The organism is Winogradskyella sp., from assembly GCF_965228925.1.
Classification (GTDB): domain Bacteria; phylum Bacteroidota; class Bacteroidia; order Flavobacteriales; family Flavobacteriaceae; genus Winogradskyella.
On the sequence record NZ_OZ245845.1, the window covers coordinates 1,211,101 to 1,268,771 of the forward strand.

The 57,671-nt window shown below is 36.8% G+C and carries 42 protein-coding genes (2 of these 42 only partly in view); 26 read left to right on the plus strand and 16 right to left on the minus strand.

Annotation, left to right across the window (positions count from 1 at the left end):
- The 3 genes in view from bioD to ACO052_RS05080 are tightly spaced (at most 30 nt apart) and all read right to left on the minus strand, a layout consistent with a single transcriptional unit that may run on beyond the window.
- On the minus strand, window positions 1-577 hold the 5' portion of the coding sequence (bioD, locus tag ACO052_RS05070; RefSeq protein WP_422106912.1) for a dethiobiotin synthase. Its footprint begins 35 nt before the window's first position; 577 of the gene's 612 nt are visible here — the first part of the coding sequence; its start codon is at window positions 575-577; its stop codon lies off the left edge, out of view.
- On the minus strand, window positions 574-987 hold the full coding sequence (locus tag ACO052_RS05075) for a DUF2007 domain-containing protein (RefSeq protein WP_422106913.1): 414 nt from the start codon (window positions 985-987) through the stop codon (window positions 574-576). Before ACO052_RS05075 ends, bioD begins: the two co-directional genes overlap by 4 nt.
- Window positions 988-1,017: 30 nt before the next feature.
- The gene (locus ACO052_RS05080) at window positions 1,018-2,154 is read right to left on the minus strand and encodes an aminotransferase class I/II-fold pyridoxal phosphate-dependent enzyme (RefSeq protein ID WP_422106914.1); all 1,137 of its coding nucleotides are present in this window, start codon (window positions 2,152-2,154) and stop codon (window positions 1,018-1,020) included.
- 262 nt (window positions 2,155-2,416) lie between these two features.
- On the opposite strand from ACO052_RS05080, the gene ACO052_RS05085 reads away from it, so the two are divergent.
- Together ACO052_RS05085 and ACO052_RS05090 are read left to right on the plus strand one after the other, a co-directional pair.
- A complete protein-coding gene (locus tag ACO052_RS05085) occupies window positions 2,417-4,318 on the plus strand; it encodes a tetratricopeptide repeat protein (RefSeq protein WP_422106915.1) in 1,902 nt (633 codons plus the stop codon).
- A gap of 160 nt (window positions 4,319-4,478) precedes the next feature.
- A complete protein-coding gene (locus ACO052_RS05090) occupies window positions 4,479-6,266 on the plus strand; it encodes a T9SS type A sorting domain-containing protein (RefSeq protein ID WP_422106916.1) in 1,788 nt (595 codons plus the stop codon).
- An 82-nt stretch (window positions 6,267-6,348) separates the two neighbouring features.
- On the opposite strand, the gene dinB is transcribed toward ACO052_RS05090, so the two are convergent.
- Together dinB and ACO052_RS05100 are read right to left on the minus strand one after the other, a co-directional pair.
- Entirely contained in the window at window positions 6,349-7,566 is a 1,218-nt protein-coding gene (dinB, locus tag ACO052_RS05095; protein ID WP_422106917.1) for a DNA polymerase IV, read from the minus strand.
- A gap of 183 nt (window positions 7,567-7,749) precedes the next feature.
- Window positions 7,750-10,773, minus strand: coding sequence for a DNA polymerase III subunit alpha (locus ACO052_RS05100; protein ID WP_422106918.1), 3,024 nt, complete (start codon window positions 10,771-10,773; stop codon window positions 7,750-7,752).
- A gap of 80 nt (window positions 10,774-10,853) precedes the next feature.
- Between ACO052_RS05100 and ACO052_RS05105 the strand changes: the two genes are divergently transcribed.
- The 3 genes from ACO052_RS05105 (at window position 10,854) to ACO052_RS05115 (ending at window position 15,942) form a co-directional block, all read left to right on the plus strand.
- On the plus strand, window positions 10,854-11,621 hold the full coding sequence (locus ACO052_RS05105; RefSeq protein ID WP_422106919.1) for an XRE family transcriptional regulator: 768 nt from the start codon (window positions 10,854-10,856) through the stop codon (window positions 11,619-11,621).
- 8 nt (window positions 11,622-11,629) lie between these two features.
- Window positions 11,630-12,604: a Gfo/Idh/MocA family protein gene (locus ACO052_RS05110; protein WP_422106920.1), complete on the plus strand. Its 975-nt coding sequence runs from the start codon at window positions 11,630-11,632 to the stop codon at window positions 12,602-12,604.
- A 68-nt stretch (window positions 12,605-12,672) separates the two neighbouring features.
- Entirely contained in the window at window positions 12,673-15,942 is a 3,270-nt protein-coding gene (locus ACO052_RS05115; RefSeq protein WP_422106921.1) for a VCBS repeat-containing protein, read from the plus strand.
- Between the two features lie 79 nt (window positions 15,943-16,021).
- On the opposite strand, the gene ACO052_RS05120 is transcribed toward ACO052_RS05115, so the two are convergent.
- From ACO052_RS05120 to ACO052_RS05155, 8 genes are all read right to left on the minus strand, one after another.
- Entirely contained in the window at window positions 16,022-17,653 is a 1,632-nt protein-coding gene (locus ACO052_RS05120) for a S8 family serine peptidase (protein ID WP_422106922.1), read from the minus strand.
- Window positions 17,654-17,863: 210 nt separating this feature from the next.
- Window positions 17,864-18,157, minus strand: a complete 294-nt coding sequence (locus ACO052_RS05125; RefSeq protein WP_422106923.1) for a F0F1 ATP synthase subunit epsilon — start codon at window positions 18,155-18,157, stop codon at window positions 17,864-17,866.
- A 75-nt stretch (window positions 18,158-18,232) separates the two neighbouring features.
- On the minus strand, window positions 18,233-19,741 hold the full coding sequence (atpD, locus tag ACO052_RS05130) for a F0F1 ATP synthase subunit beta (RefSeq protein WP_422106924.1): 1,509 nt from the start codon (window positions 19,739-19,741) through the stop codon (window positions 18,233-18,235).
- Between the two features lie 181 nt (window positions 19,742-19,922).
- The gene (locus ACO052_RS05135) at window positions 19,923-21,455 is read right to left on the minus strand and encodes a G-D-S-L family lipolytic protein (protein WP_422106925.1); all 1,533 of its coding nucleotides are present in this window, start codon (window positions 21,453-21,455) and stop codon (window positions 19,923-19,925) included.
- A gap of 11 nt (window positions 21,456-21,466) precedes the next feature.
- The gene (locus tag ACO052_RS05140; RefSeq protein WP_422106926.1) at window positions 21,467-24,256 is read right to left on the minus strand and encodes a TonB-dependent receptor domain-containing protein; all 2,790 of its coding nucleotides are present in this window, start codon (window positions 24,254-24,256) and stop codon (window positions 21,467-21,469) included.
- A gap of 295 nt (window positions 24,257-24,551) precedes the next feature.
- The gene (gene glmS / locus ACO052_RS05145; protein ID WP_422106927.1) at window positions 24,552-26,399 is read right to left on the minus strand and encodes a glutamine--fructose-6-phosphate transaminase (isomerizing); all 1,848 of its coding nucleotides are present in this window, start codon (window positions 26,397-26,399) and stop codon (window positions 24,552-24,554) included.
- A gap of 10 nt (window positions 26,400-26,409) precedes the next feature.
- Window positions 26,410-28,113 (minus strand): DUF4270 domain-containing protein, encoded by a 1,704-nt coding sequence (locus ACO052_RS05150; RefSeq protein WP_422106928.1) that lies wholly within the window; start codon window positions 28,111-28,113, stop codon window positions 26,410-26,412.
- Between the two features lie 8 nt (window positions 28,114-28,121).
- Window positions 28,122-28,934 carry a glycogen/starch synthase gene (locus ACO052_RS05155; protein WP_422106929.1) on the minus strand — a complete coding sequence of 271 codons (813 nt, stop codon included), beginning with the start codon at window positions 28,932-28,934 and terminating at the stop codon, window positions 28,122-28,124.
- A gap of 109 nt (window positions 28,935-29,043) precedes the next feature.
- Here ACO052_RS05155 and panC point away from each other — a divergent pair, with 109 nt between their 5' ends.
- The 12 genes from panC to ACO052_RS05215 all read left to right on the plus strand — a co-directional run bounded on the left by panC (window position 29,044) and on the right by ACO052_RS05215 (window position 42,330).
- The gene (panC, locus tag ACO052_RS05160; protein ID WP_422106930.1) at window positions 29,044-29,895 is read left to right on the plus strand and encodes a pantoate--beta-alanine ligase; all 852 of its coding nucleotides are present in this window, start codon (window positions 29,044-29,046) and stop codon (window positions 29,893-29,895) included.
- Between the two features lie 13 nt (window positions 29,896-29,908).
- On the plus strand, window positions 29,909-30,259 hold the full coding sequence (gene panD / locus ACO052_RS05165; RefSeq protein WP_422106931.1) for an aspartate 1-decarboxylase: 351 nt from the start codon (window positions 29,909-29,911) through the stop codon (window positions 30,257-30,259).
- 5 nt (window positions 30,260-30,264) lie between these two features.
- Window positions 30,265-31,224: a lysylphosphatidylglycerol synthase transmembrane domain-containing protein gene (locus ACO052_RS05170; protein ID WP_422106932.1), complete on the plus strand. Its 960-nt coding sequence runs from the start codon at window positions 30,265-30,267 to the stop codon at window positions 31,222-31,224.
- A gap of 43 nt (window positions 31,225-31,267) precedes the next feature.
- Window positions 31,268-32,416 (plus strand): alpha/beta hydrolase, encoded by a 1,149-nt coding sequence (locus tag ACO052_RS05175; RefSeq protein ID WP_422106933.1) that lies wholly within the window; start codon window positions 31,268-31,270, stop codon window positions 32,414-32,416.
- Window positions 32,417-32,494: 78 nt separating this feature from the next.
- Window positions 32,495-33,676, plus strand: a complete 1,182-nt coding sequence (locus ACO052_RS05180) for an alpha/beta hydrolase (RefSeq protein WP_422106934.1) — start codon at window positions 32,495-32,497, stop codon at window positions 33,674-33,676.
- Between the two features lie 201 nt (window positions 33,677-33,877).
- Window positions 33,878-35,236: a DNA repair protein RadA gene (radA, locus tag ACO052_RS05185; protein WP_422106936.1), complete on the plus strand. Its 1,359-nt coding sequence runs from the start codon at window positions 33,878-33,880 to the stop codon at window positions 35,234-35,236.
- Between the two features lie 244 nt (window positions 35,237-35,480).
- Window positions 35,481-36,272 carry a T9SS type A sorting domain-containing protein gene (locus ACO052_RS05190; RefSeq protein ID WP_422106937.1) on the plus strand — a complete coding sequence of 264 codons (792 nt, stop codon included), beginning with the start codon at window positions 35,481-35,483 and terminating at the stop codon, window positions 36,270-36,272.
- 150 nt (window positions 36,273-36,422) lie between these two features.
- On the plus strand, window positions 36,423-36,998 hold the full coding sequence (locus tag ACO052_RS05195) for a Crp/Fnr family transcriptional regulator (RefSeq protein ID WP_422106938.1): 576 nt from the start codon (window positions 36,423-36,425) through the stop codon (window positions 36,996-36,998).
- A gap of 186 nt (window positions 36,999-37,184) precedes the next feature.
- On the plus strand, window positions 37,185-40,589 hold the full coding sequence (gene ileS, locus ACO052_RS05200; RefSeq protein WP_422106939.1) for an isoleucine--tRNA ligase: 3,405 nt from the start codon (window positions 37,185-37,187) through the stop codon (window positions 40,587-40,589).
- Between the two features lie 4 nt (window positions 40,590-40,593).
- Window positions 40,594-40,977 carry a TraR/DksA family transcriptional regulator gene (locus ACO052_RS05205; protein WP_422106940.1) on the plus strand — a complete coding sequence of 128 codons (384 nt, stop codon included), beginning with the start codon at window positions 40,594-40,596 and terminating at the stop codon, window positions 40,975-40,977.
- Window positions 40,978-41,634, plus strand: coding sequence for a hypothetical protein (locus ACO052_RS05210; RefSeq protein ID WP_422106941.1), 657 nt, complete (start codon window positions 40,978-40,980; stop codon window positions 41,632-41,634).
- A 27-nt stretch (window positions 41,635-41,661) separates the two neighbouring features.
- The gene (locus tag ACO052_RS05215; RefSeq protein ID WP_422106942.1) at window positions 41,662-42,330 is read left to right on the plus strand and encodes a lipoprotein signal peptidase; all 669 of its coding nucleotides are present in this window, start codon (window positions 41,662-41,664) and stop codon (window positions 42,328-42,330) included.
- On the opposite strand, the gene ACO052_RS05220 is transcribed toward ACO052_RS05215, so the two are convergent.
- From ACO052_RS05220 to rimK, 3 genes are read right to left on the minus strand one after another with little or no spacing between them, the layout of a single operon-like run.
- On the minus strand, window positions 42,284-42,847 hold the full coding sequence (locus ACO052_RS05220) for a 5-formyltetrahydrofolate cyclo-ligase (RefSeq protein ID WP_422106943.1): 564 nt from the start codon (window positions 42,845-42,847) through the stop codon (window positions 42,284-42,286). The genes ACO052_RS05215 and ACO052_RS05220 overlap by 47 nt on opposite strands.
- Entirely contained in the window at window positions 42,844-43,812 is a 969-nt protein-coding gene (locus tag ACO052_RS05225) for a succinylglutamate desuccinylase/aspartoacylase family protein (protein ID WP_422108047.1), read from the minus strand. Before ACO052_RS05225 ends, ACO052_RS05220 begins: the two co-directional genes overlap by 4 nt.
- A gap of 44 nt (window positions 43,813-43,856) precedes the next feature.
- Window positions 43,857-44,732, minus strand: a complete 876-nt coding sequence (rimK, locus tag ACO052_RS05230; protein ID WP_422108048.1) for a 30S ribosomal protein S6--L-glutamate ligase — start codon at window positions 44,730-44,732, stop codon at window positions 43,857-43,859.
- A gap of 109 nt (window positions 44,733-44,841) precedes the next feature.
- On the opposite strand from rimK, the gene uvrC reads away from it, so the two are divergent.
- The 9 genes from uvrC to ACO052_RS05275 all read left to right on the plus strand — a co-directional run.
- Window positions 44,842-46,635 (plus strand): excinuclease ABC subunit UvrC, encoded by a 1,794-nt coding sequence (gene uvrC / locus ACO052_RS05235; protein ID WP_422106944.1) that lies wholly within the window; start codon window positions 44,842-44,844, stop codon window positions 46,633-46,635.
- A 7-nt stretch (window positions 46,636-46,642) separates the two neighbouring features.
- Complete coding sequence (locus tag ACO052_RS05240; protein ID WP_422106945.1) at window positions 46,643-48,901, plus strand: patatin-like phospholipase family protein; 2,259 nt, start codon at window positions 46,643-46,645, stop codon at window positions 48,899-48,901.
- Window positions 48,902-49,115: 214 nt separating this feature from the next.
- Complete coding sequence (locus tag ACO052_RS05245; RefSeq protein ID WP_422106946.1) at window positions 49,116-50,273, plus strand: homogentisate 1,2-dioxygenase; 1,158 nt, start codon at window positions 49,116-49,118, stop codon at window positions 50,271-50,273.
- A 165-nt stretch (window positions 50,274-50,438) separates the two neighbouring features.
- Complete coding sequence (hppD, locus tag ACO052_RS05250; RefSeq protein ID WP_422106947.1) at window positions 50,439-51,599, plus strand: 4-hydroxyphenylpyruvate dioxygenase; 1,161 nt, start codon at window positions 50,439-50,441, stop codon at window positions 51,597-51,599.
- A gap of 278 nt (window positions 51,600-51,877) precedes the next feature.
- Window positions 51,878-52,672: a DUF3108 domain-containing protein gene (locus ACO052_RS05255; RefSeq protein WP_422106948.1), complete on the plus strand. Its 795-nt coding sequence runs from the start codon at window positions 51,878-51,880 to the stop codon at window positions 52,670-52,672.
- Window positions 52,673-52,675: 3 nt separating this feature from the next.
- Window positions 52,676-53,608 (plus strand): tryptophan 2,3-dioxygenase family protein, encoded by a 933-nt coding sequence (locus tag ACO052_RS05260; RefSeq protein ID WP_422106949.1) that lies wholly within the window; start codon window positions 52,676-52,678, stop codon window positions 53,606-53,608.
- A 12-nt stretch (window positions 53,609-53,620) separates the two neighbouring features.
- A complete protein-coding gene (locus ACO052_RS05265) occupies window positions 53,621-54,937 on the plus strand; it encodes a peptidoglycan DD-metalloendopeptidase family protein (protein ID WP_422106950.1) in 1,317 nt (438 codons plus the stop codon).
- Complete coding sequence (gene pgi, locus ACO052_RS05270) at window positions 54,937-56,583, plus strand: glucose-6-phosphate isomerase (protein ID WP_422106951.1); 1,647 nt, start codon at window positions 54,937-54,939, stop codon at window positions 56,581-56,583. Before ACO052_RS05265 ends, pgi begins: the two co-directional genes overlap by 1 nt.
- Before the next feature lie 163 nt (window positions 56,584-56,746).
- Window positions 56,747-57,671: the beginning of a carboxypeptidase-like regulatory domain-containing protein gene (locus tag ACO052_RS05275; protein WP_422106952.1), read on the plus strand. It continues 1,655 nt past the right edge of the window; the window shows 925 of its 2,580 coding nt (coding positions 1-925); it begins with the start codon at window positions 56,747-56,749; its stop codon lies beyond the right edge, outside the window.

Sequence of the window (57,671 nt, forward strand, 5' to 3'; positions counted from 1 at the left end):
CTTTAATGACATTTTGATCAAAGTAGGGTTCGTCTTCGATTCTTCCTATCACCTTAACTCCTGTCATTTTTTCAATAATAGATTCCGTAGACTTATGCTCATCCCCACTATAAATGACGGAAACATCAAACCCTTTATCTTTTAATGTGTTAATAGTTAAAAGACTGTGATTAATACTGCCTAAATAATGCCGCGATACTACAATGACTTTGTCCTGGGGTTGAATAAGATCTAAAATGGTCTCAGAGTCATTTAAGGGGACTAATAAGCCACCGGCACCTTCAATAACGAGATGGTTTTTAGTCTCTGGCCGTTGAACCCGTTCTAAATTTATTTCAAGTCCGTCTATTGCTGCTGCACCATGTGGGCTCATAGGTGTTTTAAGGGCATAACTGTTGGGATGAAACACAGAGGTCTTATTAGACACCAGCCGTTTTACCTTATGGGTGTCGCTATTATTCAAATCACCGGCTTGTACGGGTTTAAAATAATCGGCTTGTAAGGCCTCAACTAAAATGGCAGAGGCGATTGTTTTTCCCACATCCGTGGATATTCCAGTTACAAAAAAGGTTTTCATTTAATGGGGAATTCGGTTTTACAATCTTCGCATTTATATTGGTAACGGGTACTAAAGGGTAATGTTCCTGAGATAAAACCAACTAGAAAAAAGAACAATGATTTAAAACTCGTAATTGTAGAATACATCTCAATATGTTGACTTCCACAATTTGGACAAACAATGGCTTTTCCTTCATCGTTAATCGAATATTTTCGAATTGAATTTAAAACAGCTTTTGCTTTTTGTACGTCTTTAGAGCGTACCTTTAGTTTAACACCACCAATAGCATTAGAAACCAGTGGGTCTGTATCAATAGTGATATTATCTCTTAAAAATACGTCAATACCATCTGCCTCGAGCCGACCTTTTACAATTTGCGCTTCGGATGAATATTGGAATCTAGCTATGGTTACAAAAGTCTTGTTCATAAATTTCCATTATGAGATGCTGAAACTAGTTCAGCATGACTGCGACACAAAGGTAGCCAACAGGCTCAAGACTTCCGAAATTTCTGCTTTAGAATTATAGCTGTGTAGACAAAATCTTAGACGTTCTTTTCCCTCCGGGACCGTAGGCGATAGAATAGGCTTTACATCAAAGCCTTTGTAATGAAGTTGTTGGGCAATTTTTTTGATGCGTTCGTTTCCAGATATAATACAAGAGTGTATGGCAGATTGGCTATTGATGAATGCATGGGAAAGCTGCTGCCTGATGATTTCAGCTTCGAAAAATTTAATACGTTCTCTAAGTTTTTGTATTTGGTCGGTGCTTTTCAATGCATCATAAGCCATGAGCATTGTCGCTAAAGCATGTGGGGGCAAAGCCGTCGTATATATAAAAGAACGAGAAAAATTGATAAGGTAATCTTTTAAACCTTTTGGGCCTAAGATTGCTGCCCCATGACAACCCAAAGCTTTGCCAAAAGTGATAATTCTAACAAAAATATCAGACTCCAAACCTAATGCTTGTACCAAACCCATATTAAAAATACCAACAGCATGGGCTTCGTCCACTATAAGATGGGCATTGTAGGTTTTACTCATCTGAGACATTGTTTTCAGATCAGGAGAATCACCATCCATTGAGAAAACCGATTCTGTAACAACATAAATTTCCGCATTGTCATGCTGAACTCGTTTCAGCATCTCTGCTAAATCTTCTAAATCATTGTGCTTAAACTTATAGGATTTGGCATTGCTCATGGTGATGCCATCTCTTATAGAGGCATGGACCAGTTCATCATAAAGTATAATATCACCTCGTTGGGGAATAGATGATAATAAACCAATATTAGCATCATATCCCGAATTACAGATCAATACCGTTTTACTATTGTGGATGGCGCAAAGTTGCGTTTCGACTTCGGTATAGAGTTGATGGTTTCCTGATAATAGGCGTGAGCCCGTAGCACCATTTTGTTTGAGGCCATGTTTTACTAAATAGCGATGGGAGGCATCAAAGATGCCTTGAGACTTGGAAAAACCTAAATAGTCATTTGAAGAAAAGTCGACTAAGTTATTGGATTGCCCAAGCTTTCGAAATGCGTTATTAGCTATACGTTCTTCTAGTTTTTTATCGAGTTTTTTAGGGAGCATGAATTCAAAAATACGAAGAGGATATTGTTTAGTAAAATTTCTTTTTTCGATAAAAAATTATCGCTTTTCAATGTTATTATTCTAGATGGTTTTATCTCTACATAATCTCTACAGAAGTGAATTAAGATATAAAGCGTTCTTTTGAAGACACTGTAAATAAAAGCATCGGGGAACTCTTTCCTTGAGACATTATAACCTGTTAAAAATCACGATTGGTTGAAAATGAAATATTCTGTAATTTTAGTAAAAACGAATAGTTATCATGCAGATTTCCTTAAGATTAGTATTTGGGATTTTAGTCGTACTAAATAGTTGCTATTCAATTTCTCAAAACGATACCCAAAAATTAGCAGATACTACAAAGTTTAATGCTTTATTTAAAGAAGCTAAAGAAAGCGTGGGTAAAGATACTCAAATGGCTATTGAACAGCTTAAAGCTTCCTTAGAAATAGAAAACCTATCTACATTCTGTCCAGATTGTGAAATGAAAGCTCTAGCACTTTATGGCAATATTTATTATAGAAACCATCAATTAGACTCTGCCAAACTAATTTATACAAGATTAAAAGATGTAGCCACATCTAATGATCATAAAAAGTATTTGTCGATGAGCCTCAATAATTTGGGAAGCTGTAATAATGCTCAGGGCAATTATGCAGAAGCAATTTCGCTATATAGAAGCGCTGTTGAAATAAAAAGGGAAATTAAGGATACACTAGGTGTGGCAAGAGGATTATTCAATTTAGGCTCTAACTTAATTAAGTTTGGTGATTTTGATAGTGGCTTGGAATACTTGCTCGAATCTAAAGATTTGCGTAAGCAACTTAAGGATACTTCAGGAGTATCCACCGCATTAAATTCAATTGGTGTACTTTATAAAAGGCAAAATGACTATGACAACGCACTCTTATATTTTGAAGATGCTTTAAAAATGAGCGAACTTCAAAAAAACCATAAAGTATCCGTAAGGATTTTGAGTAGTATTGGTAGTGTATATGAGGCTAAAAGAGATTACGAAAAAGCATTGCAATACTACGAAAAAGGGCTAGCGTATAGCGAAACAGAAGGGTTTAAATTCGGACTTGCCTTAACGCTTCTTAATTCTGGTAATGTGCTATTGGAAATGAATGCGTTTAAAAAAGCTAAAGAACGTCTTTTAAAAGGCTATGAAATAGCCAAAGAAATCAAGCGAAATTATTTTATTACCTCAGCATTACATAAACTAGGCTGGTGCTATTATAACGAAGGTGATATTAATAAAGCTGTTGATTACACAAAGCGGGCTATTACTTCTGCTAAAGCGTCAAATGATTTGGCTGTGCTTCGGGATGCATATGAAAAACTGGCTTTGATTTACGAATCCCAACGTAAACATAAAGAGGCCTTAGGCCTATGGAAAAACCATTTTGTGCTAAAAGACTCCTTACTTAACGAAGACAATATAAGAAGTGTTGCAGAGGTTGAGAAAAAACATGAGATAGCGCAGGAAAAATTAAAACATCAAGGTGAAATAGCTCTAAAAGAAAACCAAGTAAAATTACTTGAAAAAGAAGAAGAACTAAAGTCAAAAACAATTTGGGCCTTGAGTTTTGGAATTCTTCTAATTGCATTATTGAGCTTTTTTGTGTGGAAAAATCAAGCACAAAAACTAAAACTCAATCGTAATCAAAAACTGATATTTGAAACTCAACTGCAAAATGTAACATTAGAAAAAGAGCGTATGGCATTGGAAGTTGAAGTTAAGTCTAAAGAATTAAATGGTTTCGCTTTAAACATTCTACAACGTATTAACTTTATTGATCAACTTAGAGGAACCATAAAATCATTAAAAAAAGAAGGTTCCAATTTGGGCAATGAAAAGTTAGAATTAATTGATATAAAACTGAGAGAGACCCAATCTTTTGAAAAGGATAAAGAGATTTTTAAAATGAAATTAGACCGCGAACAAGCAACTTTTTTCAGAAATATGGAAGCAAAATATCCAGAGTTAACTAAAGATGAAATTCGCTTAGCGGCACTTTTAAGAATTGATTTTTCGTCAAAAGAGGTAGCCGCCATACTTAATATAGAATCTAAGAGTGTAGACATGAAAAGGTATCGCTTGCGAAAAAAGTTAAACCTAGACAATACTACCAATCTCAATGATTTCTTAAAGCTTATTTAGTTAGGTTTTAAAGCCTCTTTATGATATACCACTACGTTTTCAAATTTTCTCAAATTTCTCTTCAAGAATTTATACATGTAGATATCGTGTAGAGATTAAAAGATTGAGCTTCATCCATATATACTATACATTTATTATTTAGTATATAACCCCTTAGCTCATGAAAAATAAAATACACTTTTTGCTATTGGTAGTAACAAGCTTAAGTATTAATGCTCAAACGTCACCAAACATTCCATTTGTTAGGTTATCTGAATCTAATGACCCAGACACTATTGAAGAAGGTATAGCTTGTTTTACGAATTCAACCAATGAATATCATGACAATTCATTTTATAGATTTTATGATTTGCAACGTTATGTAGATAGCAATATCATCGATCCCGGAACATTTATGGTAACCAATCTTGAGTTTGCCCAGTCTGCAGCAGAAGATGACACATTACTTACCTATTTTGTGGGAACCATAGACAGAAACGACTACTTTGACGATTATTATGGATATGATGCTTTTCCAAATAGTATTATAGAGTTAAGTCACTTAACAATTCTAGCAAGTGGCAATCATGTGGTGAGATCTTCAGATAATAATAGTTTAGTTAATATTCCAATAAGCCCACTGACTTTCAATACAGATGAGGTTGTGTATTATGCGATTTTAGTAGGTTCTGGAGAATTAGACTCACATTTTTTCTCGATGGGAGGTAATTCTTTTGGAGGTAGCACCCTCAGTTACTTTAATAGTTCAGGAACCTGTGATTTGAGTGATATTAATGATTCTGATCCTAATTCGACATCCGATGTTACTCTTGTTATTCCGGGGAGTGGTGCTTTTTTCAGGGCGATCATGAATATTTATGGAATATCTAATCCTTCTGCAATAGGACCACCACCCAACGATATTTGTGAAATGGCTACTACATTAACAGTTGGGACTTCTTTTGAGGATAATCCAATGGATTTTGCAACACTCAATGCAACACAAGATGGTGGTGGATGCAATGATGGTAGCGCATTGCCTGTAAGCAGTGAGATATGGGTGCAAACAACAATACCGCCTGAAGGTCATCTAGTAGTTGAAACAGGTCCAGATGTATTGACAGGCAATACAAATTTTGTTTCAGGCATGGATGCTTGGCTAGGATCGTCTTGCGATATTTTAACGCAATTACCAGGATGTGGGATATCCAATTATAGTTTACACGATTTTTCATCTATTATCATTGAAGGTACACCAGGAGAAACAGTTTATGTAAGGGTCTTTGGGAATTTCGTAGTGCCATTTTCCATCTCTGCGTATAATCCTCCTGTGCCAACCAATATGATATGTGAAAATGCAGAATCGTTGACTGTAGGCGCAACTTTTGATGACCAGAATGTTGATAGTTCTTTTCTTTGGACCGATATTAATGGGCTATGGTTCAGTTTTATAGCTCCGTTAGACGGTAATGTCACTATTGAAACTGGACCAGATTCAACAGGGCTTATAGCTGCAAATACTTCAATTGCAGTAGTATCGGGTTCTTGTACAAATTTTGCATTTATTGGATCAGACCTTAATAGCGGGAACTTTAACTTTTCAAGATTAGATTTAACTGGCTTAACACCTGGTGAGAGTTACTTTGTTATTGTTAATGATGCGTTCTCAACCTTTAGGGCACCATTTTCAGTATCAGTTTACAATGAAACCTTAGGTATTGATGAAACGGCTTTCAATAATTTCGATTACTATCCTAACCCTGTAGGCCAGACACTAAATTTTGACACAACAGAGCATATAGATCAAGTCACTGTACATAATCTTTTAGGTCAAGAAATGATGAATTTAAGATCTAAGGATAGTACATCTATTACAGCAATGAATTTCTCCGGTTTATCAAATGGGATATACCTTGTTAAGGTTTCAATAGGCAATCAATTTAAAGTAATTAAGGTTGTTAAAGAGTGATAAAAGAACAAACTTAACTGGTATTTAAAATAGATTTTTCAGCTATTTGATTCTAAGGGATAACAATGGTAAATATGTGCCTTTAACGATGCCTATTAGCCAGTAATGGTGGCGGTTCACCTGTAAACGGATTCCAACGACTAATAGTTTTAGCTTCCATACCTGCAGCACACATCACGGCTCTATCTCCATAACGCTCGCGCATGTTGTCCATAGCTTGTGCCAAATTGAGATGCATCTCGTTGTCTTCAAATAAATTGATTTGATGACCGCCTTCTACTAAATGGCTAAAACGAACCCCAATTAACCGCACTAATAATCTGCGATTGTATAATTTTTTAAATAGCCCAAGTACAACAGGAATAATATTATGGTCCATGGCACTATAAGGAATACGTTGTTGCAGAGTATAGGTTTGGAAGTCCGAATAACGAATTTTAAAAGTCACACAAGCCGTTAGTTTATTCCCTCTTCGCAATTGATAAGCTAAGTTTTCTGCCATCGCAATGACCAAACCTTTTAGCTTATGGATATTTGTGGTGTCTTGTCCAAAAGTGCGTTCTGTGGAAATGGATTTACGCTCGTGATATTGAATGACAGGGCTGTTGTCTATACCATTTGCTTTTTTCCAAATGGAGAGTCCATTTTTACCGAGGACTTTGTACATCAGCTCCATAGGCATGTCTTGAACGGTCTGGATGCGCTTTACGCCCAGATCGCATAATGCTTTATAAGTCACATGGCCAACCATAGGGATTTTTTTTACCGATAAGGGGGCTAGAAAAGGTTTTTCAGTCCCTGTCATAATGTGTATTTGGTTATTGGGTTTTGCTTCTCCTGTGGCTATTTTTGAAACGGTTTTATTGATGGATAGTCCAAATGAAATGGGTAACCCGGTTTCTTTAATAATGCGTTGGCGCAACTCTAAAGCCAATTTATGGCAACCAAAGAATTTATCCATACCGGTCAGATCTAGATAGAACTCATCAATAGATGTTTTTTCATAAAGTGGAACGGTTTCTTTTATAACGTCTGTAACATTTTGTGAAAACTTAGTATAAATACCTGAGTTACCTCTAAGTACGATGGCTTCTGGACAAAGCTGTTTTGCCATGCGCATGGGCATCGCAGAGTGTATGCCAAATTTTCGCGCTTCATAACTGCAAGATGCCACAACGCCTCTATCGCTAGTACCGCCAATAAGTACAGGTTTATCATTAAGACGACTATCGAGGAGACGTTCGCAAGACACAAAAAAAGTGTCTAAATCCATATGTACTATAGCACGACTGTTAATCATAATATTAATTATAGGGTTAGTTCGAGTGGTGATTTTTAGAATTAAAATGATAAAAATTAACGTATCGAGAACTTTTAAGCAAACAGACTTCTCGATCGTTCTACTGAGCCTGTCGAAGTACATCTCGACGTTTACGTCTCGAGCTGCCTCAACGACCACAGTCGGGACACTCGAAGTGACATTTTAAACACGGTTCATATTTTTTAGGTCTTTAAAACTTTTCTTCTTTTGAAATGTCGGATTTAACGATTTTATAGCATAACGTGGATCTTCAATAATAGCCGCACGTTCCATACGTGAAACTTCGATATTGACACAGTCGAATTCTACCATAACCTTTCCGGTGATTTCATAGATTCCGTGACCTCTAAATGGGTATTTGGCAGCAACAGGAGGAAAGTGGACTGTATCTATAAAATCGCCATCATAGTCCAAAAATGTACCGAAATACATACGCTTACCATTAGAAGTACTGGTATTTTTCGTGGTTATTAAATAGCCTTTAATACTTATGTATTTATCTTTAAAGGCTAATAAATGCCTAGCACGCATCTTACCAGGACGAGGTTGCTCTAAAAGATAAAAAGGGTTGCATAGCGGAAAGCCTAACAATTCTATCTCATCAAAAGCATTTTCTAAGTCCGTATGGGATAGCTCAGGTGTTTTATAATTTATTTTTTCTGTCTTAAATAAGGTCATTATATGCTCTTGCACTACCGTTTTACTAATCTTTAAATGCGCTTCCCAGAGCAGTTCTCGCTTATTAATTTTCGCAAACCTGAAGGCATTGATTTTTATTAAAATACTAATCTGTTCTATAGAAATAGGCACGCGTTCTATAAAATCATCAAGGGACTTGAATTTACCATTCTTAAGACGTTCTATAAGTATACGTTCAATAGTTTTAGACTCTAAAGATTGTAAAAACATAAGGCCAAGAAAGATGGTTTTGCCCTTTATTATGGCCTCTTTAGAACTGTTGTTTACACAAGGGGATTCGATATTTCCACCGTGCATTCTGGCTTCGTGTACGTAGAGCTCTGTTCGATAAAACCCGCCAAAGTTATTGATAGTGGCAGTCATATATTCTAGAGGATAATAGGCCTTTAAGAATAGACTTTGATAACTTTCTACGGCGTATGAGGCAGAATGTCCTTTTGCAAAAGCATAACCGGCAAAACTTTCGATTTGTCGCCATACATCGGCAACAAATTCATAGGGTTTTCCATCATTTCTGCAGTTATCAAAGAACTGTTGTTTTACCTTTAAGAATTCATCACGCGACCGAAACTTACCAGACATACCACGACGTAGCATGTCGGCTTCGCCGAGCGTAAGACCACCAAAATAGTGGGCAACTTTGATGACATCTTCCTGATAGACCATAACACCATAAGTATCTGGCATAAGATTGGCTAATACTGGATGCGCTTCTCGCCGTTTTTCAGGATAGCGATAACGCAATATATATTGACGCATCATACCGCTCTTGGCTACTCCAGGACGAATTACAGAGCTTGCAGCGACTAGGCCCAAATAATCATTGACTTGTAGCTTTTTTAAAAGCATGCGCATAGCAGGAGATTCCACATAGAAACACCCAATGGCCTTGGCATTTTTTAAAAGGTATTTTATGCGTTTATCTGCTTTAAAGCGCTTAATATCATGAATGTCGAGCTTTGGCTGATTAGGGTGGTTATAAGCCACAATATTTACAGCATCTTTAATTTTTCCTAAGCCGCGTTGACTTAAGATATCAAATTTATAGAGTCCTATATCTTCGGCTGCAATCATATCAAATTGTGTCGTGGGGAATCCTTTTGGGGGCATAAAAGTGGCACCGTAGTAATGGATAGATTTCTCAGAAATTAAAATGCCTCCTGCATGAATTCCCAAATAGTTAGGAAACCCTTCGATATATCGACTGTACTTGAGCACGAGCAGTGATAGTCGGTCTAATTTATTGACATTAAACTTGCCTGCTGTAAGTTTATCTATTTCAGCTTTTGGTAATCCGAACACCTTGCCCAACTCTCTTACTGAAGCTCTGAATTTAAAGGTATTATAAACCGTTAAAAGTGCAGTATGCTTAAAACTTTTGAAGATAAATTGTGTAATGTCTTCTCGGTCTTTCCACGAAAAATCAATATCAAAATCTGGGGGATTCTGCCTAAAAAGATTAATGAAACGTTCAAAGTACAGATCTAATTCTATCGGATCAACATCCGTGATCCTTAACAAGTAAGCGATGATACTATTGGCGCCACTGCCACGACCCACATAAAAGTACCCTTTGCTTCTAGCATATTCTAAGATTTTCCAATTGATTAAAAAATAGGATACAAAGCCTTTTTGTTTAATAATGCTGAGTTCCTTTTCAATACGCTTATAGATTTTAGGATCAACGTCATCCCCATAACGGTATGAAATCCCTTGGTAGGTAAGCTGCTCTAACAATTCATAGTCTGAGGCTTCATTATCGGTAAACGCTTTTTGATTTTTAGGTTCAGTACTTTTAAAATCGAAACGTATTGTACAATGGTCTAAAAGCTTTTGGGTGTTACTGATGAGTGTTGGGAATTCTGAATAGATGTCGCATAGTTCATCATAAGGCAACATAATATCATTTTCATTACCTTCTTCAGATTTTGGCAGTTTGCTCAATAATGTATTGTTGTCGATGGCACGCAGTAAACGATGAGTATTAAATCCTTTTTTATTTTGAAAGGATACTGTTTTTAAGATGACTAGTTTTTCTCGATGTTTATTCCATTTTGAAAATTTTAGTTGATTGAGGTCTTTGGGCGAAATCCCTAAAAATTCATTAGTTTTTAGTTCAAAATCTTTCCCTTTTTGATAAGGGTAAATCACAAAACAATCTTCTAGAGCTTCATCAAGTCGCTCGGGAATTTTTAAATCTTGATGATGAAGAAATTTAGATAAATACTGATTTATATTTTGAAACCCATTATTGTTTTTAGCAATAAGAATAAATGCCTGCTGTACTTTATTTCTAAAATCGACGCCAAGAACAGGTTTTATCTTATAGGTCTCAGAAAGTCTTACAATATCTAAACATGCTGAGGTGGTATTAATATCCGTAAGTGCTAAGGTCTGCACACCATTTTCTGAAGCAATAGCAAGTAAGCGCTCGGGTTTTACAGTACCGTATCGCAGGCTGTAATATGTGTGACAATTTAAATACATAGGGGTTCTGACAAAATTAGCTATTATATGTAGTTATTGTTGCTTATATTTGTAGCAAATACTGTTAAAATTAAGTTCAAATGAAACCGATTCACATTAACATAAGACACCTAAGAGCCTTGAAAAAACATTCCCAAGAGCGCTTTGCCGATGATTTAGGCTGGACGCGTTCCATGGTAGGCTCTTATGAAGAAGGGCGAAGTGAGCCACCAATTGACCGTTTAGTAGACTTGTCTAATTATTTCAATATTCCTATTGATATTTTGGTGCGTAAAGATTTGCGCAAAGCCAAGGATACCTCATTTATTGAAGTGGGGAATAAACGCGTATTGTTTCCGATAACTGTTAATGAAAATAATGAGGACCTTATCGAAATTGTACCTGCAAAAGCTTCAGCGGGATATTTGTCGGGTTACGATGATCCAGAGTATATAGAACAGCTTCAAAAAATTAAATTACCTTTTCTGCCTACAGGGACGCATAGAGCCTTCCCAATAAAAGGCGATTCTATGTTGCCTGTTAAGGATGGTGCTTTTGTAGTTGCCAAATTTGTCGAAGATATGAATGAAGTTAAAAATGGAAGAACTTACATTGTTTTAACAAAAGATGACGGTCTGGTGTATAAGCGCATTTACATGACTGAGAAAAATGCAGATAGCTTACTGTTGAGCTCTGACAATAAATCGTACCAACCCTATTTAGTACCTAAAAGCAATATCCTAGAGCTTTGGGAGTTTACCTGTTGTATCAATACCCAGGAGTATGATGAAAAAGAACTAAAGCTCAGTAGTATTATGACCATGTTTCAAGAATTAAAAGTAGAGCTGGAAGCTGTAAAACAGATGTAGTAGCAGGTATGAAACAGACTATAAAATGGGGAATTATTGGTTGCGGTAATGTGACTGAAGTGAAAAGTGGACCTGCCTACAAAATGACCGAAGGTTTTGAATTGGTAGCCGTAATGCGACGCAACTTGGAATTGGCAAAAGATTACGCGCAAAGACATGGTGTAGATAAGTACTTTAACCATGCTGATGACTTAATTAATAATGATGAAGTGGATGCCGTTTATATAGCCACACCGCCAGACACGCATAGCCATTACGCATTAAAAGTGGCAGAAGCAGGGAAGATATGCTGTATAGAAAAACCAATGGCACCGAGCTATGAAGAATGCCTAGCTATAAATGCAGCATTTGAAAAACAAAATCTACCCTTATTTGTCGCCTACTATCGAAGATCATTGCCAAGGTTTAACAAAGTTAAATCCTTATTAAAAGAGAAAGCCATAGGCGATATAAGACATATCTATTGGTATTTAAGTCGTACGGCAAGTGATTTGGACAAATCCAAGGCCTATAACTGGCGAACAGATGCTAAGATTGCGTCTGCAGGTTACTTTGATGACTTGGCCAGTCATGGATTAGATTTATTTATCTATTTATTGGGCGAAATAGAAGAGGCTAAAGGTATTGCTCTAAACCAACAAAATCTGTATTCGGCCAAGGACGCGATTTCGGGTTCATGGCTCCATAAATCAGGTGCTCTCGGATCGGCATCTTGGAATTTTGGGGCCTATAAAAGAGAAGACAGGGTAAGGATAATAGGGAGTGAGGGGGAGCTTAGTTTTTCAGTATTTTTAGAAAAACCGATTCAACTAGAGGTATCTAATGAGCAAAAAGAATTTTGGATTGAAAACCCTAAGCATATTCAACAGTTTCATGTCGAAAATATGAGTAAGCACCTGGGGTTGAATTTTCAACACCCTTCCACCGGCCTTACAGCAACACATACAGCTTGGGTAATGGATAAGATTTTAGGCAAAATTTAATTGAAATAAAGTGTTTAGGAGTTTCGATTCATCTAAAAGTACTTAAATTCGTGATACAATGACCTCTAATGAATTATAGGAATTATTTCATAGCCTGTTTTCTAGTTTGTCTTAACTGTAAAGACAAGACCGTTCCCTATGAGGATGATTCCAATACCTTATTTACCACTATTCCATCGACACATTCAAATGTAGACTTTGAAAATAAAATTGAAGAAACGGTAGATTTTAATTTTTTAAAATACAGCTATATATACAACGGTGGCGGAGTTGCCGTGGGAGATATTAATAATGATGGTTTAGAGGACCTTTATTTTACATCGAACCAAAACACTAACAAATTATATTTAAACAAGGGTCATTTCGTCTTTGAAGATATCACTGATAGTGCTGGAGTTAAAGATGATAAGGGTTGGTCTACTGGGGTGACCATGATAGATATCAATAATGATGGCTGGCTAGATATCTACGTTTGTAAATCGGCATCTTTAAATGACAGAAGCTTAAGACAGAATCAACTTTTTATCAATCAAAAGAATAATACCTTTAAGGAAGAAGCTGTAAAATATGGACTAAAAGAGTACAGTTTTTCTACCCAAGCCTATTTTTTTGACTATGACAAAGATGGGGATCTCGATATGTATTTGGTGAACCATAGTACGGATGCTAACAGCAAGACTTTAATTCTCGACCCTCAACAACAGGCAAGCTTAAAAACGGATAGTAGAGATATGCTATTTAAGAATGATAATGGAACCTATAAAAATGTTTCTAAAACTTCAGGTATATCTTCGGAAAAAGCCTGGAGTTTAAGTGCTTCAATAGGCGACTTTAATAACGATTCGTGGCCAGATATCTATGTGGCTAATGATTTTTTAGAACCCGATTTTTTATATATCAATAATAAAAATGGGGGGTTTACCAATAGGGTTCTAGAGGCTTTTAAGCACATTCCGAATAATAGTATGGGCTCGGATTTTGCGGATATTAATAATGATTTACTACCAGATCTTATTGTTCTGGATATGTTGGCTGCAGATAGAAAACGCGGTAAGGAAAATATGGCATCGATGAATACCGCTAAATTTAATCGTATGGTTAAAAACGGCTATCATCATCAATATATGTCTAATATGTTACAGCTCAACAATGGGAATGACACATTTAGTGATATAGGCCAATTATCGGGAATTGCAAAAACGGATTGGAGTTGGGCGCCTTTAATTGCAGATTTTAATAGCGATGGCTTTAATGATGTTTTTGTCACCAATGGTATAGAAAAGGATTTAACCAATCAGGATTTTAGAACGGCCATGCGCGGTAAAGATTTAGACTATGATAACGAAGAAACCTTAAAAGAAGCACTCAAACTAATACCCTCAGAAAAACTGCCCAACTATATGTTTATAAACCAAGGGGATTATACGTTTAAGGATAGCTCAGTTGATCTGGGTTTTGGTGCAAACGTAAATTCCAACGGAGCGACCTATGCCGATTTAGACAATGATGGGGATTTGGATTTGGTATTAAACAATCAATCTGATAAGGCTTTGATATATAGAAACAACTCGGTGGGCAATTATGTAAAGGTAAAATTGCAAGGCCAAAATCAAAATGTAAATGGTATCGGTGCCAAGGTCGAGGTGTATACAGCAAATAATAAGCAATTAAAAGAGGTCTATGTGAGTAGAGGTTATCAATCATCTGTAAGCCATCATCTCAACTTCGGATTAGGAGCATCGGAAAAAATTGATAGTCTAAGAATTATTTGGAATGATAATAAAACACAAGTATTAACCAATGTCGAAGCAAATAGTGAGGTAAACTTGGTGCATGCTGAGGCGAAAGCTAGAAGTATAATTACTAATCATAAAGACCAATTATTTACATCCATACCGGTTTCTGGCTTAGGGATAGATTATAAACATACATCGGTTGATTATGATGACTACAGCTTGCAGTTGCTGTTGCCTCAGAAGCAATCTACAATAGGCCATGCTTTGCAAGTTGCTGACGTGAATAATGATGGCTTAGATGATATTTTTGTAGGTAATACTATGGGCTATGCTTCTGAGTTGTACATTCAGAATGAGCAAGGGATTTTTAAGCAAACAAATCAAAAATTATTCGAAGGCGATAAGGCTTACAATGATAATAATGCCTTGTTTTTTGACGCTGATAATGATAAGGATTTGGATTTATATGTCGCTTCAGGTAATTACAGTCAAGACCAAAATAACCCTTTACTTCAAGATCGATTATATCTCAATGATGGAAAAGGGAACTTCTTTAAAGGCACTTTGCCAGAACTATTAACTATAACAAAGGCCATAGCAGCTGGGGACTTTGATAACGATGGGGATTTGGATGTCTTTGTAGGTGGACGCCTTATCCCAGGAAAATACCCAAAAGCACCGAATTCGTATTTATTGGAAAATAGAAATGGCAACTTTGTAGATATAAGTCGGGAAAAAGCTCAAGGTTTAAAAGCACTCGGTTTGGTCAATGATGCCGTATTTTCGGATTATGATGCCGATGGGGATCTAGATTTAATCGTTGTGGGAGCGTGGATGCCGGTGACATTTTTCAATAATCATGAAGGTATTTTTACAAAAGACGATTCAGCTACCAGTACAAAAACGGGATGGTTTCAGACCATAAAAACTATGGACTACGATAGCGATGGTGATGATGATTATTTTGTTGGAAATTTTGGCGAAAACAATAAGTTTCATCCCACGGAAGACCAACCACTTCACATTTATGCCAATTATTTTGATGATAATGAGAGTTACGATATAGCGCTGAGCAAAGCCTCTAATGGAGAGTTGTTTCCTGTTCGCGGTAAAGAATGCTCTTCACAACAAACGCCATTTCTCAATGAAAAGATAGGCACCTTTAGTGAGTTTGCCAATTCAAGTATTACGGAGATATATGGCGAAGCTACTATTGAAACGGCATTGCATTTAGAAGCAACTAGCTTTAGGTCTTATTACATAGAGAATAAAGGTAAAGGAACTATTGAATTTATTCCACTGCCTAAAGAAGCACAATTCGGCCCTACATTAGACTTTGAATTTATTGATATTAATGGAGACGAGATAATAGAAATTATAGGTGTTGGTAGTATTTATGATGCCGAAGTCGAGACCATCCGTTATGATGCCTCTAATGGATTTACTGTTACGAAAAAGCTTGGGGATTTTTCAACTTATAAAGACTTAGTTAATATCTCTAACAAGGAAGTTAAAGCGATTGAAAGTATTATCATAAAAGGGCAATTACATCTGTTAATAATGAATGCTAATGATGAGCTAAGTCTATTGAAGATTAAATAAAAAAACCACAAAACATAAAGCTATGTGGTTTTTTAATAAGAGTGTTATTTGCTCGGGTTTTTAGCAATTATTGCAAAATTTATTTTTTAATGAACTTAATGATTTCACTTCCAATATTGGCATCTAATTTTAAAAAATAAACACCAGAATTTAAAAAGCTACAATCAATTGTGTTGTTATCTAAAATTTGGCCATTAGTAATGACTCTACCGTTTAATGAAATTATTGTATATGAATTTATCATATCCCTATTAGAGGAAGTGACTTGAATTTCTGTAATAGCAGGATTAGGATAAATACTAAAATTTTTACTTTCAAATTCTTGAGTGGAAAGTGTTTGCTGTAAAGCTGAGAACGCATTTGCCCTACCAGCACCATAAAATTGATCCCAACCAGGTGTATCTTCACTATCGCCCACTTGATCATCAGCTGAATCCCTAAGAATAGATCTGATTTGGTCTACCGTTAAATTAGAATCTAATGCTAACATTAATGAGGCAATACCGGCAACTAGAGGTGCTGCTTGAGAAGTTCCTCCCCAATAAATATTGTAGTTGATATTTGAGGTATGCGATAAGCCGTAAGTGAAATTTCCAGGCGCAATTAAATCGATGTGCCCACCATAATTGCTACCACTAGTAGGATCCCAGAAAAAAGGTGCTGATCTTGTGTCATCAGGATCGGTAGAGCCAACAGCAATGGTATTTGTGTAGGCTGCAGGGTAATAGGGCACAAAACTATTAAAATTCATCATACAGGCAAAAATGGAAACATTATTAGTGTAAGCATAATTAGCAGCATCTTCCATAGCACTAGAATATCCTGATCCACCAACCGACATATTTAAAATTTTAGCACCATTATCCACAGCGTAGTACATAGCTGCGATCCACCACGAGTAAAACCCGGAGTTACTACTATCCAAAATTTTAAGAGGCATCAATTTACTTTGCCAATTGACTCCAGCATAACCCATACTATTATCGGTATTTGCAAAAATAATACCTGAGACGTTGGTGCCATGACCATGATCATCAGTAGGATCATTGTCGCTGTTAGCAAAATCCCAACCATCATTGTCATCAATAAAGCCATTATTGTCACTATCATTTCCGTTTAAAGTTTCATTTGGGTTAGTCCAAAGCCTACCTGCAAATTCAGGATGCTGCATTCTTATACCAGAATCTAAGACAGCAATGATCATATTGGGATCTCCTGTAGTTAAATCCCAAGCGAGTTCCATGTCTACATCGGCATCGACTGTACTCGTGGCTAAAGTAAAATTCCCATCATTTTTTAAACCCCATTGTCGACCAAAGTGAGTATCATTAGGAATTGTTTCAAAAGGTGAACTCATTTTACCACCTCCGTAACCAATATAATCTGGTTCAACATAACTAAATAGCTGGGTGTTTTTAAGCTGATTTATAATCTGATTGATGGGTATTTGGTTTTCAAAAGCGAAAACCAAAGGTCTATTGTTTAATTTATCAAATTTCGAAGGATGTCCGTCTAACGTTTCAATAGAACTTAGTTGGAAATTTGAAAATAAAAAGTTTAAAGCATCTAAATTTCTAATTTCATTTACAGTATTAATACTTGTATTGTTGTTAAAAGAGAGAATAATACGATCATTAGCAAACTCGGTGGTTTGAGCACCACTAATAAATACACCTAGAAACACTAATAGAGAGAGTAAATTGATTTTCATAAGCTCAAAGATTTTGTTGTTTTTTATAATATATAGTTGAAATTAGAAAATGTCATCAATAATTATTCCAAGGTAAGCTTTTGAGGTTAAGTCATGTATTAGTGTAACCAAGTTTAAAAGTTAAATTACACGCTTGCACTAGTTAAATAAAAAACCGCCTCAAGTAAGCTTGAAGCGGTTCTAAAAATTTTAAAATATAAAGAGTCTCGTCTAATCAGCTAAAATAATTAGCTTATTGTCTTTCATTTCAATAGTACCAGAATTTATTTTTATGGTTAACACTTTGTTGTCATCATAATGAGGAACGACATCAGCGTGCAATTCGTCAAAAACTAAGTGACTTTGCGTATGTGTTTTAACTCTAATGGTACCTTCCTTTAAAATTGAAACAATAGGAGCATGATCTTTAAGCATCTCAAACTCACCATTAACTCCAGGTACAACAACAGAGTCTACTTCCGAACTAAATAAAGTGGCTTCTGGTGATACAATCTCTAAATACATGTTTTCTAAGTTATGAGTGATGAGTTATTGGTTATGAGTACTCTGAACTCTGAACTGATAACTCTGAACTTGTTTTTACGCTTCTGCAAGCATTTTCTCTCCTGCTTCAATAGCTTCTTCAATAGATCCTTTAAGGTTAAATGCTGCTTCTGGTAAATGATCTAATTCACCATCCATAATCATGTTAAATCCTTTAATCGTTTCCTTGATATCTACTAATACACCAGGTATACCGGTAAATTGTTCCGCTACGTGGAAAGGCTGTGACAAGAAACGTTGTACACGTCTTGCTCTAGATACAGCCAATTTATCTTCCTCAGATAATTCTTCCATACCAAGGATGGCAATAATATCTTGTAATTCTTTATAGCGTTGTAATAACTCTTTTACACGTTGTGCACAATCGTAGTGCTCATCGCCAAGAATCTCGGCAGTTAAGATACGTGATGTAGAATCTAATGGGTCTACCGCAGGATAAATACCAAGCTCGGCAATCTTACGAGAAAGTACTGTAGTTGCATCTAAGTGGGCAAAGGTTGTAGCAGGTGCCGGATCCGTTAAGTCATCCGCAGGTACATAAACCGCTTGTACAGATGTAATCGACCCTTTTTTAGTAGAAGTAATACGCTCTTGCATCGCACCCATCTCAGTAGCTAGAGTAGGTTGGTAACCTACCGCCGAAGGCATACGACCAAGAAGTGCAGATACTTCAGAACCTGCTTGTGTAAAACGGAAGATATTATCTACGAAGAATAATACATCCTTACCTTGACCATCTCCTGCACCATCACGGAAGTACTCAGCAATAGTTAAACCAGATAATGCCACACGAGCACGAGCTCCTGGAGGCTCATTCATCTGTCCAAAAACGAAAGTAGCCTTAGATTCTTTCATAGCAGCTTTATCTACTTTTTTAAGATCCCATCCACCTTCTTCCATCGAATGCATAAAATCATCACCGTACTTGATAATGCCAGACTCTAACATCTCACGAAGTAAATCGTTTCCTTCACGAGTTCTTTCTCCAACACCAGCAAATACAGAAAGACCACCGTGACCTTTTGCTATATTGTTAATGAGCTCCTGAATCAATACGGTTTTACCAACACCAGCACCACCAAATAAACCAATTTTACCACCTTTGGCATAAGGCTCAATTAAGTCGATAACTTTAATACCAGTAAATAAAACTTCTGTAGACGTTGATAGCTCTTCAAATTTAGGAGCTTGTCGGTGAATCGGTAATCCGGCTTCACCAGCTTTAGGTAAGTCACCCAATCCGTCAATAGCATCTCCAATAACGTTAAAAAGACGTCCGTAAACATCCTCACCAATTGGCATTTGGATAGGTGCACCAGTTGCATGAACTTCGGTTCCTCTACTCAAACCATCAGAAGAGTCCATAGCGATAGTACGAACCGTATCTTCACCGATGTGGGATTGTACTTCTAATACTAAGGTTGAACCATCTTGGTTTTTAATTTCTAGTGAATCATAAATCTTTGGAAGTTCTGTTCCTGCAGCGAATTCTACATCGATAACTGGACCTACAATTTGTGCAACTTTACCTGTAACTTTCGACATTACTTATATGTTTTTGTTTTGCAATAATTTAAATATGAAAAAACAGCTTACCCAATCAAGTTGAGTACGTGCGTTTTTCGCGCTGCAAAGATAGAGTTATTATTTAAAAAATTAAGCCTTTTTTAAATAAAAAAAACACGCTTCTCAGAAGCGTGTTTTTCTTTGAAATATCTATGATTTTCTATTGTAATGAAGCGGCATAATTTGTTGGCAAACTACTTGCTTCTGGGGTGCTCCCAGATTCTATGAAGTTGGAGCCAAAAGCATTATCAATTGCTACTAAAAATTCTCTTGCCATTAGGCCATAACCTCTCGAAGTTAAGTGTATACCATCAAGACTAACCAGGCCACCAAATACTAATTCGGTAGAAAGCGTATAGTTATCATAAGGATAGCCAGAAACAGAGGCTTGTTCTAATACGGCCCTTAAATCTGCTACAGCTAAATTAGGGTTTGCATCTGCAACGGCTATAATGGTTGCGTTATATGCTGCAGTCGCGTTGGCAATAGCGGTTTGTTCTTCGGGTGTGAGTGACCATCTGTCTTCTAAAGGTATTTGAGTACCAAAACCTTGTGGAATTAAAGACGATAAGGGTAATACAAACAAATCTTCGGCTGTTGCCTGTCTATATTGAGGAATACCGGCAAAAGCAGGGTTAATTGCTCCTAAGTCGGTTAAACTTTCATCAATAATAACCATGGCGTTTCCTTCTCCTTCAAAGAAATTGATGGTTCTTCTGGCAACTTCTTCGGCTGTAAATAAACCGCTACCCTCTAACGCTGCAAGTGCTTGTTGAAGCCCACCATTGTATGCTGCATAACCTTGATTTAAGGCATTTGCAGTGGCGGCATCTAACGGAACAGGATTGTAAGGTACTGTTGTAAAATGCGAAAGGCTTGTAATATCCGGTACTGTTGTTGCAACGCCTTTAGCACCATTTTGAGTTAAGGCTGTAACCATAGTTGAAAATGCTTGTGCAAATACATTGGGATCAGTTATATCATTACTGCCATAGGTTGAAGGGTCAATATTTCCTGTTTGATCAACACCTGTACCTCCAGATGTTGCATACTGTAAAATGTCATTCCCACCTATTTCAGATAAAGTAAAAAATGTTGGGTTTTGAGCTAAGGCATCCTGCAAGACTGTTGATGTAGGGCTAGATGCGATTCTTGTGTAATAAGGATTAAATGCTGCGTATCCCGGTGTTACCAAGTGAAAACTTTTGGCTCCAGGAATTCCAAAATTATTAAAATCACTTCCAATATTATTTCCTGCTTCAGTAGTGATAGGAGGTACTGATGCACCTTGACTTGTTAAAAATACATCTAAGGGTACTGGTCCTGCGCCCCCAAAAACTAATCTGTAACCGGTAGCTGGAGTACCGCCAGCTAATATTCCACCAGTATTGTCATCCATTAGAGGTTGTGTAAAAGCGCCGCCACCTGCCATTGCAAACTGTTCTGAAAGTAGTAAGGGGAACGAGTTTTCTTGCCCTGCTCTAAATAAACCTCCATCAGTAAATCCAGCCGTAAATGAGGCGCCTAAAGCTACATAGTTTGAAAAGTCAGCAGTACCAGCAGTAAGATCTGGAAACACTACAGTAACTTCTTCATTATTATTTCTGTCTCTTAATTCATCTAATGGATCATTCTCACAAGAGATAAAGCCTAATGTAAGTATTGATAAAACTATATACTTAATATTTTTCATTGCTTAATTTTTTAAAGATTATTGATAGTTAAAGACACATAGTATTGAGAGCCTATTAAACCTGTACCAAATGCAGTAAAATATTCATCTGCCAATAGGTTGGTTGCTCCTACTTTAATAGTTGATTTTAAACTAGGGACTCTGAAGTTAACCTGAGCATCTAAAACATTAAAGGCAGGAACTTCACCATTACCAAAAGAGGCTTCCCAGAAGTAATTGTCACTCCAACGCCACGCTACATTAAAGCCAAGATTTTTGATTAATTCTGTTTTACCAAAACTTAATTTTACTTTGTGTTCTGGTGTATTAAAGTTGGTTTGAAAATCGGGATTTCCTTCAACATCAAAATCCAATCTTGCCCAAGTATAATTAGCACTTAAATCGAAGCCATCGAATACTTTAGTAGATACAGAAACTGCCGCACCATAGGAATTTACAGTTTCTTCAGTATTAGTGTATGTTTGATAACCTACCACATCTCCATTTTGTAATGCAGCTAGTGCCAATTGAGTTTGAGGATCCGTTAAACTTATTGAACCATCACCATCAGGGTCTACATTACCATACAAGGGGGCAACAACATTTTCGTTTGCTAAAAAGTCGTTATAGGTACTGTAATAGGCTGAGCCGTCAATAATGAAGTCATCAATTTTACCACGGTAACCAACCTCGAACGAGCTCACTTGCTCAGGATCCACAAAATTTGAGTTACCAACCTGAATATCTCCAGGATCTTGACTGTCTATAAAAGCACTCACCGAATTTCCAGAGAAAGAATTGATATATGCACTGTTTCCTTGTTGCGTAATAACTGCTGGTTGTCCCAAGTTATCCTGAGCAGCTTGACTAACAGCTATATCTCTTTCATAGCGACTTCCAATATCTGTTGCACCACCAATTAATGTTCCTGCATTGGTTTGTAAACCTATGTATAATGCTTGAGTATCAGGATTTCTAAAACCTGTTTGAAACGATGCTCTAAAATTATGATTTTTGTTGACTGTTAAACCTGCGGAAATTCGTGGCGAGAAGAATCCATCGAACAATTCTGATTTGTCGTATCTAATTGATCCCGTTAATTTTAATTCTAAATTCTCATTTAATTCTAGCGAACGTTGTAATTGCGTATAAACACCTAATTCTGAATAGGTAATTGGTCCATTGGCATCGGCATAAATCGTACCAAACGAATTTAATCTATAAGTTCTGTAAGAACTACCAACTTGAACTTCTGCAAAATCGAAGGTTTCGCCAAAGTTATAATTAGCATCACCATGATATATTTTGGAGTTATCTCTAAATCCTGCCCCTGTTAGGAAACTAGTATCGGAAGTAACTTGATCTAGTAAATTTTGAAATTCCTGTGAATTTTCATCTGGCCGTCCAGTTTCAGCAACAGCTCTTGCTGCAGCATGAGCTTGAGCATCTGGAACACCGCTTAAGATAGCCCCTGCATAAGTTTGAATGTATTCGCCATACCACTGCGCATGAGGTTTCCAAGCGTTTAATAAGTTTGGCCCTAAAACATCCATCACGTAAGTGTCACCAGCTTTATCTGAGGTAACATAACCTCTTACAAAGAAATTATCGTTTCTAACTTCAATTTTGTGCTGTTGCAAAGAGAAACCTTCAATTCTGTAGCGTTGAGCTCCTTGATAAATGGTGGAACCAGTACCTACTTTACCGACATATTGAATCTCGAAGTCATCGCCCCAGGGACGGAAATATAAGCCCCAATCGGCTTTTATACTTTCAGCATCGTAGTCAGTTAATTGCGATTCTAAATAACCTGTTCTACTAACAAATGTATCTTCTTCGATAAATCCAATACCTGATAACTCACGAATATCTGCGGTAACTTCATCTCCATACACATTGACACCATTATAATTTATGTTTGATTCTCTTGTTCCGCCGCGTAAGTTTTTATCATCGATATTGGTTGCAAACCAGTCCGTACCTTTTAAATAGCCGAAGTTGACTTTTGCAGCGAATTTATCACTGAATTTGTGAGCCATGCTAATGCCTATATCAGTGTATTCATTATCGCCTGCAGCCTCCTGAGATGTAATACCTTGCTTTATATAGCCTCTGATACCTTGATGATCAAAAGGGTTTTTACTTCTCATAAATAAAATACCATTAAAGGCATTGGCTCCATAAAGTGCCGAAGATGCACCTGGAAGAATTTCTACACTCTGCACATCGGTTTCAACCATACCTAATAAATTTCCAAGTGGGAAGTTAAGGGCAGGTGCCGAGTTATCCATACCATCTACCAACTGCATAAAACGCGTATTGGCAAAAGTTGCAAATCCTCGGGTGTTAATGGATTTGAAGGTTAAACTATTTGTATTAATGTCAATACCCTTTAAATTTTCGAGACCGCCATAAAAATCAGCTGATGCCGTATTTTTTACTTCTTTTAGACCAAATCTCTCAACAGTTACTGGGGATTCAAAGATACGTTCTGGAGTTCTTGAAGCTGAAATAACGACTTCATCGAGCGTGTTGCCTTCTTTTAGCGTCACATCAATCGTTTGATCGCTCGATGTAATCTCAATGGTTTGTGCCTCAAACCCAGCGTAACTTACACGTATAGAAAAAGGCGGATCTTGCTCGACAGTTAGGATATAGTTACCGTCAAAATCCGAAACTGCACCGGTGCTGGTTCCAACCACTATAATATTTGCACCAGGCAGGGGTAGCCCTGTATCATCAGTAATTTTACCTTTTATTGTGGTCTGGGCAAAAGACGCCACGCAAAAAAGCATTGCATAAAGCTTTAAGATTGTCTTCATTTTAGAGAATTAGTTATAATTTATTAGATGAGCAATTTAATTAAATATATGAAAATTAGGTAAGAAATTCTTAAAAAATTATGCATGCATAAGAATTTTTAGGAAAATAAGGGTCGTATAATTGTCAAATTGGCAAATAACGTGTCAAAACTCAGATATTAGCCACAAAATTTTATGCACTTAGGATAAGCCTAACAACCATATATTCTGATAAGTACCAAAGAAAAATGCCTTACATTGATAAGGCACTTCTTTTAACACTCCATTTAAGGAGATAAACACGATATAGTTCTTCTTATTCTACGGTTACGGATTTTGCTAAATTTCTTGGCTGATCCACATTTTTACCTAGCATTACCGCGATATGATAAGACAATAGTTGTAATGGTATTGTTGTCAACAATGGTGTTAAACATTCTATGGTTTCAGGAACTTCTATGACATGATCTGCCAATGCCTTAACACTTTTATCACCCTTAGTGACAATACCAATAATTTTACCTTTTCTAGATTTTATTTCTTGGATATTGCTCACTACTTTTTCATAATGCCCTTTTTTAGTGGCTATGACAACAACGGGCATTTGCTCATCTATTAATGCTATAGGGCCGTGCTTCATTTCTGCGGCTGGATAACCTTCAGCATGTATATAGGAAATCTCTTTAAGTTTTAATGCGCCCTCCAATGCCACAGGGAAGTTAAAGCCACGTCCAAGGTACAAGAAGTTTGTAGCTCCTTTGTAGATATCAGAAATGGTCTGGACATAAGCGTCCGATTTTAAGGCCTCTTCTACTTTTCCCGGTATGAGTTCCAGTTCTATAAGATGGTGTCTAAACTCTGAGCTAGAAATCTTTCCCTTAGCCCTGGCTAAACGCAACGCCATCAATGTGAGTACAGTAATCTGAGTCGTAAACGCTTTTGTAGAGGCTACTCCAATTTCGGGACCAGCATGGGTATAAGCACCAGCATCCGTTTCTCTAGCAATAGAGGACCCTACCACATTACAAACTCCAAATACAAAGGCTCCTTTTGACTTAGCCAGTTTAATAGCCGCTAAAGTATCAGCGGTTTCACCAGACTGGGAAATTGCTATGACGATATCTTTTTCTGTTATGACTGGATTTCTATATCTAAATTCAGAGGCATACTCGACCTCAACGGGAATTCGAGCTAAATCCTCAAAGATATACTCTGAAACCAAACCAGCGTGCCATGATGTTCCACAGGCTACAACAATAATGCGATCGGCAGCCAAGAACTTCTTCATGTTATCTTCCACTCCAGAGAGCTTTACCATGGCTTCTTTACTACGTAATCTACCCCTGAAGGTGTCTAGTATAGCCTCAGGTTGCTCGTAGATTTCTTTTAACATAAAATGATCATAACCCCCTTTTTCAATCTGCTCGAGGTTGAGTTGAAGCTCTTGTATGTAAGGATCAACAAGGGCATCGTTCTTAATTTTTCGGATTTTGACCTCTTTCCCTCTCCTTACAATTGCCATTTCCTCGTCTTCTAGATATATGGCATTTTTTGTAAATTCTATAAAAGGAGAAGCATCACTAGCAATAAAGAATTCATCCTCACCGATACCGATGGCCAAAGGGCTTCCTAATCTGGCGACTACAATCTCATTGGGTTTGTTTTTGTCAAAAACTGCAATAGCATAAGCTCCAACTACTTGGTTCAAAGCAATTTGAACGGCTTTACCCAGTTTGGTGTCTTCATTCTTTTTAACGTCCTCGATGAGATTGACCAGAACTTCGGTGTCAGTGTCCGATTTAAACGTATATCCACGCTTTGAGAGCTCTTTTTTTAGGGCGTCATAATTTTCTATAATCCCATTGTGGATGATCACTAAATCACCAGAATTTGAATAATGTGGATGAGAATTTATATCATTAGGCACACCATGGGTTGCCCAGCGTGTATGACCTATACCCAAAGAACCTATAGTAGAAATTTCATGTTCTAATTTTTCCTTTAGGTCAGAAACTTTTCCTTTGGTTTTAGAAAGTTTAATATCGCTTCCGTCGAAAAGTGCAATACCAGCACTATCATAACCGCGATATTCTAATCTTTGAAGTCCTTTAATTATTATAGGATAGGCCTCTCGATGGCCAATGTATCCAACAATTCCGCACATAGGCTAATTTTTAGTTATTTGGTTCGGTATAATATATTTCCAAATATACTTTTTTACTTTCATCTGCAGTAGTATTACCATGCAAAACTGTACCTCTTGGTGTCATTACTGAACTTGTAGGTGCTGTAACATCAGCATCGTCTGTGGTCTGCACTGCTCGCTGCAATAGCTGACCTTCTAAATTCACATTTAGGGAAACAGCTAAACCTAATTCTACGTTAGTCGAATCACTTAACAATAGATTTTTGATATGCTCCGTTATTCTAAATTTGTACTTAATCCCGTCTCCGGTGGGCTCGTCGTCAACGCGCTGCAAGGGCCCAAGGTGATTAGTTTTTGATAATAAAGGCAAAGTCGTATTGGTAATATCATTGAAAAAATCTTCCAAAACCGTCCTATTGTCGGCATCGTATAAATACAGGCGTTCTGGCTCGCCACCATCAACCATATCTTGATCGACATAAAACACGAGGTTAGCTTCATTAACCAGACGTTTGGATCTCACAAAATTACCATCGGCATCTGTTTCTACAAAATCGTTTTTCCAGGTTTCAAATGTATTCATCGTCGCATCGTCATCATCTAAATCTTCACCGTTAAACAATTTTATCTTGGCAATAGATCCCTCGCCACCTTTAAGGAATAATCTCTCATCGCCAGTACTAGGGTCGCCCTCTGCAATAGGTTGATTAAAACTATTATCAAAGAAGTTAATACTATTGCCAGTAAATCTCATCTCAAATGTAGCTTGTTCGGTTTGGTCTTCATCATCGACTGTAGATACTGATAGTCTTGTGTAATAAATCGTAATATTTGTAGAAAGAGAGCTCATGTCAAGAAAAAGAAAGCTGCCACTGTCATTTATGGGTTCTGCTTTAAAATAAAGTCCTCTAAAATATTCCAAGAAATTATTTTCATTACTAAGCACGGCCTCTCCTTCTTGATCAATAATAGCCCCTTGCCAAAAAGAAGGTTCTAGCATAATTCTAATACCTGGCGGTAGTCTCGTAAGGCTAGCTTCTTCTTCTTCGTCCTCGGGCTCAGGACCTCTTAATACATAACCTTCTTCGCTGATCTCTATGGTATTATCAACAACAACCATGTTGCCGTCATCATCATAGTCCACAAAAGTGAGCTCTTCAGCTTCTAAAGAAGCATCAGGAATCATTTCGGAAGCCGAAGCCGATTTATTGGAGAAATAATCTTGACTTTCATTAAATTCACCATTTGGATCAAAATCTCTAATAAAATAGCTACTCCTAAAAAGGCGCAATTCTATAGGGTCTCTCCCAATTACGGAGTCGATATCGAAAATGATGTTATCATCTTCATCTATATCTGTAACAGTAGAGGAGTAAGGAATGTACAAGGCTACTGAGTCTATGACGACTTCATCGCCAAAATCTGGCGCATAGCTCGAAAGGGTTAGTTGCGTTACAAAATCAGATTCTGTTCGTCCATATACATCGTCGTACAATCCAAGTGTGTTAATGGTTAATCCATTAGTTTGCACAGGCTCCAGAGGATTGCTGTAGGTAATTACCTCTGTGAATTCAGGATCGGTTTCACTTAGCCTGAGAATATCAAAATTTGTGGCAACATCATCGTTTATGGCATCTGATTCTAATGTCGAAAATTCAGTAGTACAGGCGACAAAACTTAGTACTATGAGTGCAACTACTACAATTTGGGGGTAGATCTTATTTATTTTCATAGGTTATGTTAACCGTTAAGGACTTTGTTTTTATAAAACTCTGTGTAAGGATCGGCAAACTCTTCAATAGCATGAAAATCTAAAACAGGTTTTGTCAATTCATCGATATAGCTGTCTAATGCTTTTGGTAAAGTCGCAGACCCTCTTATTACGGCATCAGAGTTATCTATAGCAATTTTCATTAGATTAATGTAATCAGGGTTTTCTAATAATTTAATGGCATCTTCATCTAAACCATCAAATTTGACCTTATCTATCATTCCTTTATCTAACGTACCATCAAAGTTTTGATTGTATATGGAAGTCACAATTTTACTTTCCGTAAATAAAGGTTCTGTTTTGTAGAACTCTTTTAAGTACAACGGCAGTAATGACGCTAGCCAACCGTTTACATGTATAATGTCTGGAGCCCAATTAAGCTTTTTCACCGTTTCTATAACACCTTTTGCGAAGAAAATAGCACGTTCGTCATTATCTGAAAACAGCTTCCCATCCTCATCGGTTAGTGTGGCTTTGCGCTTAAAGTATTCTTCATTATCAATAAAATAAACTTGGATGCGCTCTTTTGGGATTGATGCCACCTTAATAATCAAAGGCATATCTAAATCATTGATCACTAAATTGATCCCAGATAGCCTAATGACTTCGTGCAATTGGTGCCTTCTTTCATTGATATTACCAAAACGAGGCATAAATATACGTATCTGACCTCCTTGCTTATTTACCATTCTTGGCGCCTCAAATGACATTGAAGAAATCTCCGTTTCTGGCAAATATGGAACAACCTCAGAGGATACATATAATATTCGTTTATCTTTCATAAATCTGCTCCTTTAGAAAATTAAGAGTAAAAAACATGCAAAATTACAAAAATTTGTGCAGATTGCCAGTAAAATATTATGTTTGCACGCATTTTTATTTGTTACTGTCTTGAAAGTTTTTCACCATAAATCCGAATTATCCGATCATATAAATCTATTAAAGGGAGATGGCAAATCCTTGGGATTTGTGCCCACTATGGGAGCGCTACATGAAGGCCATTTAGCCTTGGTAAAAGCGGGATTGAGTACTAATGATTTTGTAGTAGTAAGCATTTTTGTTAATCCGACGCAGTTTGATAATCAACAGGATCTCGTCAAATATCCTAGAACTTTGGATGATGATGTGGCGTTACTAAAGACCTTGAGCGAATCGACCATCATGGTTTATGCGCCTACTGTAGAGGACCTGTATGGCGATAAGGTATTATCGGAGTCTTTTAATTTTGGGGGATTGGAACATGAGATGGAAGGCGCTTTTAGAGCGGGGCATTTTGACGGAGTCGGGACTGTAGTAAAACGGCTCTTTGAAGCCGTCAAGCCAGATAACGCTTATTTTGGGGAGAAGGACTTTCAGCAATTACAAATTATTAAAAAACTTGTGTCCTCTTATAGCATTCCTGTTGAGGTCATTGGCTGTCCTATTCATAGAGCACCTGATGGTCTGGCGATGAGCTCTCGAAATACAAGACTGACAAAAGAACATAGGGAAGCGGCTCCATTTATCTATAAAACCTTAAAATCTGCCAAAACTAAGTTTGGCACAAAAAGTGCTAAAACAGTCTCGGAATGGGTGGTGAAGCAATTTAAAAAACAATCGCTTTTAAAGCTTGAGTATTTTATTATTGCCGATACGGAAACCTTAAAGCCAATAAAACGTAAATCAACAAAAAAAACATATAGAGCATTTATAGCTGTATACGCAGGAGATATAAGACTCATAGACAATATCGCCTTAAATTAATTATCTTTGCCTCATGCAAATTCAAGTTGTAAAATCTAAGATACATCGCGTTAAATGTACAGGTGCAGACCTTAATTATATCGGTAGTATAACTATTGATGAAGATTTAATGGATGCTGCAAATATCATTCAAGGAGAGAAGGTTCAGATTGTGAATAACAACAATGGTGAACGTTTAGAAACCTATTGTATTCCCGGACCTCGCAATAGTGGTGAAATAACCCTAAATGGTGCCGCAGCACGTAAGGTTGCGGTTGGTGATGTTTTAATTTTAATTACTTATGCCTTTATGGATATCGAAGAAGCTAAAGGGTTTAAACCCGCTTTGGTTTTTCCGGATGAGGCGACCAATCTTCTAAAATAATTTTTTTGAGCAATCCAAAATCCATCCTAAAAGTTGTTTTGCCTTTACTATTAGGAGTAGCGCTGGTTTGGTACTCATTATCACAAATCTCAGTTTCAAAGCTCGTTCAATATTTTAAAGATGCTAATTACTTATGGATTGCCCTAGGAGTAAGTTTTGGGGTCTTAAGCCATGCCTCCCGAGCATTCCGTTGGTTGTTTATGGCAGAACCCTTGGGTTATAAGCCCAAGTTTATAAATAGCTTTATGGCTGTATATTCTGCTTACCTTATTAACTTTACCATTCCTAGAGCAGGTGAGGTTGCCAGGGCCTCTATTCTTACCAATTATGAAGAGGTTCCTTTCGATAAAGGTTTCGGAACTATTATTGCAGAAAGAGTAGCAGATACCATAATGTTATTGATCATTATTGGTATTGCCCTCGTTTTAGAGTTTGAATACATTTATAAATTTTTCATTGACAAGTTTAATACAACCACGTTGATTATTGGTGCAGCTACTTTAGCACTGGTAATTCTCGGCATATATTTCTTTATAAAACGAAACACATCAAAATTTGCCGTAAAGGTTAAAAACTTTGTTAATGGGCTCATTGAAGGCGCCTTTAGTATTTTTAGAATGAAAAAAAAGTGGGCTTTTATTTTTCATACGGTGTTTATCTGGGTGATGTATTTGTCCATGTTTTATGTAACGACATTGGCATTACCAGAATTGCATAATATCTCTCTTGCTGCGGTTTTAATAGGTTTTATTTTTGCTAGCTTTAGTATTGCGGCTACCAATGGTGGTATTGGTTCCTTTCCTGAAGCCATTGTTATAGCTTTCTTATTGTTCAACATGCCCGAAGATCCAAGTAGGGCTTTTGGTTGGATCATGTGGTCTACACAAACCTTGGTCATTATAATCTTAGGGGGCTTATCTTTAATATACCTGCCAATCTACAACAGAAATAGAGCTAGGATATAGAAATATTTTTTACCTTGCTTTAACTTTTAATTCCACCTACAACATGAAGCATTTCTACGCGTCAATCACTTTGTTTTTTTTAGCGATTAATCTTCAGGCGCAAGCTATATATGAAACGATAGATTCCTATAAACTTGATGGCAGACGTGAACTAAAAATTCAGTTGCCTCGAAACTATGATTCTGAATCTGAGCGCAGTTACCCTTTAGTTATTGTATTAGATGGGGATTATCTGTTTGAACCCGTAGCTGGCAACATAGATTACCAAGCGTATTGGGAAGATATCCCAGATTGTATTGTTGTTGGGGTTAAGCAAGATGCAACTCGAGAAACGGACTTTTATTACGATGATACCACATATTTCCCGGCAAAGGAGGGGGCGGATTTTTACGAATTTTTAAGTGGTGAGCTAATACCCTTCATAGAGGACAAGTATAAAGTATCAAATTTTAAGGTCATTATTGGGCACGACTTAGGGGCAAATTTCATTAATTATTATCTTTTTAAGGATCAACCTCTGTTTAGGGCTTATGTGAGCTTAAGCCCAGATTTAGCGCCAGAGATGATTAACAGATTGCATGAGCGTTTACCTACTGTAGCCCAAGAAACATTTTACTATATGGCTACTGCCGATGCAGACATCAGAGCATTAAGAACTGATATTTTAGAGTGTGATGCCAAATTGAAGACCATTGAAAACTCAAATTTGAATTATAAGTTCGACGATTTTGAAGATGCTAATCATTATTCACTTGTCGGAAGGGGGATTCCAAAGGCCTTAAATGAAATATTTACCTTATACAAACCTATAAACGGCAAGGAATACAAAGAAAAAATTCTCACCTATGAAGGGTCACCTTACGATTACTTGGTTAAAAAATACGAAAACATAGCGTATTTCTATGGTTTCGAAAAAGAACTGATAGAAAATGATATCAGAGCTATAGCAGCGGCTTGTAAAAAACGAGATGACCTTGAGTCCTTAGAAAAATTGGCTAAATTGGTTAAAAAGGAGTTTCCTAAATCCATGTTGAGCGCTTATTATATGGGGATGTTCTACGAAAAAGAAGGGAATCTCAAAAAAGCCTTATTGCGCTACAAAGCAGGACTGCTTATGGAACCTTCGCAGTATATTGATAAAGAAATTATGCTCGAAAAGATGTACGAAGTTCAAGACGCGATGGACAATTAGTTGTATTTCATCGAAAAAAATTTACAACTTAACGATATTTTAGTATGTTTGGTATCCCAAAGCTAAACCTACTTACAAATGAGAAAAACTATTCTACTAGTTTTGGCATATGTGCTTTGTATGCCATTGTTTGCTCAAATTAGATACGATGAAATACGTTCATCAAAATTAAATGCAGTAAGGAAGTTAAAGATTAAACTCCCCAAAAATTACGACCCTTCTTCGACACTAAAGTATCCTCTAATTATTGTTTTCGATGGGGATTATCTGTTCGAGCCCATAGCAGGTCAGGTAGATTTTCAAACTTATTTTGACGATATGCCAAGCTCTATTATCGTTGGAGTAGTGCAAGGTAGTGAAAGGCGTTACGATGGCTATTGCGATGAAGTTACCGGATTGCCAAAAGAGTCCGGTCTGCGTTTTCACGACTTTGTTGCTGAAGAACTCATGCCCTATTTAGATGAAGCCTACAATACTAGTAAGTTTAGGGTAGCCGTAGGTCACGATTTGATGGGTAACTTTATTAATTCATATTTATTTAAAAAAGATCCACTTTTTAACGCCTATGTATGTATCAGTCCGGATCTATCTGGAACTGTAAGGGATTATTTAGGAAAGCGCTTAGAGTTTTTTAAGGACGATATCTTTTATTATATGGCCACATCAGACAAGGATTTACCTTATATAAGAGAAGCCGTATTAAATGCCAATTCACAAATATCGCAAGTCAAAAACCAATACCTCACCTATTATTTTGATGATTTCAATAACGACACGCACTATACACTCGTCAATAGTGCAATTGCGCGATCGTTCGACAAAATTTTTGAATTGTACAAACCACTTCGCGAAAAGGAACTAGAGGAAAAGGTATTACCCTATGAAGGTACTTTAGATCAATATTTGGTGGATAGGTATAAGAGAATTGAGGAGTTGTTTGGTATTAAAAAACCTATAACGGAAGAAGAGTTTGAAAAAGTAGTTAAGGTGGCCGAACAAAGAAATGATTTGGAATCCTTGGAGAAAATAGGAAAATTGGCTAAGAAATTAAATCCAGAGTCATTATTAGGGACCTATTATCTAGCACAGCACTCTGAAAAGATTGGTAAGAACAAAAAAGCAAAAAAATTATACGAATCGGCATTAACCTTAAATGATGTAAGTCATATTGATAGAGATTTTATTTTTTCTAAAATCGACGAGCTTACTATTGTTGATGCAGATGAAGAGGGAGAGGAGGAAGATGATGAAGATAACTAAGAAAAAACCCCTATCTACCGACTACTTCTTTGAAGCTTTGTTTAAAAAAGTACGAACGTTTTTGTTTGCCAATATCCCTATGAAATTGGCTGCAATAAAAATTTTTGCTCTAGCAAATTGGTTTAAAGACATCAATTAAAATTGTATTAATTTAGCGGTTCTAAAAATCCTTTTCCAAGCTTTTGGGTTTGTAAATAGAACATGGCTAAAGTAAAAACAAGCTTTTTTTGTCAAAATTGTGGTGCTCAATATGCTAAATGGCAAGGGCAATGCACGTCCTGTAAACAATGGAACACCATTGTTGAAGAAGTCATACAAAAGCCAGTGAAAAACGATTGGGAGTTATCGTCTTCCAATACAAGGCGCATTTCAAAACCTCTAAAAATAAGTGAAATTGACACTGCTCTCGAAACCAGATTAGATGTACAAGATATCGAGTTTAATCGTGTGTTAGGTGGGGGAATGGTACAAGGGGCCGTGACCCTTTTGGGTGGTGAACCAGGTATAGGGAAAAGTACGCTTTTGCTTCAAATGGCATTAGAATTGCAACACAAAACATTATATGTATCCGGAGAGGAAAGCCAGAAACAAATAAAAATGCGCGCAGAGCGTATACATCCTCAAAGCAATAACTGTTATATCCTAACCGAAACAAAAACGCAAAACATCTTTAAGCAAATAGAACGGTTAGAGCCAGATGTCGTTATTATTGATTCTATTCAGACCTTGCACAGTGATTATATTGAGTCTTCCGCTGGGAGTATCTCACAAATTAAAGCCTGCACTTCGGAGCTTATTAAATTTGCCAAAGAAACGGCCACACCTGTATTATTAATTGGTCACATTACTAAAGATGGTCATATTGCAGGCCCTAAAATCCTAGAACATATGGTCGATACCGTTTTACAGTTTGAAGGTGACCGTAATCATGTATTTAGGATTCTTAGAGCTCATAAAAATCGTTTTGGATCAACCAATGAGTTGGGTATCTACGAAATGCAGGGCTCCGGTTTAAGAGCGATCTCCAATCCATCAGAAATTTTAATCTCCGAAAAAGATGGCGAACTCTCGGGGAATGCGATTGCTGCGACATTAGAAGGGTTAAGACCACTAATGATAGAGGTACAGGCCTTGGTAAGTACAGCTGTTTATGGTACACCTCAGCGTTCTGCCACTGGTTTTAATGTCAAACGGCTAAATATGCTTTTGGCCGTTCTAGAAAAGCGTGCTGGTTTCCGTTTAGGAGCCAAGGATGTTTTCTTAAATATTACTGGAGGTATTACGGTAGATGATCCTGCAATTGATTTGGCGGTTGTTGCCTCAATTTTATCCTCTAATGAAGATACAGCGCTTCCAAATGACGTTTGCTTTGCCGCTGAAGTGGGCTTATCTGGAGAAATAAGACCGGTACAACGCGTGGATCAGCGCATATTGGAGGCAGAAAAACTTGGGTTCTCGACAATTTTTGTCTCTAAATACAATAAGTTTACCCCAAAGGACAGGTCTATTAAGATCCAATTGATTTCCAAAATCGAGGATTTGGTCAATTTCTTGGTTTAACGACCTAGAAATGAAATACCCTTAATCGATTATTCGGGTATTTTGTGTCTAAAAATCATACTTCAACGACTTTCCCATCTTTTTATCGAATAAGAAATGCCAATTTCTTGGGACAATCTAGTATTGTATTGTAATTGATAAACAAACAGTTACAACAATCTCCCTCAAAGTATAATCCATTTGCTAAAAATTTAATTGTAGTACATAGTTCAACTAGGACCAAACATCCATTAAACCTTAAACTATGAAAACACTACTACTTAAAAAAAGACACATTTTATTGTTAATACTTATAGCATTTTGCTATAATACAAGGATTTACGCTCAGGGGGCATCTGGCGTTACTTCTGATGGCAAGCAAAGCTTTACTATCGCTTTTAATAGCTTAGATGGGTCAAATGTTACAAGAGAACTTCAACTTAGTTTTAGCGAAATGACTTCAGATGGTTTTGACGAAGGCTATGAGATTAAGAATTTAGAGGTCTTAGCAGATGATCTTAATCTTATTTTAGATAATGAGCTTATGTTGGCGCAGGCTTACGGCCCTATTAACGAGGACAAAGTTGTACCATTGGTCTTACAAAGTACAGGCAATTACAACTTTACAATACAACTGACGGCAATGGAAAACATGGGGGATCAAAGTATACGTTTAAGGGATAATTTTACAGGAGATTATTTTGATCTAAGGGGCTATGAAGCCTTTGAATTTGCATCGGATGAGGGTGTATTTCTAGGTAGATTTGAGATTTTCTTCAAAACAGCAACTTTGTCACAAACAGACTTTGAATCTGAAAATATCGCTATCCGTTATGTAAATAACACAAATACAATAGCCATTTCAAACCCAAACAATAAAGATGTAAAGCGCATTGAAATTTTCAATGTCTCAGGTAAAAAAGTGTACGGTAACAATACAATGAATAATGAGCGTTTCATTAATTATAAAGTTAACCATTTATTGACAGGCATATACATCATAAGATTGGTTGCCGACAATAATACGGCGTTGTCCAAAAAAGTATTCATCAAGTAATATATTTAAGTTAGTAATTAAAAGGTCATTCACTAGTATTTATGAATGGCCTTTTTTAGGTCAAAACAACTTATTGTATATCTTTAGAAACTATTAATTAATAAAAGATACGATTTACTTTCGTGTTTAAACCCCTTTAATTCTTAATTCATGGAAGACCCTAACTTTGATTTTTTAAGATCAAAATTCCATATTTCAAAAGAAACCTTTGAGATTTTAGAACGACTGTCATCTTACAAAGAAATAAAACAAGGTGAGATATTGGTAGAACAAGGTTCCAAAAGTAACAACATTGCTTTTTTAAGCTCGGGTTTGATCAGGGCCTATTTGGTACTAGAATCTGGCAAAGAGATTACAAAAAATCTTTATAGCGACTTTAGTTTTGTGGGGCCTTTTTCCTCGATATTAAAGAATGAAGGGTCATTACTAACCCACAAAGCTTTAACGGATTCTATTTTGTACGAAATAGATTTTAAAGGCTTTGTCGCACATACCAAGACCAATATTGAATTGAGTAATCTCTATAACAGAGTTTTAGAAGATCTATTTATTTTTTATGAGAAAAAATATTTAGATCACATTTCGTTGAATGCTACGGAACGTTATCAAATCTTAAAAAAGCGAATACCGAATATAGATAATCTCATCCCTCAATATCAGATAGCATCTTATCTCAATATTACCGCAGTTCAGCTGAGCAGAATAAAAAAAGACTTGCCAGATTAACATATGTTAATCAATTAAAGAATAATTCAACATACATTTACTCTCAAGATTAATTTTATTAACCAGAGATTAATTAATGGCCCTAACAGGAAAAAGCAAGCGATAGTCGTTTGCTTTTTTTTATGATATAAAGCGTCCTTTAGTAAGAAATTATTAATTTCGCGGTTCGATAAGAAGTTTGATGATATGAGTATAAAGTTCCCTGAATATAAAGGACTTAACTTGCCAAAAGTGGCCAAAGAAATAGGCGACTATTGGGAAGAACATAGCATATTCGAAAAGAGTGTCTCCACCAGAGAAGGAAAAGACCCTTATGTGTTTTTTGAAGGACCCCCATCTGCCAATGGATTACCCGGAGTTCACCATGTTTTAGCGCGTGCTATAAAGGATATTTTTCCACGTTACAAAACCATGAAAGGCTTTCAGGTAAAGCGAAAGGCTGGCTGGGATACCCATGGTTTACCTATAGAACTTGGTGTTGAGAAAGAGTTGGGTATCACTAAAGAAGATATTGGCACTAAAATTTCGATTGAAGACTACAATGAGGCCTGCAAAAAAGCCGTGATGCGCTATACGGATATCTGGAATGACCTCACCAAAAAAATGGGTTATTGGGTGGATATGGACAATCCATATATTACCTATAAGTCTAAATACATGGAATCTGTTTGGTGGTTACTAAAGCAGATTTACGATAAAGATCTATTGTACAAGGGGTATACCATTCAACCGTATTCACCAAAAGCTGGAACTGGTTTAAGTTCGCACGAGTTGAATCAACCGGGAACCTATCAAGATGTAACGGATACTACCGTAGTCGCACAGTTTAAGGCTAATGCTGACACCTTACCAGCGTTTTTACAGAATGAAGGGGAGATATACTTTTTGGCTTGGACGACCACACCTTGGACACTTCCAAGTAACACGGCCTTAACCGTTGGCCCTAAGATTGACTATGTATTGGTAGAAACTTATAATCAATATACCTTCCAGCCAATGAATGTCGTCTTGGCTAAAAATTTGGTAGGTAAGCAATTTTCAGGAAAGTATGACCAAGTTGAAAACAAAAATCAACTACTAGATTATAATTCTGGTGATAAGAAGATTCCTTTTTATGTAGTTAAAGAATTTAAAGGCAAGGACTTGGTAGGAATCACTTACGAACAACTTTTAGATTATGCTTTGCCGAATGACCATCCAGAGAACGCTTTTAGAGTGATATCTGGAGATTTCGTAACTACCGAAGATGGTACAGGTATTGTACATACAGCGCCAACTTTTGGCGCGGATGATGCCTTAGTGGCAAAACAAGCCAAACCAGAAGTGCCACCAATGTTGGTGAAAGACGATAATGGCAATTTGGTTCCTCTTGTGGATTTACAAGGACGTTTTAGACCAGAAATGGGTGAGTTTGCAGGCAAGTACGTAAAGAATGAATATTATGAAGATGGTCAGGCCCCAGAAAAGTCGGTGGATGTTGAGCTCGCTATTAAACTAAAGACTGAAAACAAAGCCTTTAAGGTAGAGAAGTACAAGCATAGTTACCCAAACTGTTGGAGAACAGATAAGCCTATCCTTTACTATCCTTTAGACTCGTGGTTTATAAAAGCAACTGCCGTAAAAGATAGAATGCATGAGCTGAATACGTCCATTAATTGGAAACCAAAATCCACGGGTGAAGGCCGTTTTGGAAACTGGTTGGCCAATGCCAATGATTGGAATTTATCACGCTCACGCTTTTGGGGAATTCCACTACCAATTTGGCGAACTGAAGACGGAAAAGAACAGTTATGTATCGGTTCGGTTGAAGAACTAAAATCTGAAATGGTTAAATCCGTTGAAGCTGGTTTCATGACTAAAGCTATTTTTTCTGATTTTGAAGTCGGTAATATGAGTGAGGCTAACTATGAGAAAATAGACTTGCATAAGAATATCGTGGATCAAATCACTTTGGTGTCACCATCTGGTCAGCCGATGAAACGCGAAAGCGATTTGATCGATGTATGGTTCGATTCGGGTTCTATGCCCTATGCTCAATGGCATTATCCGTTTGAGAACAAAGACCTCATAGATGAGAATAAAGCCTTCCCAGCAGACTTTATTGCTGAGGGTGTTGATCAGACGCGTGGGTGGTTTTATACCCTACATGCCATAGCCACTATGGTTTTTGATTCTGTGGCCTATAAAAATGTCGTTTCTAATGGATTGGTTTTAGACAAGAATGCACAGAAAATGTCTAAGCGTCTAGGTAATGCCGTCGATCCTTTTGAAACCTTAGCCAATCATGGTGCTGATGCCACACGCTGGTACATGATCAGCAATGCGAATCCGTGGGACAACCTTAAGTTTGATATCGAAGGTGTTGAGGAAGTTAAACGCAAATTCTTCGGAACTTTATATAATACATACTCCTTCTTTTCGCTGTATACCAATTTAGATGAATTTAATTATTCGGAGGCTGATGTTCCTTTAAATGAAAGACCAGAGCTCGACCGTTGGATATTGTCAGAATTGAATACCCTTATCGAAAAAGTGGATAGGTTTTATGCAGATTACGAACCAACTAGAGCCGCTAGAGCGATTTCGAACTTTACCCAAGATTATTTGAGTAATTGGTATGTGCGCTTAAGTAGAAGACGTTTCTGGAAAGGAGATTATCAAACTGATAAAATTTCAGCATATCAAACCCTGTATACCTGCATGTTGACTATCGCAAAGCTCGGTGCTCCAGTTGCTCCATTTTTTATGGATAGGCTGTATTTGGATTTAAATTCGGTCACTAAAAAGGAGGATTATGAGAGTGTACACTTGGCTGAATTTCCTAAAGCGGATACATCTGCAATAGACAAGATTTTAGAACGAAAAATGGAGAATGCTCAAACAATATCTTCCTTGGTATTATCGTTGAGAGCAAAGGAGAAGATTAAAGTGCGTCAGCCTTTGCAGAAAATAATGATCCCTGTTGACAACGATCAGCAAAAGGGAGAAATTGAAGCCGTTTCTGCCTTAATAAAACACGAAGTCAATGTAAAGGAAATTGAACTTTTAGAGGATGCTTCGGATATACTGGTCAAACAGATAAAACCAAATTTTAAGGTTTTAGGCCCTCGATTTGGAAAAGACATGAAGCTGATTTCTAATGTTATAAGAACATTTTCGGCCGAAGACATCAAAAAAATCGAGCAAAAAGGCACTTTAGACGTTGAAATTAACGGAAAAAATATTACATTGGGTATAGATGACGTTGAGATAACGTCTCAAGATATAGAAGGTTGGCTTGTTGCTAATGAAGGCGCACTAACTGTAGCACTCGATGTAACAATAACAGAGAAATTACGCGAAGAAGGTATTGCACGTGAGCTCGTAAACCGTATTCAAAATTTGCGTAAGGATTCAGGATTTGAAGTTACAGATCGTATCGATGTACAGCTTCAGAGCGATAAGCAAGTTTCGGCAGCAATAGCCTCAAATGAAGCCTATATTAAGTCCGAAACCTTAACAGAAAATTTAAAAATTATTGATAATTTAAGTGATGGTATAGAAATTGCTTTTGATGAAGTCAATACCAAACTATTTATACAAAAACACTAAACCTATGGCAACAGACACAAAAAATAGATATTCGGATAAAGACTTAGAAAATTTCAGAGTTTTAATTCAAGAAAAAATCGATAAAGCTGAGCACGATCTAGAATTAATAAAAAGTGCTTATATGAATGACCATAATAATGGTACGGATGATACGTCGCCCACATTCAAAGCTTTTGAAGAAGGCAGTGCTACTATGAGTAAGGAAGCAAATTCTGCATTGGCCATACGACAGGAAAAGTTTATTCGCGATCTTAAGAATGCCATGATTAGAATTGAGAATAAGACCTACGGTGTATGCAGAGTAACAGGCAAGCTTATAAATCCGGAACGTCTTAAGCTTGTGCCTCACGCCACATTGAGCATAGAAGCTAAGAATATGCAGAAATAAATGCTTATACATAGAATCATAAAGCCTTGGAACATAAGCTTCAAGGCTTTTTTGTTGCTCTTTTGTTTTGGACTAACTTTTGGTAACGCTCAGAATACTTTAATAAAAGAGATTGAGGCTAATGCTATTGAAACGATTATCATAAAAGGGAATCAGATTTTTAATGTTTCAGTAGTAAGTACCGAAACCGATTATATTACAATTTTGTCAATATTAGATGGGGAATACCAGAATAATTATCAGATCGCTACGAAATTAGATCAAAATGAGCTTATCCTGAGCTTGGAATATATGTCTTTTGAAGACATCCCAGATGATAAAAGGAATGCCCACAAGGTGATTGCGGCCGAGCTTAAGCTTCAAATACCCAATAACCTCAATCTGAATATTTTTAGTGATATAGGATCTGTAATTGCCAAAGGAAGTTATAATACACTTTCTATTGAATTAGTACAAGGATATTGCACAGCTGATGCACTATCAAAAAGTGCGACTATAAATACCATAGAAGGAGACATAAACGTTATAACAGATGATGCAGTCATAAGAACAGCGTCTAAAAATGGTAAAGTCAGTACCGAAAGCTTAAATTCGTCAGAATATCAGTGGAACTTAACTTCCATTAATGGGGATATTACTGTGATTAAAAAGGAATAATCATTTACATTTGCCCAAAATTATTTAATGTCCCTAAAGAAAGCTTCAGTTGTAATTATTCTTATTTTACTTATTGACCAAATCAGTAAAATCTATATTAAGACACATTTTGTGCTAGAGGATGAACCAATAAAGGTTTTTTCTTGGTTCGAAATCACTTTTCTCGAAAATGATGGTATGGCTTGGGGAGCAAAATTGAGTGATTTCTTTACATTTATTTCAGATAAATCAGCAAAACTCATTTTAACAATCTTTAGAATTGTAGCAGTTACTGGTATAGGATTTTGGCTCGTAGATGTTACAAAAAAGAAGAAATCCAAAACATTGATTTTTGCCATAGCTATCATTTTTGCAGGTGCTTTGGGTAATATTATTGATTCGGTTTTTTATGGAGTGCTGTTTAGCGATAGTGACATGCAAGTAGCGACATTTTTGCCAGAAGGTGGAGGTTACGCTAAAGTATTTCATGGTAAAGTTGTAGATATGCTTCACTTTCCAATATGGAGTGGCGTATTACCTGAATGGCTACCTTTTTTTGGGGGTAAATATTTTTCGTTTTTTGATCCTGTGTTCAATATAGCTGATGTAGCGATAAGTACAGGCATTGGAATTTTGATTGTGTTCAATAAAAAAGCGTTTAAAGACAGCTCTAAAATTGAAACACACGATTTGGAGTCACACAATAATCCAGCTTAACATCCGCTTCAGAAGCTGTAATAGTTTCATCCTCTGCTTCAAAAAGAGAGAGCCCTATTTTTATAGTTTCAGGCCTACACTCAGCCAAAAACCGATCATAAAAACCTTTGCCATAACCGACTCTATTCCCGTGTTTGTCAAAGGCTAATAGGGGGACAAAAACGACATCGATTTGAGAGGGTATAATAGCAATACCATCAACAGGCTCAGGAATATTGTAGGCATTTTTTTTAATTGTTGTGCTATCGGTAAGCAGGTAATGCGACATACTGCAATCTTCGAAATTACTTTTAGAAACGACAATGTTTTTATCCTTCCCAGATAGAATACTTAAAATATAGGCCGTATTAATTTCCTTTTGCTCCTCAATAGTTAAAAAGAGATGATAGACTAACTTATCCCAAATATTGAGTTGCAATAACTGGTTGGCAATAGCAAGACTGTCATCCTCTATGTTTTGCAATGGCAGTACTTTTCTAAGCGACTTATATTTCTTTCTGATCTCGGATTTGGTCACAATTTTAGCTTTGTAGAAATATGAAATATGGCATCACCTTGATAAATGATTGGTGATTCGTTGACATTAAAAATATAACCGTTATTTGGCGCTTTTACAAAATGGTTGAAGCTTCCATAGGGATCTGTAATATGACCCAGAACATCACCTTTTTTCACTTGCGTATTTACAGAAATATTAGATTTAAACATCCCGGAATGGCTGGCTCTAATCCATTTACTACCAATTATGGTAGTACAGTTTTTTTTAGGCTTTGAGGCCTTAAATTTCCGATTTAACATTCCCAAATGGTGTAAAACGCGTTTTGTACCGTTAACACCGGTATTGGTTATTGTATGGTCGATATGAAATGATTTTCCGCCTTCAAACAATAGCATGGGGATCCCTAGTTTATAGCATGAATATCTAAACGATTTGTTTAAGTTCTTAGCGTAATACACAAAAGGTGCACCAAAGATTTGAGCTAATTCATCTAACACAATTTCGTTTTTGACGATACGTATTTGAGCAGCATTGAACCGGTCGGCTCCACCAGTATGAAAATCTAAAATTAAGTCGGCATGAGGCACAATTTCTGTCATGAGCTTGTGGGCTACCCTACTTGCCAATGAACCATTTTGTCCTCCGGGAAAAACACGGTTGAGGTCCCTGCCATCGGGAAACTCCCTGTCCATGTGAATGAATCCAAAAACATTAATCACAGGAATACAGATAATGGTTCCTTTTTTTGGTTTGTTAATGCCTTTTGCTATAATCTGTCTTACGATTTCGACACCATTAACTTCATCCCCATGTATTCCAGCAGTTATTAATACTGTTGGACCAGGTTTTTTAGAACGCTCAATAATTACAGGGACGTCAATAGTATTTTGGGTATGTAATTTGGCCACATTAAAACTTACTTTCGCACTTTTACCCAAGGCTACTTTTTCTCCTAAAATATGTAATACTTCTTTTTCGCTCATATACATTTCCCGCGAAAGCGGGAATCTCATTTTTTTAATCTAATTCATCTTCTATTGCGTTCTATGAAGGTAACAATTGCTCTTGCTATATTCTTTTGTGTAGCCCTTTCAATACCTTCTAAACCAGGAGTAGAATTAACTTCCATAATCAACGGTCCTCGACTCGATTGCAACATATCCACGCCACATACAGGTAACTTTAAAGCACGTGCCGCTTTTATCGCCAACTTTAATTCATCTTCAGTAAGCCTAATTAAATTGGCACTCCCGCCGCGATGTAAATTAGAACGAAACTCTCCTTCTCGGCCTTGGCGCTTCATTGCTCCAACGACTTGGCCATCGACAATAAGGGCTCTTAAATCGGCACCTTTGGCTTCGGCAATATATTCTTGCACAAGGGCTCGAGCTTGTAAGCCATTAAAAGCTTCCAAAACGGACTCTGCGGCATTTTTAGATTCTGCTAACACAACACCTAACCCCTGAGTGCCTTCGAGTAATTTTATGATGACTGGTGGGCCACCAACGTGGTTCAAGACCTCTTCAACATCTCTAGAGTAATTAGTGAATACAGTTTTAGGCATGCCAATTCCAGCTTTAGATAAACGTTGAAAACTTCTCAGCTTATCCCTGCTTCGTATAATAGCATCAGAGGTTACCGTTGTAAAAATGTTCATCATTTCGAACTGCCTCACCACAGCACAACCAAAAAAAGTCACCGATGCCCCAACTCTAGGAACAATAGCATCTACATAATCTAGGTACCGATCTTTATAGTATATGGTCGGTTTCTCTCTTTCAATGATAATATCACACTTAAGGGGGTCAATGACCTCCATGTCATGCCCTCTGTTTTCACCTTCTTCGACAAGACGTTTTGTAGAATATAGATTTTCATTTCGGGAGAGTATAACGATATTCATAATAATACTTAAAAAGTCTAAAGTTAAAAAGTATTTAGAGTTCATCAAACTTAATAGACTCATAACTTAAGACCCGTATAACTTATAACTTTTATTTACCTTTGATTTAATGTCAGAAACCTCGTTAGAAATACAAATAAAAACCTTACCGCAGCAACCAGGAGTCTATCAGTATTATGATGCTGACAATACCTTAATCTATGTGGGTAAGGCCAAGGATATAAAGAAGCGCGTAAGTAGTTATTTTACAAAGCATCACGACTATGGAAAAACCAGAGTTCTAGTGAGAAATATAGCGTCGGTGAAGCACATAGTCGTCGCTACGGAAAATGATGCGCTCTTGCTAGAAAACAATCTTATAAAAAAGTATCAACCTAAGTATAATGTTATGCTTAAGGACGATAAATCCTATCCTTGGATTTGCATTAAAAAAGAGCGTTTCCCAAGAGTGTTTTCCACACGACGTGTTATTAAGGACGGTTCGGAATATTTTGGGCCTTATACCAGTATGAAAACGGTAAGAACGCTTTTAGATTTAATCAAGGGTTTATATCATTTGCGTACCTGTAATTATGATTTGTCTGAGGCTAAAATAGAAGCGGGAAAGTATAAGGTGTGTTTAGAATTTCATTTAGGGAATTGTAATGGGGCTTGTGAAGGTCGAGAAACGGAGGACGCCTATCATAGTAATATAAAAGCTATTCGAGAAATTCTAAAAGGAAATTTTAAGGACTCTTTACAACAGTTTAGAGCTCAAATGAAGCATTATGCTGAAGCCATGCACTTCGAAGACGCTCAAAAAATAAAGGAAAAGCTCGAAATTTTAGAGAACTACCAGGCTAAATCAACTATCGTTAATCCAAAGATCAGCAATGTTGATGTGTTCTCCATTGTTAGTGATGAGACCTATGCTTATATTAATTTCTTGCAATTGAGTTATGGGTCCATTATTAGATCTCATACGCTAGAACTAAAAAAGAAGTTACAAGAAACCGATAAAGAACTATTGGAAATCGCCATAACCGAAATACGACAACGTTTCAATTCTAATTCCAAGGAAATTTATGTCCCGTTTAAGGTGGACCTGGGAGAAAGTATTAAGGTGAGTATTCCGAAACTTGGCGATAAAAAAAGTATTGTTGATTTGTCTAAGCGCAATGCCATGTACTATCGTATGGACAAACTCAAACAGATTAAAATTGTAGATCCAGATCGACATGCCAATCGCATCATGGCGCAGATGAAAGCAGATTTGCGTCTGTCCGAAGAACCAAGACACATAGAATGCTTTGACAACTCAAATATACAAGGAACGAATCCTGTAGCAGCTTGCGTGGTTTTTAAAAATGGAAAGCCAAGTAAGAAGGATTATCGCCATTTTAATATAAAAACCGTTGAGGGTCCAGATGATTTTGCCTCTATGGAAGAGGTCGTGCACAGGCGCTATAAGCGCTTATTGGAGGAAGACCAGCCCTTACCTCAGCTCATAATTATAGATGGTGGTAAAGGGCAATTATCGTCGGCACTAAAGAGCCTTGATATTTTAGGGTTGAGACAAAAAATTGCAATTATCGGAATTGCTAAACGTTTAGAAGAATTATTCTATCCGGATGATCCAATTCCATTATATTTAAATAAAAAAAGTGAAACCTTAAAAATTATTCAGCAGCTGCGTAATGAAGCCCATCGATTTGGTATCGAACACCATAGAAATCGCAGGAGTAAAAGCGCTTTAACGACCGAACTGGAAAATATACCAGGGGTAGGTGAGCAAACAATCGTTGACTTAATGAAGCAATTTAAGACCGTTAAGCGCATTGCCAATGCCAAATTAGACGAGCTCGAGGCGGTAGTTGGAGTCTCAAGAGCCAATAAAGTATATAATTATTATCATAAAGAATAAATTGAACTTGTCCCGAACATATGATTTAAAGTGGAATTATTTAGCCCTAATTTTCCTCTTATCTTTTTTAGTGGTTAATACCTATGGAGTACACGCCCAAAAGAAAAAGGAACCTAAAGTGGGTCTAGTTCTTAGTGGTGGAGGTGCAAAAGGCTTTGCTCATATTGGGGCCTTAAAAGTGATAGATAGTTTAGGCTTGAAGATAGATTACGTAGCAGGGACTAGTATGGGGGCCATTATCGGCTCGTTATATGCGACTGGCTATTCAGGTCAGCAGTTGGAGGATATATTCAATACCATCGATTTTGATGAACTGATTAATGATGAATTTCCAAGGTCATCAAAACCGTTTTACGAGCGTAAAAATGCTGAAAAATATGCCGTGAGCCTTCCTTTTGATAACTTTAAAATCAATTTGCCTTCAGGATTATCGCGTGGGCAAAACGTATATAATTTACTCTACCAGTTAATGCTGCCAGTAAGTGATATTAGAAGTTTTGATAAATTACCAATTCCTTTTTTCTGCATTGCCACCAATATAGAAACAGGTGAATCTATCGTAATGGATAAGGGAAGTCTAGCAGAAGCTGTTACCGCTAGTGGCGCTTTACCCTCTTTGTTTCGACCAGTAACGATTAATGATACCATTTTACTCGACGGCGGAGTCACCAATAATTTTCCAGTTGAAGAACTCAGAGCTAAAGGGATGGATGTCATTATTGGTGTCGATGTGCAAGACGCTCTTAAGGACAGAGAATCTTTAAAGTCGGCCCCAGAGATCTTAGTTCAAATCAATAATTTTAGGACGATCAATGCCATGAAGAGTAAAGTCCCACTAACCGATATTTACATTAAACCAGATATTACGGATTTTTCTGTTATTTCTTTTGATGAAGGAAGAGATATCATCGCAAATGGAGAAGCTGCAGCTAGGGCAAACATATCGCAATTGTTGAATGTAAAAAGTCAACAAATTACCCCTTTAAATCGACCTGAGCTTCATGTTTTGGATAGCATAAAAATAAATGCCATAAATATTAGTGGTAACGAGAGATACACAAGGTCTTATCTTTTAGGAAAGCTCAAATTCAAAAATGACGAAAAAATCAGCTACAAGGATTTTAAAGAAGGCGTTAATAACCTAATTGCTACTAATAATTTTGAGGCATTTAGATACCGGTTAGAACCTGATGAAGAGCGCGCAGAATATGATTTAATAGGGGACATTAGAGAGTCAGAAGCCTCAACGTTTTTAAAACTTGGGGTGCACTATGATGGTTTATATAAAAGTGCTGCATTGGCAAATATTACCAAGAAAAGGTTATTGTTCAATAACGATATAGCATCATTAGATGTTATTTTGGGGGATAATTCCAGATACAATTTTGACTATTTCATAGACAAAGGATTCTACTTAAGTATAGGTGTAAAATCACGTTTTAATCAATTTAATAAAAATGTGAATCCCTTATTGGCGCTTGACGAAGATTCTCCTTTGCTAAGCGGATTAAATAAAATTGATGTAGAACTTACGGATTTTACAAATCAGATTTACTTACAAACCATTTTTAGAAGAGACTTTGCGCTAAGAGTAGGAGCCGAGCATAAACGGCTTAAAATAACGTCTGAGACCATTATAGATGATGGTCAAGAAGATGAGTTTACCTTCGATAATACAGATTATTTTAGCCTATTCGGAAATTTGATTTTTGACGATTATGATAATCCATATTTTCCTAAATCTGGTTTTTATTTTAATGGAGACTTCCATTTATATCTCAATGCCTCCGATTTCAATGCTGACTTTGATCAATTCTCAATTGCAAAGGCTGATATAGGATATGCATTTAGTTTTTCGGATAATGTTGCCCTCAAAACCGAAACCAGCGGTGGTTTTAAGATTGGGGATAACTCTACTACGGCTTTGGGATTTGGTTTAGGAGGCTATGCCAATAATTTTATCAATAACTTTTACTCGTTTTATGGTTACGACTATTTAGAGCTTTCTGGAGATAGTTTTGTTAAAGCAACCTTTACGCTAGATTATGAAATATTTAAGAAGCACCACATTCTTTTAGCGGCTAATTACGCCAATATAGCAGATGGTATTTTTGAAACTGGAGAATGGTTTTCATCACCAGATTTTAGCGGTTATGCCCTAGGGTATTCCCTAGAAACTTTTCTTGGTCCCCTGGAAGCCAAATATACCTACTCACCAGATACTGGAAATGCGTATTGGTTTTTTAATCTAGGGTTCTGGTTTTGATCACCTAATTAATTAATAAGCGCTTGTTTCATAATTTTACGGAAATTTTAGATATTTGTAGAGATATGAAACCATTCTGGTCAGATATTAAACTTCATTTGCACTTCCTTATCAAAAGGAATCCAGAATAATTTTGCATTTTTTGTACCTTTAAACAGCATAGGCTTTTTGCCATGCCGTTGTGTCGTTTTATCAACTTTTAAACCATAAAAAAATGCCATTTTATCATAAATTAGGAAAGATTCCACCAAAACGCCATACACAATTCAAAAAACCAAATGGGGGTTTTTATTACGAGCAATTGTTTGGAACCATCGGGTTTGACGGTATGTCAACCAACAGCTATCACGAGCAGCGCCCAACCCAGGTAAAAGCCATAAATAAACAGTATAGCATTGCTCCCAAAGTAGCAAAAGCCAATAATATGCAGTCTTATCGTTTTCACGGGTTTAAAGTCACGCCTGAAAATGATTATCTAGACAGCAGAAAGGTGGTTTTGACCAATAGCGATTGTAACATTATACTGGCTGCTCCAAAACAATCGACAGCAAATTATTTTTATAAAAATACTGATGCTGATGAATTGATTTTTATCCATAAGGGTTCTGGAAAACTGAGAACACATCTCGGGAATCTAGATTTCAAATATGGAGATTATCTTTTAGTACCAAGAGGTATTATTTATAAAATAGACTTTGACACAGAGGATAATCGCTTGTTTATTGTAGAGTCGTATAGGCCAATATATACTCCTAAGCGTTATCGCAATTGGTTTGGACAGCTTTTAGAGCATTCACCGTTTTGCGAACGCGATTTACGACAACCTCAAGAATTAGAAACGTATAATGAATCGGGTGATTTTTTAATAAAAATCAAAAAACAAGATGAGATCATAGAAATGGTATATGCTTCTCATCCTTTCGATGTGGTTGGTTATGACGGTTACAATTATCCCTATGCGTTTTCGATCCATGATTTTGAACCTATAACAGGTCGTGTACATCAACCGCCACCGGTACATCAGACATTTGAAACCGATGCATTCGTCGTATGTAGTTTTGTGCCTAGGCTATATGATTATCACCCTTTAGCAGTTCCAGCGCCCTATAACCACAGTAATATTGATAGTGATGAGGTCTTGTATTATGTAGATGGGGATTTTATGAGCAGAAATGATATTGACGCTGGCCATATATCCTTGCACCCTGCAGGTATTCCACATGGGCCACACCCTGGAGCTATGGAGCGCAGTATCGGTAAGGTAAAAACGGATGAACTCGCCGTGATGGTCGATACGTTTAAACCATTAAAAGTCACCGAAGAGGCTTTAAAAATTGCTGATGAAGCGTATTATAAATCTTGGTTAGAATAGATGGTCATTCCTGCGACCGCGTGCCGCCTAAAGCTTTGCCTACTTCGCCGAAGTAGTATGCTACGAAGGCTGAAAAGCGGTGGCGCAAAGCAGGAATCCAGTGATGACAAATTAAAAACACAAATTTAGATTCCTGCGAAAGCAGGAATGATAAAAAAAGAAACAATGGCTAAAGAAGTAAAGTCCGTTAATTACGGTTTAGAGAAAATATTTGAAGGGGCACAAGATTTCCTGCCTCTTTTAGGAACCGATTATGTAGAGTTTTATGTCGGTAATGCCAAACAGTCTGCACATTTTTATAAAACGGCGTTTGGCTTCCAATCCTATGCTTATAAAGGTTTGGAAACAGGATCTAAAGATCATGTGAGTTATGTTTTAAAACAAGATAAGATACGCTTGGTCCTCACAACGCCACTCAATAGTCAATCACCAATAAACAATCACATTGTGAAACATGGTGATGGAGTTAAAGTGATTGCCTTATGGGTCGATGACGCACGTAAGTCTTACGAAGAAACTACAAAGCGTGGTGCAAAATCCTACATGGAACCTGTTGTGGAAAAAGATGAATTTGGTGAGGTTGTGAGAGCAGGTATCTACACGTATGGGGAAACTGTTCATATGTTTGTAGAGCGTAAAAACTACAATGGGGTCTTTATGCCTGGATTTGTAGAATGGAAAAGTGATTATAATCCGGAATCTGTTGGTCTAAAGTATATAGACCATATGGTAGGCAATGTAGGTTGGGGACAAATGAACACATGGGTGAAATGGTATGAAGATGTTATGGGATTTGTAAATTTCTTATCCTTTGATGACAAACAAATTCATACGGAATATTCGGCTTTGATGAGTAAAGTGATGAGTAATGGCAACGGGCGTATTAAGTTTCCAATTAATGAACCCGCAAAAGCCGCTAAAAAGTCACAGATAGAAGAGTATTTAGATTTTTATGAAGGTTCAGGTGTTCAGCACATAGCCGTTGCAACCGATGATATTATTAAAACGGTGTCGCAATTAAAAGCCCGTGGGGTTGAGTTTTTACCACCTCCGCCACAAGCCTATTACGATATGATTCCCGATCGACTGGGTGTTCATATGGACATGATGAAAGAAGATATTGCAGAGCTTCAGAAGTTGTCTATTTTGGTAGATGCGGATGAGGAAGGTTATTTGCTTCAAATTTTCACGAAACCTGTTGAAGATCGACCAACATTATTCTTCGAGATCATTCAGCGTATGGGAGCTCAAGGTTTTGGAGCAGGTAATTTCAAAGCCTTATTCGAATCTATAGAGCGTGAGCAAGCAAAACGAGGCACTTTATAAATTTTAAGCGCGTTTAGAACTTAGGGACTAAACGCGCTAATATAATCAGCTCTAAATTCGCAATACAAAACATAAATAAACGTTGTCAATGTCTTGGTTGGCGCTACTTTAATGTTGATAAATACTAAAAATATGAGCAATAATCGATAAATTTTAGATTAGAACAGAGGTTTTTGCTTGTGTTTCAGGGTTTTAATAGATTTGGAACAGTAATTGTATTTAAGAGAATAGTAACATGAATATTACGTTACATTAATTAAATTTACAACCTGTAGCCTATGAAATATTTATTTACCATATTAATTTTCTTCGTTGGACTTGAAGCTTCCAATGTTCAAAAGGATGCGGCCTTTCAATCTGGTGAGTGGTTTAAATTTAGAATGAGTTATAGTGGCTGGTTTAAAGCTGGTGAAGCCACGCTAAAAGTTGAAGAAAAAAAATTAAAGGGAAAGCCTGTTTTTCATGTCGTAGGTAAAGGAAAAACTACAGGAGCCGTAAACCTCTTTTTCAAAGTCAGGGATCGCTATGAAAGTTATTTCGATATAAAAACGGGTGCACCCTATAAGTTTATTAGAAAGATTGACGAAGGAGGTCATACTAAAGATATAGAGATAGAGTTTGATCACAAAGAACAAAAGGCCACTGTTAATAACAAAAAGCACAAAAAAATTAAGACCATAGCTACTGAGAAAGATGTCCAGGATATGGTCTCCATGTACTATTATCTCAGAAATAGTATTGATACATCATCTTTAGAAATAGGGGATGAAATAATGACCAATATGTTTTTTGATGAAGAAAACTATGGATTTAAACTCAAATACTTAGGAAAAGAAACTATAAAAGTCGATATCAACGGTTCTAGAGTTCGGGTAAAATCGCTAAAATTTAGACCTTATGTAATGGCCGGTCGAGTTTTTAAGGAAGAAGAGAGTCTAACATTATGGGTGAGTGCCGACAAAAATAAAATTCCATTAAAGATAAAAGCAGATTTAGCAGTAGGGTCATTGCGTGCTGATTTAGTTCAATTTAAAGGTTTAAAGCATTACTTTCCCATAATATTTGATAATTAATTTATGCCAGACCAATCAAATTACGATGATATTATAAAAGCGCTTCAAGAGAAGTATACTCAAATAGACCAAGATACAGACGACCACCTATACGGCTTGCTTTACAGCAAGCCGATTACGTATTGGGACTATATACAAACGGACGCCTTGTTAAATCTTCAGATTCAACGCACTACACTTCCTGATGAAATGGTATTTATAGCCTATCATCAAATAAATGAACTTATTTTTAAGATGATCCTTTGGGAAATTTCCCAAGTTGCCGAAAAGGACAACTTAGACGTCATCTTTTTTGAAAGTAAAATTATGCGGATTAGCCGTTATTTTGATATGCTTACGACATCCTTTAATATTATGCGAGAGGGAATGGAAGTAGAGCAATATATGAAGTTTAGGTACACCTTGACTCCGGCAAGCGGTTTTCAAAGTGCGCAATATAGATTTATAGAATTTGCATCTACTGAATTAATAAATCTTATTGATTACAGATTTAGAAAAAACATCGATAGAAATACGCCATATACACATGCTTTTGAGCACTTGTATTGGCAAGCCGCAGGAAAAGATCATAAAACAGGAAAAAAATCCACGCTTTTAGTTAATTTTGAAGCGCGTTATAAAGACGAGTTTTTAAGATTTATGGAAGCTTATAATACCAAAAATCTTTGGACGCGTTTTAAAGAATTGCCAAAGAAAGATCAGGAAGATCAGGATTTGGTAAAAGCCATGCGCCATTTTGACTATACGGTTAATGTCACTTGGGTCATGGCACATTATAATGCTGCAAAGCATTATATAGAAAGCGGTATTGGGGATGGCGAGGCTACAGGAGGAAGTGATTGGAAAAAGTATATGCATCCAAAATATCAAAGACGCATATTCTTTCCGGATTTATGGACGGAAGAGGAATTAGAAAATTGGGGAAATAACATATAATTAGCACCGTTGATGCACATAAGACGATTATTAGCCTTTACCGTTTTTATGGTATTGTTTTTTGCATGTAAAGAAGACCGTCCAGTAGTTGAGGTTAAAAAGGACATCGCAGAGAAGGTAGAAGAAAAAAAAGTTATAGAATTTGGTTTTGACCAAAGTCAGTACGAATTCAAACGAGATACCATTAAGAAAGGGGATACTTTTGGAATCATTCTAGAGCGCCATAATATCGGTTATCCAAAAATCTTTCAAATTGCCGAAAAAGCAAAGGATACCTTTGATATAGCAACAAAACTTCAGGTAGGTAAGCCTTATACCTTATTGTATTCTAAAGATAATACCAATGATAGTATTCAAAAACCTATAACTTTTATTTATCAGCAAAACCTAGAAGATTATGTCGTAATTGATTTTAAGGATTCTATTCAAGCTTACACTAAGACAAAACCTATAACCTACGTTGAAAAAACGGCGACAGGAATTATAGAAAACAATATCTCCGAAACTTTAGAAAATAAGGGCTTAAGTCAAGTTTTAGCCTATAAAATGGCAGATGATATATATGCTTGGACTATAGATTTTAGACGGCTTATGCCAGGAGACCGATTTAAAGTAATTTATACGGATAAGTACATAAATGATACGATTTATGCCGGTGTTCATGATGTTAAAGCCGCCTATTTTGAACATAATGGGGACTCGCTTTATGCCTTTCAATTTGAAACGGATGCTATAAAGGGTGTTAAGGATTATTTTAATGAAAAGGCAAAAAATTTGCGCCGTGCTTTCTTAAAAATGCCTGTGAAGTTTGGTAGATTATCCTCGCGCTATAACCTTAAAAGACGCATTGCTTACTATGGTAACAAAATAAGGCCACACAAAGGAACTGATTTTGCGGCTCCTGTTGGCACTCCCATTATGGCAACCGCGAACGGAACCGTTATCGAATCTACAAGGCGCGGCGGAAATGGTAAATATGTCAAAATAAGACACAATGCGACTTACACCACGCAATATTTGCATATGAAAGCCCAAAATGTAAAAAAGGGACAGTTTGTTAAACAAGGAGATATTATTGGTTGGGTTGGCATGACCGGAAATACGGCAGGCCCACATGTATGCTATCGATTTTGGAAAAACGGAAGACAAGTTGATCCATTCAAGCAAAAACTTCCAGAAGCAGAGCCCATATCAGATAGTCTGAAAATAAAATATTTAGAATACATTAAACCTGTTAAACAAAGGCTGGATAATATTTTCTTTTTAGAAACAGAGCCAAAGGAAACAGAAAATACGATAACCGCAGACCCTATTTCAGATATACAATAATGGCACTTAAATCTATTAATCCGACGACAACAACATCTTGGAAAAAGTTACAATCGCATTTTGAAAGCATAAAAGGTGTACACCTAAAAGATCTTTTCGAGGCGAAGCCTAATAGAGCCAAAGACTTAACGGTGAAATGGGATGATTTTTATGTAGATTTTTCAAAAAATAGAATCACTGGCGACACCTTAAACCTACTTTTTGAATTAGCAAATGAAGTCGATTTAAAGGATGCGATTTCAAAATATTTTGGTGGGGATATCATAAATGCCACTGAGGGAAGAGCAGTGTTGCATACGGCACTGAGAGCTTCAGAAACTGCTGAAGTTGTTGTAGATGGAAACAACGTTATACCAGAGGTTTTTCAAGTTAAGCAAAAGATTAAAGAATTTACCGAGGCTATAGTTACTGGAAATCATAAAGGTTCTACCGGTAAAGCCATTACCGATATTGTAAATATTGGAATAGGAGGTTCCGATCTCGGACCGGCCATGGTCGTGGATGCACTTCAGTACTACAAAAATCATTTAAATACACATTTTGTTAGTAATGTTGATGGGGATCATTATAATGAAATCATCAAGGACTTAAATCCGGAGACGACACTTTTTGTCATCGTTTCTAAAACCTTTACAACCCAAGAAACCTTGTCAAATGCGAATTCAATAAGGGCTTGGTTTTTAGAGTCGCTACCACAAGAAGCCATCTCAAAACATTTTGTAGCGGTTTCAACAAATATTGAGAGTGTTAAAGCCTTTGGTATTGATGAAGCTAATATTTTTCCAATGAAGGATTGGGTCGGTGGTCGTTTTTCATTATGGAGCGCTGTGGGCTTATCCATTAGTTTGTCCGTAGGCTATGAAAACTTCGAAAGTTTACTATGGGGCGCTCATAAAATGGATGAGCATTTTAAACATACGGATTTTAAGGAGAATATCCCTGTAATTTCGGCCTTATTAACTGTATGGTACAACAACTTCTTTAATGCCGAAAGTGAGGCTATTATACCCTATACACAATATTTAAATCAGTTCGCGACATATTTGCAGCAAGGTATTATGGAAAGCAATGGGAAGTATGTAGACAGAACAGGAAAAGTCATAAATTATCAAACAGGAACAATCATTTGGGGAGAGCCAGGAACGAATTCCCAACATGCGTTTTTTCAATTAATTCACCAGGGGACTAAATTAATTCCAGCAGATTTCATAGGCTTTATAGAGCCACTTCACGGCGACCGAACGCATCATGATAAGTTAATGTCCAATTACTTTGCACAAACCGAAGCTTTAATGAACGGTAAAACAGAAGCTGAAGTATTATCAGAATTAAAGCATCAGTCCCTATCGGAAGAAGACAAAGACAAATTACTTCCTTTTAAGATATTTGAAGGTAATAAACCAACAACCTCCATTTTAATTAAGAAGTTAACTCCAGAAAGTTTAGGAAAACTTATTGCTATGTACGAACATAAAATATTTGTTCAAGGTATAGTATGGAATATCTATAGTTACGATCAATTTGGTGTAGAATTAGGCAAACAACTTGCAAAATCTATTCTCAACGAGCTGAATTCTGACTCAAATTCCTCAAATCACGACGCTTCTACTCAAAATTTAATAGATTTTTATAGAGAAAATCACTAAGAATTGTTAAAAATTTTCTGAAAAGTAAATTATGCGTGCATAAAAATTGCTAAAAGTATAATTAACTTGGCATTGTTAAATTTCTTAACATTTTGATAATGTTATAACCAATTTGATACGTAATTTTGCGCCAACAACAGAAACCAATTAACTTAAATTTTATATGAAAAAATTTAATCAATTTTTATTAGCAGCTGTAATGATGCTATTCACTACAGTAGCTTTTGCTCAAGCGACTATTACTGGTACGGTAGTAGATGCGGAGACGAGTTCACCCTTACCCGGTGCTAACGTCTTAGAGAAGGGAACATCTAATGGTGTTACTGCCGATTTTGACGGTAATTTCACTATTACTACAAATTCCACTTCTGGTGAGATTGTAATTTCATATGTAGGTTTTAAGCCTATGACAATTGCATTTAATGGTGACGCCAACCTTGGAAACATTACTTTAAGTCCTGATAGCCTTGATGAGGTTGTTGTTATTGGGTCTGGGGTAATTGACCTTGCTGAAGACAGAAAAACACCTGTCGCTGTGTCTACTATTAGAAAAGATGAAATTCAATTAAAAGGTGTCGGTAACGTTGAGGTTACGGAAATCCTTAAAAGCACACCTTCTGTTTTCGTATCGCCAGGTGGTGGTGGTTTTGGTGACAGTGCTCTATTTGTTAGAGGTTTTGATGACACCAACACTGCAGTATTATTAAACGGACAGCCTATTAACGCTCAGGAAGACGGTAGAGTATTCTGGTCTAACTGGCAAGGTGTATCTGACATAGCAAATGCTATGCAGGTACAGCGTGGTTTGGGTGCTTCAAAATTAGCAATCTCATCCGTTGGTGGTACTGTGAACATCGTTATGAAGGCCGCTGAAAAGCAACAAGGTGGCTCTGTACGTTTTCTTTCTGGTAACGACAGTTATTTTAAAACAACTGCCGAATATAATACTGGAGTTAATGACAAAGGATGGGCCTTCTCATTCTTGGTAGACCACTGGCAAGCGCACAGAAGCTGGGCACGTGGTACATTTGGTCAAGGGCAAAACTACTTCTTTGCTGTAGGTTATAAACCGAATGACAATCACGCCT

Bases quoted from the DNA above. Each gene is read 5' to 3' on its own strand.
- ACO052_RS05075 (WP_422106913.1), bottom strand. From the start codon at position 987: ATGAACAAGACTTTTGTAACCATAGCTAGATTCCAATATTCATCCGAA.
- ACO052_RS05080 (WP_422106914.1), bottom strand. From the start codon at position 2,154: ATGCTCCCTAAAAAACTCGATAAAAAACTAGAAGAACGTATAGCTAAT.
- ACO052_RS05085 (WP_422106915.1), top strand. From the start codon at position 2,417: ATGCAGATTTCCTTAAGATTAGTATTTGGGATTTTAGTCGTACTAAAT.
- ACO052_RS05090 (WP_422106916.1), top strand. From the start codon at position 4,479: ATGAAAAATAAAATACACTTTTTGCTATTGGTAGTAACAAGCTTAAGT.
- dinB (WP_422106917.1), bottom strand. From the start codon at position 7,566: ATGATTAACAGTCGTGCTATAGTACATATGGATTTAGACACTTTTTTT.
- ACO052_RS05100 (WP_422106918.1), bottom strand. From the start codon at position 10,773: ATGTATTTAAATTGTCACACATATTACAGCCTGCGATACGGTACTGTA.
- ACO052_RS05105 (WP_422106919.1), top strand. From the start codon at position 10,854: ATGAAACCGATTCACATTAACATAAGACACCTAAGAGCCTTGAAAAAA.
- ACO052_RS05110 (WP_422106920.1), top strand. From the start codon at position 11,630: ATGAAACAGACTATAAAATGGGGAATTATTGGTTGCGGTAATGTGACT.
- ACO052_RS05115 (WP_422106921.1), top strand. From the start codon at position 12,673: ATGAATTATAGGAATTATTTCATAGCCTGTTTTCTAGTTTGTCTTAAC.
- ACO052_RS05120 (WP_422106922.1), bottom strand. From the start codon at position 17,653: ATGAAAATCAATTTACTCTCTCTATTAGTGTTTCTAGGTGTATTTATT.
- ACO052_RS05125 (WP_422106923.1), bottom strand. From the start codon at position 18,157: ATGTATTTAGAGATTGTATCACCAGAAGCCACTTTATTTAGTTCGGAA.
- atpD (WP_422106924.1), bottom strand. From the start codon at position 19,741: ATGTCGAAAGTTACAGGTAAAGTTGCACAAATTGTAGGTCCAGTTATC.
- ACO052_RS05135 (WP_422106925.1), bottom strand. From the start codon at position 21,455: ATGAAAAATATTAAGTATATAGTTTTATCAATACTTACATTAGGCTTT.
- ACO052_RS05140 (WP_422106926.1), bottom strand. From the start codon at position 24,256: ATGAAGACAATCTTAAAGCTTTATGCAATGCTTTTTTGCGTGGCGTCT.
- glmS (WP_422106927.1), bottom strand. From the start codon at position 26,399: ATGTGCGGAATTGTTGGATACATTGGCCATCGAGAGGCCTATCCTATA.
- ACO052_RS05150 (WP_422106928.1), bottom strand. From the start codon at position 28,113: ATGAAAATAAATAAGATCTACCCCCAAATTGTAGTAGTTGCACTCATA.
- ACO052_RS05155 (WP_422106929.1), bottom strand. From the start codon at position 28,934: ATGAAAGATAAACGAATATTATATGTATCCTCTGAGGTTGTTCCATAT.
- panD (WP_422106931.1), top strand. From the start codon at position 29,909: ATGCAAATTCAAGTTGTAAAATCTAAGATACATCGCGTTAAATGTACA.
- ACO052_RS05175 (WP_422106933.1), top strand. From the start codon at position 31,268: ATGAAGCATTTCTACGCGTCAATCACTTTGTTTTTTTTAGCGATTAAT.
- ACO052_RS05180 (WP_422106934.1), top strand. From the start codon at position 32,495: ATGAGAAAAACTATTCTACTAGTTTTGGCATATGTGCTTTGTATGCCA.
- radA (WP_422106936.1), top strand. From the start codon at position 33,878: ATGGCTAAAGTAAAAACAAGCTTTTTTTGTCAAAATTGTGGTGCTCAA.
- ACO052_RS05190 (WP_422106937.1), top strand. From the start codon at position 35,481: ATGAAAACACTACTACTTAAAAAAAGACACATTTTATTGTTAATACTT.
- ACO052_RS05195 (WP_422106938.1), top strand. From the start codon at position 36,423: ATGGAAGACCCTAACTTTGATTTTTTAAGATCAAAATTCCATATTTCA.
- ileS (WP_422106939.1), top strand. From the start codon at position 37,185: ATGAGTATAAAGTTCCCTGAATATAAAGGACTTAACTTGCCAAAAGTG.
- ACO052_RS05205 (WP_422106940.1), top strand. From the start codon at position 40,594: ATGGCAACAGACACAAAAAATAGATATTCGGATAAAGACTTAGAAAAT.
- ACO052_RS05210 (WP_422106941.1), top strand. From the start codon at position 40,978: ATGCTTATACATAGAATCATAAAGCCTTGGAACATAAGCTTCAAGGCT.
- ACO052_RS05215 (WP_422106942.1), top strand. From the start codon at position 41,662: ATGTCCCTAAAGAAAGCTTCAGTTGTAATTATTCTTATTTTACTTATT.
- ACO052_RS05225 (WP_422108047.1), bottom strand. From the start codon at position 43,812: ATGAGCGAAAAAGAAGTATTACATATTTTAGGAGAAAAAGTAGCCTTG.
- rimK (WP_422108048.1), bottom strand. From the start codon at position 44,732: ATGAATATCGTTATACTCTCCCGAAATGAAAATCTATATTCTACAAAA.
- uvrC (WP_422106944.1), top strand. From the start codon at position 44,842: ATGTCAGAAACCTCGTTAGAAATACAAATAAAAACCTTACCGCAGCAA.
- ACO052_RS05245 (WP_422106946.1), top strand. From the start codon at position 49,116: ATGCCATTTTATCATAAATTAGGAAAGATTCCACCAAAACGCCATACA.
- hppD (WP_422106947.1), top strand. From the start codon at position 50,439: ATGGCTAAAGAAGTAAAGTCCGTTAATTACGGTTTAGAGAAAATATTT.
- ACO052_RS05255 (WP_422106948.1), top strand. From the start codon at position 51,878: ATGAAATATTTATTTACCATATTAATTTTCTTCGTTGGACTTGAAGCT.
- ACO052_RS05260 (WP_422106949.1), top strand. From the start codon at position 52,676: ATGCCAGACCAATCAAATTACGATGATATTATAAAAGCGCTTCAAGAG.
- ACO052_RS05265 (WP_422106950.1), top strand. From the start codon at position 53,621: ATGCACATAAGACGATTATTAGCCTTTACCGTTTTTATGGTATTGTTT.
- pgi (WP_422106951.1), top strand. From the start codon at position 54,937: ATGGCACTTAAATCTATTAATCCGACGACAACAACATCTTGGAAAAAG.